This is a genomic window from Streptomyces sp. NPDC111744 (assembly GCF_055634995.1).
Genome location: NZ_JBVKCG010000015.1, coordinates 56,200 through 112,686, shown reverse-complemented (window position 1 = coordinate 112,686; position 56,487 = coordinate 56,200). Strand labels below are relative to the sequence as shown.

Here is a 56,487-nt window from a genome sequence, read left to right as displayed (position 1 = left end):
GCCGGGATCGCGGTCGCCGTCACCGGGGTCGTCCTGGCGGGCGGCCCTCAACTGCGCGGCGCGCCCGTCCAGCGTCGGACGATCCTGCTCACCCTGGTCGCGGCGGGCGGCTTCGGCACGGTGTTCGCGCTGATCGCGGAGGCGTCCACCACTGTCACCGGCCTCTTCCTGGCCCTCTTCGTCCAGCGGCTGACCAGCGTGGCGACGGGCGGCGCGGCCCTGCGGCTGTCCGTGCGGCAGGGCGCGCCGGCGCTGCCGGAGGGCGGCTTCGACTGGTCCACGGTCCCGGCGCTGAGCTTCGTCGGTCTCGCCGACGTCGCCGCCAACGGCACGTACTCGGTGGCCGCCCAGCACGGCCCGGTCACCGTCGCCGCGGTGCTCGCCTCGCTCTACCCGGTGGTCACCGCGCTCGCGGCCCGCGGTTTCCTCAGCGAGCGCCTTCGGGCCCTCCAGGCGGCGGGAGCGGGGCTGGCGCTGGTGGGGACGCTGCTGCTCGCCACCGGCTGAGTCAGTTCTCGCTCTCCAGGGCGGCGAGCCGCGCCACACCCTCCTCGTCAAGCTCCGCCAGGGCGCGCAGCTGCTCCGGGGTCATGCCCTCCGGTATCGGCACCGGCGCGGGCGTGCGCAGCGGGGGCTGCCAGCCGGTCTCGGGGGTCCAGCGGCGTACGACCCGGGCGGGCGCGCCGGCCACCACGGCGTGGTCGGGCACCGTACCCCGCACCACCGCGCCGGCGGCCACCACCACGTTCCGGCCGATCCGCGCGCCCGGCAGGATCACCGCCCCGGTGCCGATCCAGCAGCCGGGGCCGATCTCCACGGGCTCCATACGCGGCCACTGTTTACCGATGGGCTGGTGCGGGTCGTCGTAGGAGTGGTTGGTGGAGGTGATGTAGACGTACGGGCCGAAGTAGCAGTCGCTGCCGATGGTGACGGTCGTGTCGGCGATCACATGGCTGCCGCGGCCCAGGACGACCCCGTCGCCTATGCGCAGGATCGGGTCCGGGCCGAGGTCGAGGTCGGGCATCAGACCCGCGGTGAGGGTGACCTGTTCGCCGACGATGCAGTGGGAGCCGAGGTGGATCCACGGGTCGCCGAAGACCGTGCCCAGCGGGAAGGCGAGGCGGGTGGCTTCGCCGATCGCGCCGAAACGGAAGCGGCCGGGGTGCTCCGCGGTGACGGAGCCCGTGCGCTGCACCCAGGCCCAGGCCGCGTGCACCGTGCGCTGGGCGAGGCGGCGGCACCAGGACGAGAACGTGTTCTTGGGCTTCGGCACGGGGTCACGGTACGCGGAGGGGGCCGCCGACAAGAGGGCGGGCTGCTGTGATCTTCACCCCAAGGGGTGAGCTAGGTTTCCGTGGACAACGATGACGACGGGAGACCGTGATGACGCGGAAAGCGCTGATCGTGGGGATCGGCGGGCGGGAGCCGAAGATCGAGGACGACGTGTTCGTGGCGCCGACCGCCTCGGTGATCGGGGACGTGACGCTGAAGGCCGGGGCGAGTGTCTGGTACGGCGCGGTGGTCCGGGGGGACGTCGAGCGGATCGTCGTGGGGGCTCAGGCGAACGTGCAGGACAACGTGACGCTGCACGCCGATCCGGGGTTTCCGGTGAGTGTGGGTGAACGGGTGTCCATCGGGCACAACGCGGTGGTGCACGGGGCGACTGTCGAGGACGACTGCCTTGTCGGGATGGGGGCGACGGTGCTGAACGGCGCCGTGATCGGCGCCGGGTCGCTGGTGGCCGCGCAGGCGTTGGTGCCGCAGGGGATGGTGGTGCCGGCGGGGTCGCTGGTGGCGGGGGTGCCGGCCAAGGTACGGCGCGAGCTGAGCGAGGAGGAACGGCAGGGGGTGACCCTTAACGGGACCTTGTATGCGGAGTTGGCCAAGGCGCATCGCGGGGTGCACGAGTAGGTTCGGGGGCGGGTGCGGCGTTGTGAGGGCTGGCGCGCAGTTCCCCGCACCCGCAAGGGGCGCGCCTCACTCCCCGGCGCCGACCGGTTCCGGTTCCTCTTGCGTCGCCTCGACCTTGCTCGCCTTGCGCTTGACGATCAGCATCGACGCCAGGCCCACCAGGACCGCCAGTGCCAGCCCAAGGTACGAGAACCTCTTCAGCCAGTCCTCCGCGACGATGCCCACGTAGTAGACCACCGCCGTCGTGCCGCCCGCCCAGCAGATGCCGCCGAGCAGGTTCGCCGTCAGGAACTTCCAGTACGGCATGTGGAGGACGCCCGCCAGCGGGCCCGCGAAGATGCGGAGGAGGGCGATGAAGCGGCCGACGAAGACCGCCCACATGCCCCACTTCTCGAAGGAGCGTTCGGCGGTGGCGACATGGCCCTCGCCGAAGTGTCTCGGAAACTTCCGGGCCAGCCAGGCCAGCAGCGGGCGGCCGCCCTTGCGGCCGATCGCGTAGCCGATGGAGTCGCCGATCACCGCACCCGCGGTGGCGCAGGCGCCGAGGACGACCGGGTTGATGCCCGAGTGCTGGGAGGAGAGCAGCGCGGCGGAGACCAGGACGATCTCGCCCGGCAGCGGGATGCCCAGGCTCTCCAGTCCGATGACCAGCGCCACCACGGCGTAGACGGCGACCGCAGGCACCGAGTCGAGCCATTCCTGGACGTGCACCGCCGGATCCTCCCCTGTCGCGTCGTCCGTACCCTTCGAAGGCTACCCGGTCGGCGGGGTACGGCCGCGCCCGCGGCACCGGCCCGCCCCCCGGCCTTCGGTTTTCGGACATCCGGGTGTCATACGGGACGGGAAGGCTCCCCAGCGGACCCGCACGCCTGCGGTCCCGCTCGCCTGCGGTCCCGCTCGCCTGCGGCTCCCCACCGCGGCCCGCCGTGGAAGGACAACGTCCCCGTGTCCTCACTGTCGTCACTGTCCTCGTCCTGCTCCGACGCGCCTGTGCGTGCCCTGCCGACGCCCTCGATGGCGGGCCGGCAGCTCCGGCTCGCCCTCTGTCTGTCCCCGCTGCTCATCGCGGCGGTCTGGGGGCTGACCAACCAGTCCCTGCTGTACGAGGGGGTCGGCCGGCTCGCTCGCGCCGAGCCCGCGTGGCTGCTGGCCGCGGGCGGTCTCACCTGCCTGACCTGGGTGGTGGCCGCCTGCATGCGGCAGGGTGCCGTGCCCGACCGGCTGCCGCCGGGGCTGCTGCTTGCCTCGCAGTTCGCCGCGGGCGCCGCCAACCACGCGCTGCCCGGCGGACTGGGCGCGCACGCCGTCACGGTGCGCTTCCTGCGCGCCCGGGGTATCGCCCTGGACCGGGCCACCGCCTCGATCGCCCTGTACTCGGTGGCCAAGTCCGGGGCGAAGACGGTCGTGCTCATCGGGTTCCTGCTCTCCTCGTCCGCCTGGCGGCGGCTGGCCGAGCTGGTCCCGGACGGCGTGGTGCTGATCCCGGTCGCCGCCGTGCTCACCCTGGTGGGCATCACGATGGCCGTCGTACGACCGCTGCGGCGGCCGATCACCGGGCTGGTGCGGTGTGCGCTCACCGATGCCCGGACGGTGCACGCCCGGCCCTCCCGGGTGCTGGCCCTGTGGGGCGGGGCCACGGCGATGCCGCTGGTCCAGGCCGGCGTGCTGGCCTGTACCGGGGAGGCGCTCGGGCTCGGGCTGTCGTGGGCGGAGGTGACCCTGGCGTATCTGGCGGCCGGCACCGCCGGCGGAGCCGTACCGGCGCCCGGCGGGATCGCGGTGGACGCGGCACTGGTGTTCACGCTGGCCGCGTTCGGCTCCCCGGTCGCGGTGGCCACCGCGACCGTGATCGGATACCGCGTCCTGACCGACTGGGTACCGCTGCTGCCGGGCGCCCTGGTGCTGTCGGCGATGATCCGCGCGAAGGTGCTCTGACCTCAGTTGCGGCGGGCGACCACGCGGTAGGCGTTGGAGACGCGCAGGCGGTGCGAGAGCGGCCGTACGGCGAACCGGTCCGCGAGTGTGCCGGCGATCAGGGCCGGGATGCCGGCCAGGAGCAGGGCGGCGCGTGCCGTCTTCCGGAGGGCGCCCGGCGGGCGGGGCAGCCAGGGGGCGTCCTCGCGCGGGGCGGTGTGGTCCAGGGCGAGCCAGACGGCGGCCAGCAGGTCGACGGGGTCGTGCGCCTCGGCGTGCTGTTCCGCGACCACCGTGAAGCCCAGCTCGGTGAGGCGGGCGCGGAGGTTGGCGACGGGGATGAAGTGCAGGTGCTGCGGCTGGAGCCAGGGCAGCCACCAGCGGCCGAGGAGCCGGGCGTAGCGGCTCTCCGGGTCGGGGACCTCGATGAGGAGGTGGCCGCCGGGGCGTACCGCCTGGTGGGCGGCGCGCAGTTCGCTGTCCGGGTCGGTGCTGTGCTCCAGGTAGTGGAACATGCTGACCACGTCGTAGCCGGCGGTGAGGTCGGGGGCCAGTTCCGGGAAGGCGCCCCGGTAGGCGCGCTCCACCCGGCCCTCGCGGGCGGCCAGCTCGACGCCGTCGGTGAAGTCGAGGCCGTCGAAGGCGGTGCCGGGCAGGACCTCGCGGGCGGCCTCGCAGAAGTGGCCGTGTCCGGTGCCGACGTCGAGCCAGTTCTTGGGGGTGGTGTCGTGCGGGAGCATGGACTCGGCGCGGCCCCGGTACATCTTGGTGCGGCCGCCGAAGGTGCCGCTCATCTTCTGTTCGCCGAGGCCGTCGTAGAAGTCGCGGTAGTAGAACTCCAGGCCGGTCCCGTTCAGGCGCGGGTTCTGGAAGGTGTGCCCGCACTCCTCGCAACGGTCCAGGGCGAAGCGGCCGGGCTTGTGCTGGAGCAGGTCGGTGGTGCGCAACCGGTTGGTCAGCCGGTCGGAGTGGCACCAGGGGCAGGTGGTGCGGCGGGGTTCGAAGAAGCGGTCGACGCCGTCGGCCAGTTCCCGCTGGTAGGCGGAGCGCAGCGCCTCGATGTCACTCTGCTTGCTCATCGGGTCTCCTGAATCGCGAGTCGACTGCCAGGTCTTCCAGGTGGGATGCGGCGACCGGTGCACCGCCCGCGGCGCGGAACGCGGCGCGGATCCGGGCCGCCGCGGTGCGCGGGCCGGGCTCGTACAGGACGGTGTCGAGGGCCTCGCCCAGCCGCTGGGAGGTGACCCTGCCGAATCTGACCCGGATGCCCGCGCCCGCGTCGACGACCTGTCCGGCGATCACCGGCTGGTCGTCGCGGATGGGGGCGACGACCAGCGGGACGCCGTGCCACAGGGCCTCGCACACGGTGTTGTGCCCGGCATGGCAGACGACCGCGTCGACCCTTTCCAGGAGCGGTAGTTGGGGCAGGGAGGGCAGGATCAGGAGGTCCTTGTCGTCGGTCGCCGGGGGCAGGGTCCCTCCGGGATCGGCCACCAACGCCTGGACCCGGTGGGCCCGTTCGCGTACGGCGGCCACGCACTCGGCCAGGAACCGTCCGCCGACGTCCGCGTTGGCGGTGCCGAGGGAGACGAGGACCCGCTCCCGGCTCGGGTCCAGCCACTCCCAGGGGAAGCCGTCGGCCACCGGCCGCTCCGAGATCGACGGGCCGACATAACTGACCGTCAACTGATCGGAGGAGCCCGCCAGTTCTGGGGTGGTGAAGGCGAGCGTCAGATGCGGTGAGAAGCGCGGGTCGGCGGTGCCCTCCGGGTCGCCGATGCGGTCCCGGAGTTCCGCCAGCCGGGTCCGGAGCCACTCGGCGACCTTGGGGATGCCGTCGTAGGCGCCGCCGAACTCGGCGGAGGTGGTCGCGGAGGTCGCCCAGGGCAGGCCGAGCCGCTCGGCCACCAGGGCGCCGGCGAAGGCCTGTTGGTCGGCGACCACGACATCGGGGCGGAAGTCGTCGACGGCCGCCCGGACGCCGGACGCCATCGCCTCCGCGAGCGGCACCAGGAACCACTCCCACAGGAACTTCAGCGCCTCCGCGCCGCGCAGGTCCGCGGGCCGTTCGCCCTCGGCCACGCCGGCGCACGGGAACACCCGTGCCTGGGGTCCCGCCAGCCGGCGCAGCAGCCCGGCGTCGGGGCAGACCCAGGCCACCCGGTGCCCACGCGCGGTGAGTTGGGACGCGACGCCGACGGCCGGGTTGATGTGCCCGACCAGGGGCGGTACGACGAAGAGGAAGCCGCTCACCGGACGCCGGCCACCCGCGCCTCGCTGACCGAGTGGATCAGCTCCATGATGTGTCCGCCGACCGTGCCGGCCGCCTCGACCAGCACGGAGTGCTCGTGTCCGGGCAGTACCACCGACCGGAAGTCCGCCAGCAGGGCCTCCTTCAGCGGGACCACCTCCACCAGGTCCGAGTCACCGCCGTACACGCCGAGGACCGGGCAGCGTACGGCGCTGATCTGCTCCTCGGTGAGGACCCGGCTGGCGGGGATGTCGCGGCCGAGGCTGGTCTCGCGGGCCAGCCGGGCCGCGCCCCTGGCCAGGCGGGCGGTGTTGTGGCCGCGGTTCGAGGTGATCCAGGCGATGGCGTCCGACTCGTTGCGGGCGAGTTCGGTGACGACCCGGTGCAGGATGCCGCCGAGCTTGTCCGCCCAGGCGGCGGTGGCGGGTTCGGACTCGATCAGGGTGAGGCTGGCGGCGCGTTCGGGGTGGCGGGCCGCGTAGCCGAAGGCGATGGTGCCGCCGTAGGAGTTGCCGACGAGATGGACCGGGCCGGTGATCGACAGCCGGTCGAGCAGGGCCTCCAGGTCGTCGATGTTGTGGTCGAGGGTGTAGCCGCCGGACGGGCGTCCGCTACGTCCGTGGCCCCGCAGGTCGTACATGACCACGTCCAGGCCGGACACGGCGAAGGCGGGCGCCACGGTGAAGTAGTAGCTGGCCAGGCTGTCGGTGAGCAGCCCGTGCACCAGGACCACGGTGGCGACCGGGGTACGGCCCTCCCCCGGCCCCATTCTCTGCACATGCAGCCGGATGTCTCCGGTGTCGACGATCGCCATGGCTCAGCCCGCCTCCGTGGCCTTCAGGCTCCACACGACGTACTCCACCAGCCGGCCGACGGTCAGCCCGATGATCTCGTCGAACTCCATCCCGGCCAGAAACTCGGCGAAGTTGACCCGTTTCCCGTACCGCTCCTCCAGGAGTCCGGCGAGGGTGACCAGGTCGATGCTCTCCAGCTCCAGGTCGCGGTTGAAGGTGGTGCTCATGCCGATCTCGGCGTCGTCGTCGCCGTACTCCTCCAGGAGGGTGCGGAGCATCCGGGTGAGGTCGGCGAGCACCGCCTCCTCGTCGGCGCGGACTTCGGGCTGGGTCGTATTCATCGCGGGTCCTCCTCTGGGTCTGCGGCTGCCGGTCCGGTCGTCCACGCCACGACGTAGTCGCGGTCCGGCAGTGCGGGGGGATTGCGGACCGGCGCGCAGTGCACCGGGTAGGCGCGTTCCAGCCGGCCCGAGACCAGCAGCCGGCTGCCGTCCGGGGCCGCTTCCAGGACAGCGAAATCCCTCGGGCGGCCGTCGAATCCGGTGCCCTCCGCCTTGGCGACCGCCTCCTTGGCGGCCCAGAACCGGGTGAACCACAGCGTTGTGGATTCGGTTCCGGCGAGTCCGTGCAGCAGGCGCAGTTCGTCCGCGCCGAGGGCGGCCTCCATCGCGGCCGGGTCGCGTTCGGTGACCTCTTCGATGTCGATGCCCGGGCCGGGTCCGGGCCGGTGCGGCCGTACGATCGCCACGGCCGCCTCGGCCCGGTGGGCGAGGGAGACATCCAGCGCGGGCAGGGTGCGGCCATGCACACCGGTCACGAAGGGACGGCCCAACTCGTCGTTCTGGACCCGGAGTTCGGCGGGAAAGACGGGCCCCTCGCCGTGCTGCCAGAGCCACTGCCGTACCGCGTCCTTGGCGGCGATCCGGCCGAGCAGCCACTGTCTGCGGCCGCGCGGAGCGTGCTCGGCGTACCGCGTACGCTCCACTCCACCGAGGGAGTTGCGCATGATCAGCTCACGGGAGGCGAGGTCCGGCCAGCGTTCGTGGAGCAGTGCCCAGCCGCCGGGTTGCGCCTCGGAGAGGGTGTTGCGGTCGGGAAAGCGCTCGACCGGGCGGGTCTGCGGGTCGTTGTCGAAGCGCCGGTCCTGCCAGCCCCCGATCCGGGCCCACACCCGGTCCTCGACGGTCAGCTCCACGTCCGCCTCCAGGACGGTGTCGGTGAGCGAGGTGATCCGCACCAGGCAGCCGACCTCGGTGCCGGGCGCGGGATGGGGGCCGTGGAAGCGGATCTCCCGCATCCCCACCGGGAAGACGACGGTTCGATCGGTGCGGGTGGCCATGATCCAGTAGCCGAGGATCTGGCCGACGTTGTCGAGGAGGGCGCCCGGGGCGGCGGGCGTGGTGATCAGGCCGCGGACGTGCCGGTCGCCGATCGCGGTCAGTTCGGTGACGCCCTGGAATGCCGGGCCGTGGAACATCCAGCGCTCGGAGTAGAGCTGGTCGGCGGTGTGGTCGGGGGCGCGTTCGGGGGCCGGCGGCGGGGTGGGTGCGGCGGGCGGGGGCGCGTAGCCGGGGGCGAGTTCGACCACCGCGCGGGCGGTGGGACCGAAGGTGACCGAGACGCGGCCGGGGCCCTCGGGGGTGACGGTGACCGGGACGTCGACAGGAGGCGTGGCGGTGAGCCAGCGGTCGAAGCGGGCTCCGTGCACGGCCACCGCCCGCAGTCCGGTGGCCTCCTCGGCCGCGTCCATCATGTGCCGGACGATGGTGGTGGCCGGGACGACCGGCCAACGGTCCTCGACGTCCGGCCAGTCGGGGCGTTGCGGGTAGAAGCAGTGGTCGAGCAGGTGGGGCATCGTGTACGGGGAGACTCGGACGGTGGTGGTCCGGGTCGCGGAAGCCGGTGGGGCCGACGGAACAGGTGGAACGGGCGAGGCCGCGGGGACCGGCGCGGTCGGTGTCCGGCGCGCGGCGAGGACGGCCACCGCGGTGTCCGCGGTGTCGCGCAGCAGCGCGTTGAGTTCGGCGGCGGCCGGGATATGGACGGCGAGGTCGTCGAGCGGGGACGGGCCGGTGGGCGCGGGCGGCCGCCCCAGCTCCGCGCGGAGTCGATGGAGGACCGCGCCCTCCAGGGACACCAGGGCGCCGTCCAGGTCGAGGCGGACGGGCGGGCGGTGTCGTACCGGCGTGCTCGCACCGCCCGTTCCGGGGACGACCGGCACGACGGCCGGTGCGACTGCCGCCCCGGCCGCCCACAACGCCGTTGCCACGCGCCGGAGTTGGGCGAGGCCGGAGCGGTGCGGGGAGTTGGCGGCGACGGCGAGGTGGTCGCGGTCGCCGAGGGTGTCGGCGATGAGGGAGGCGAGCTGGCCGGGGCCGGTCTGGACGAAGGTGCGGTGCCCGGCGGCGTACAGCGCCTCGACCAGTTGCCGGAACCGGACCGGCTCCAGCAGGTGCCGGAGGAACAGCTCCCGTACCTCCGCCTCGGCCTGCGGGAAGGGGGCCGCGGTGGTGCCGGACCAGACCGGCACGGTCGGCGGGTGCAGCCGGAAGCGTTCGGCGGCCGCCTTGATGGGCGTCAGGTACGGCTCCAGCATCGGCGTGTGGAAACCGGACCGGAACGGCAGCACCTGGCACAGCACCCCGTCGGCGCGGAAGGCGCGGACGAACTCCTCGACGGCCCGGTCCGGACCGCAGACCATCGACTGGCCCGGCGCGTTGTCGTGGGAGAGGACGATCCCGGCGTCCGCCCAGTCGTAGTCCAGGGCGGCCAGGACCCGCTCGGCGGGGGCGCCGACGGCGGCGAAGGCGAGGCCCGGGACGGTGACCGCGTCGGGGTCGAAGCCGGCCATGAACGCGTCCACCTGGTCACCGGAGTAGAGCCCGGCGGCCACCATCGCCGTCCACTCGCCGACGCTGTGCCCGGCGACCGCGTCCGGAACCACACCCATCCGGCGCAGCGCGCTGTCCAGAAGCCGCCCCACGCCGACGACACGGAACCCATGACGGCCTACGTCACCGATCCGTACGTCCTGAGCGGCGGAACCGGAGACGGTGGGGAGGCCGAAATGTGTGGCGATGTCGTCGACGCGGGGAGTGAACTCGCCTTCCAGACCGGGGAAGACGAAGACCAGCTTGCCGGTGTCGAGGAGCGGGGCGGGCCGGAACCACACGTCGTTGCGGCCCTGCCAGGCCCGTCCCTTGCCGACCGCGCGGCGGGCGAGGGCGAGCCGTTTGGCGGTGGGGTCGACGATGCCCAGACGGGCCGGACCGGACTCCGGGTGGGCGCGGTCGGGGGCGAGACCGGCGACGAGGACGGCGGAGTCGTCGGCGGCGAGGGCGGCGGCGAGCTGTTCGGGGGTGCGGGCGGCGAGGAGGAGGATGCGCTCGGGCTCGGTGACCGTCGTGACCTGCGCGACGGCGGCGGCACGCCTGCCGGGTGCCTCCTCCAGCACCACATGGGCGTTGATCCCGCCGAACCCGAAGGCGTTCACCCCGGCCCGGCGCACCGGCTGGTCGGGGGTGGTCTCCCAGGGCTCGGCCCGGTCCAGGGTGCGGAACCGGGTGTCCGCGAGTGCCGGGTGCGGGTCGTCGCAGTGCAGGGTGGGCAGCAGGGTGGCGTGATGCAGGGCGAGAGCCGCCTTGACCAGGCCGGCGACTCCGGCGGCCGGCATGGTGTGGCCGATCATCGACTTCACGGAGCCGAGCACCGCGCGTTCCTCGGCCGGTCCGAACACCTCGGTGAGGGTGGTGAGTTCGGCTCCGTCGCCCGCCGGGGTGGCCGTGCCGTGCGCCTCCAGGAGCCCGACGGAGTGCGGTGCGGTGGGGTCGAGACCGGCGGCCCGCCAGGCCTGGCGTACGGCGTGCGCCTGGCCGCCGGGGTCTGGATTGACGAGTCCCGCGGTACGGCCGTCGCTGGCCACGCCCGTACCGCGGATCACGGCGTAGACGCGGTCGCCGTCGCGTTCGGCGTCGGCGAGGCGCTTGAGGACGACGACCCCGGTGCCCTCGCCGATGAGGATGCCGTCGGCCTCGCGGTGGAAGGGGCGGATGCGCTGGCTCGGGGAGAGCGCGCGCAACTGGGAGAAGACGCTCCACAGGGTGATGTCGTGGCAGTGGTGCACTCCCCCGGCGAGCATCAGGTCGCAGCGCCCGGCGGCGAGTTCGGTGACCGCCTGGTCGACGGCGACCAGCGAGGAGGCGCAGGCCGCGTCCACGGTGTAGGCGGGGCCGCGCAGGTCGAGGCGGTTGGCGATCCGGGAGGCGGCGAGGTTGGGCACCAGGCCGATCGCCGACTCGGGGCTGGCCGGCCCGAGTCGCTCGGTGAACGCCTCCCGCACCCGGGCCAGTTGGCCGGGGGTGAGGTCCGGCACCAACTCGCCCAGGGTCCGCACGAGTTGCCCCACCGTCCGGACCCGCTGGTCGAGCCGGACCAGGCCGGGCGTGAGATAGCCGCCCCGGCCGAGGACGACGCCGATCCGGTGCCGGTCGGGCAGCCGGTCCTCGCCGCCGGCGTCGGCGATCGCGGCGGCGGCCACGTCCAGGGCGATCAGCTGGTCGGGCTCGGTGCCGTCGACCGAGTTCGGCATGATGCCGTACCGGGTCACCTCCACCTCGGCGAGGCCGTCCACGAAGCCGCCGCGCCGGCAGTACACCTGGTCGGGGACGGCGGGCCCGGTCGCCGAGCCGGGCCGGTAGTAGTCCTCGTCCCAGCGCCCCGCGGGCACCTCGCCGATCGCGTCCACGCCGTCGCGCAGGTTTCTCCAGTACGCGTCGAGGCCGGCGGCACCGGGCAGCAGCACCGCCATGCCCACGATCGCGACCGGTGTCTGGCGGTCGTCGGTCATGTCACCAGCCCGACGCGGTGTAGACGACGGCACGGACGGACTCCGCGCCCCAGGCGAGTTCGCGCAGCAGGGCGGCGGCGCCCTCGTCGGGGTCGATCAGCTTCACCCCGCGCCGGGCGTACTCGCGCCCGAGCTCCGGGCTGACCATGCCGGTGTGGCCGCCGGTCGGCGCCCACGGTCCCCAGTGCACGGTCAGCGCCCGGTTGCCGGTGCGGTCCGCCCAGTCGGCGCCGAGGCTCTCCAGGGCGTCGTTGGCGGCGGCGTAGTCGGCCTGCCCTCGGTTGCCGAGGACGGCGGAGATGCTGCCGAACAGCACCGCGAACCCGGGCCCGTTGGGCAGTTCCTCTAGGGCGGCGAGCAGCGTGGTCGCGCCGGTCGTCTTCGTGCCGTAGACCCGCTGGAAGGACTCCGGGGTCTTCTCGGCGATCAGCCGGTCCTCGATCACCCCGGCCGCGAAGACGACCCCGTCCAGGCGGCCGTGGTCGGCGTGGATCTCCTTGACGGCCTGGAGTGCGGCGTCCCGGTCGCGGAAGTCCACGGCGCGGTAGCGCGCCTCGCTGCCGAGCGCGGCGAGTTCGTCGAGGGTGGCGGTGATCTCCCGCTGGGCGAGGATCAGTTCGGTCGCCCGGTTGACCTCGGCGGGCTTGAGTCCGCCCCTGGCGGCGAGGGCCGCGCGGAGTTCGGCGGGGGTGCCAGCGGAGGCGGTGTCCGGGGCTTCGGGACCGGTGGGCGCGGGGGTCCGGCCGAGCAGTTCGATACGGCACCGGCAGGCGGCGGCGAGGCTCGCCGCGAACTTCGCGGTGATGCCCCGGGCCCCGCCGACCAGCAGCACCACGGAGTCCCGGTCGAGGCCGAGCGCGGCGGCCTCGGCGGCCCCCTCCCCGGCCGGTCCGGCGCCGGTGCTGCCGAGCGGGCCCAGCGGCACCTCGGCCAGCTCCAGTCCCTGTCGGCCGGCGGCCGTACGCAGTACGACCGAAGCCGGTTCCGGTGCGAGCAGCTCGGCGAGCAGCGCTTCGGCCACGGCCGCCGGTTCGGTGTCAGCGAGGGTCACGACCCGGGCGGCGGTGTTTGGGTATTCCCGGGCGACGGTACGGAACAGCCCGTGCAGCCCGGCCGAGCGGGCCGCGTCCTCGCCCTCGGCGGGCCGGGCGGCCAGCAGCCAGCGCGGGCCGCGCGCCAGGGCCGCCCGCAGCACGGGGAAGGCGTCCGGCAGCACGGGCGTGTCGCTGCCGGGCAGCGCGCCCAGGTACAGCACCCCGTCCGCGGTTCCGTCCGCCTCGCCGAGCTGATGATCCGGCCCGAAGGTCATGCACTGGGCGCCGCAGGCGGAGAGCCGTTCCACCAGCTGGGCGCCGTCCCCGAGGATCACGAACCGCCTGCCGGACAGCAGGGCGGCCGGGTCGGCCACGGCCTCCGGCTCAGCCAGCGCGACGGGACGCATCTCGAACCGCTTCGGCGCCTCGCCCGGGGGGATCTCCTCGGCAGCGGCGGACCTGGGCGCCGACGCGGGTACGCCCGGGCCGGGCACAGGGTCCGATGCGGTGGCCTCGGCCAGCGGCTGGGGCGCGGCGCCTGTCCGGTCAGTGGTGCCGCCGGTACTGATGGCCGTCTTCTCCTGCCGCTCGCCGGTGTCGACCCGCGCCTTCAGCCATCCGGTGACGGCCGCGGCCGTCCGCGCCTTGGCCAGCTCCTCCAGCTCGCTGTCGTCCAGGGTCTCCGCCCCGCCCGCGATGCCGAGCCGCTTGGCCAGCTCCCCGGCGATCTCGGCCCGTTTGATCGAGTCGATGCTCAGGTCCGCCTCCAGATCGAGGTCGGGCTCGATCATGTCGACGGGGTAGCCGGTCCGCTCGCTGATGATCTCCAGGACGACCCGCTCGACGTCGGTCGCCGCGGCCGCCGCCACGGCGGGCACGGCCGGCCCGGCCACCGGCTCCGGCTGGGACACGACGATCTCAGCGGGCGCGAGAGCGGGGACGAGGGCGGGCGCGAGCTGCTGCGGCGCCACCGGCGCGGCAGGCACCGCCCCCGGTGCGGCCCCGAAGTAGGTGAGCAGCACATCGCGCTGCGCGGCGATCATCTCCCGGCTGGTCCGCAGGAATTCGGAGATCAGCGCGTCCCGGTCGGCCGGGGCGCCGTGCGGCTGGTTGGTCGTCACAGTCGTCTCCACGACTCGTCGGGCCGGTGCGAGGGCACCGGGCAGGAGGTCTCCGCTTGCGGTGCGCACGAGCTGTCCGTCGACCGTCCAGCCGGGCCGCTTCGGCACCGGGGTGCGGACCGCGTCCACGGCGTCACGACCACGCAGCAGCCAGGCGGTGCGTACCGGTACCCCGGCCACGGCCAGCCGGGCGAGTGCGTCGAGCCAGCCGCGCAGCCCACTGTCGGCACGGGGTTCGCAGGCCACGGTGGTGTACGGCCGGTCGCCGAGGATCTGCCCGACGAGCCGGGTGAGGACGGTTCCGGGCCCGGCCTCGACGAAGACGCGGGCCCCGGCCTCGTACATCGCCTCGATCTGGGCGGCGAAGGCGACGGGGGAGCCGATCTGGGCGGCGAGTTCGGCGCGTACGGCCCCGGGATCCGGCGGGTAGGGGGCGGCCGTGCGGTTGGACCACACCGGGAACTCGGGCGGTCGTACGGCCGTCTCCGCGAGGACCTCCGCGAACCGGTCCCCGGCACCGGCGACGACCGGGCTGTGGAAGGCGCAGGCCACCGGGATCCGCTTGGCGCCCAGCCCGCCCTCGCGCAACAGCCTTACGGCTTCGGTCACTTCGTCCGTCGGGCCCGAAATGACGCTCTGCTTGGGCGAGTTGTGGTTGGCGACCACGACCGAGTCCGGGACTCCGGCGGTGCGCAGGGCGCGCTCGACGTCCTCGGCCGCGGCGGACACGGCGGCCATGGTGCCCGGTTCGTCGCCCGCGGCGGCCAGGATCGCGGCCGCCCGTTCGGCGCTCAGCTCCAGAAGTGTCTCGGGGGTGAGGGCGCCGGCCGCGCTGAGGGCGACGAGTTCGCCGTAGCTGTGTCCGGCGGCCATGTCGGGGCGGACCCCGGCCGCCGTCAGCAGGGCGTGGGCGGTGAGGCCGGTGATGCCGAGGGCGGGCTGGGCGGCCCGGGTGTCGGTGAGGGCGCTCCGCTGCCGCTCACGGGCGGTGTCGTCGAAGGCGGTGGGCGGGTACAGGGGGCCGGCGTGGGCCCGGCCGAGCTGGAGGTAGTGCTGCAGTTCGGGGAAGGCGACGAGGATGTCGGCGAGCATGCCGGGGCGCTGGCTGCCCTGGCCGGGGAAGAGGAACGCGACCTTGGCGTCGGTGTCCGCCCGGGGGTCGGCCTGGTGGATGCCGGCGGCCGGTTCGTACTCCCCCGCGAGAACCCGGCGCAGCTGCCCGACGAGCCCGGCGACGTCACCGGCCACCACCGCGGCCCGCACCGGCTCGTGCGAGGCGTCCGAGCGGCGGGCGGCGGCGAGCGCCAGGTCCCGCAGCCGCCAGGGCCCTGTCTCGGCGGCCCGCAGGATCTCCTCGACGCCCCGGTGAGCTGCCTTTTCGTCGCGCCCGCGGAACAGGAACAGTTCGGCGGGCCAGGCGTCCAGCCCCTGCTCCGGCGGTACGACGCTGTCGTAGGCGGCCAGCACCACATGGAAGTTGGTGCCGCCGAAGCCGAACGCGCTGACTCCGGCGACCCGTTCGGCGGCCGGGGCGGCCCACGGCCGGGCCTCGGTGTGGAAGGCGAACGGGCTGTCCTCTTCCTTCCAGGCCGGGTTGGGCCGGTTCAGGTGCAGGGTGGGTGGCTTGACGCCGGTGTGCAGGGCGAGGGTGGTCTTGATCAGCCCGGCGAGTCCGGCGGCGCACTTGGTGTGCCCGATCTGGGACTTGACCGAGCCGAGCGCGCAACTGCCGTTCTCCGTACCTGCTCCCGCGAAAACCTCACTGAGGATGGTGAGTTCGGTGCGGTCGCCGACGACGGTGCCGGTGCCGTGCGCCTCCACCAGACCGACCTGCGCCGGGGAGACACCGGCGTTGCGGTACGCGCGTAGCAGCGCGGCCCGTTGCCCTTCGGGGCGCGGTGCGGTCAGGCCCAGTGAGCGGCCGTCGCTGGACGAGCCGAGTCCCTTGATCACGCCGTAGATGCGGTCCCCGTCGCGCTCGGCGTCGGCCAGCCGCTTGAGGACGACGCAGGCCACGCCCTCGCCGAGGGCGATGCCGTCGGCGGAGCCGTCGAAGGCGCGGGAGCGGCCGGTCGGCGAGAGGGCGTGCACCGAGGAGAAGAGGACGTAGTCGTTGATGCCGTTGTGCAGGTCGGCGCCGCCGCACAGCACGACGTCGCTGGTGCCGACGGTGAGTTCCTTGCAGGCGACGTCGACGGCCGCCAGCGAGGAGGCGCAGGCGGCGTCCACGGTGTAGTTGGCGCCGCCCAGGTCGAGGCGGTTGGCGATCCGCCCGGAGATGACGTTGGCGAGCATGCCCGGGAAGGAGTCCTCGGTGAGCCGGGGCAGCTGCTCTTCGAGGCCGTCGGGGACCTTGCCGTAGTAGGAGGGCAGAACGGCGCGCAAGGTGGCCGCGTTGGAGAGGTCGCTGCCGGCCTCGGCGCCGAAGACCACGGAGGTGCGTGAGCGGTCGAAGTTCCGTCCCTGGCTGCCGTATCCGGCGTCGTCCAGGGCACGCCGGGCGGCCTCCAGGGCGAGCAGCTGAACCGGTTCGATGTGGCCGAGGGAGGCGGGCGGGATGCCGTAGCTCAGCGGGTCGAAGGGGATGGGCGGCAGGAAGCCGCCCCACTTGGAGGTGGTGCTGCCGTCGGCGTGGTGGACGGCCGGGTCCCAGCGCTCGGGCGGGACCTCGGTGACCGCGTCGTGTCCGGCGACCACGTTGGCCCAGAAAGTGGCGAGGTCGGGGGCCTGCGGGAACATGCCGGCCATGCCGACGATCGCGATGTCCAGCGGGGCGGGGGCGGGCGGTTCTTCCTGCGGTTCGGGTTCCGGCCGCCGCTGGACCAGGAAGTCGGCCGCGCCGTCGGTCACGGCGTGGTGCAGGGCGGCCACGGTGGTCGTCGCCGAGCGCAGCACGGCGACCTCCCCGGCCATGAACATGCCCTCGTTGAGCTGGCGTTGCTCGTCCACGGGTGCCAACTCGCCGCCGTCCACGCGGTCGACGCCCTTGCTGGCGATGCGCAGCCGGCCGACGTTGAGCCGCTCCAGCTCCTCCCACAGCCGCCGGTCCGGCACCCCGTTCGCCCGCAGTTCCGCTTCGCGTCTGTGGTAGTCGAGGGTGAACGGGCTGGGCACGCAGCGAGTGGCGTGGCCGGGCGCTGTCTCCAGGAGGGCGGTCGAGGCGGCCGCCATGACCTGGCGCTGGAAGAGGGGCTGTATCGCGCCCCGGTCCACGGCCTCCCCGGTGAAGAGGTAGGCGGTGCCCATGAGCAGGCCGACGGCGGCGCCCCGGGCGGTCAGCGGTGCGGCGAGCGCGGCGACCATCGCCGCGGAGCGCTCGTCGTGGATGCCGCCCGCGAAGAACACCTCCAGGCCCTCGACCTCCGGGAAGTCCTCCAGTACGGCGAGTTGGGCCTCCCAGAGCGGAAAGCTCGCCCGCGGTCCGACGTGACCGCCGCACTCGGAGCCCTCGAACACGAACCTGCGGGCGCCGGCCTCCAGGAACTGCCGCAGCAGCCCGGGCGAGGGCACATGCAGGAAGGTGCTGATCCCGGCCCGCTCCAGCGCCTCCGCCTGGGCGGGCCGACCGCCCGCGATGATCGCGTGGCTGGGCCGCAGCTCCCGTACGGCGTCGAGCTGGGCGCTTCTGAGCTCCTCGGGGGCGAAGCCGAGCACGCCGACGCCCCAGGGCCGGCCGTCCAGCGCGGCCTTGGCCTCGGTGAGCATCTCGCGGGTGCGGGTGCCGTCGGCGAGGGCCAGCGCCAGGAAGGGCAGCGCCCCGTCGTCGGCGACGGCCGCGGCGAAGGAGGCCCGGTCGCTGACCCGGGTCATCGGGCCCTGGGCGACGGGCAGCCGGGTGCCGAGGGCATGGCTCATGGCGGAGGTGCCGGGTCGCAGCGCGTCCGGGGCTGCGCCGGCGCTCACCCGGATCGCCGCCGTCAACTCCCGTAAGGTCCGCCGGACATCGCCCCAAAGCTCGGCGAACCGGGCGGCGAGGAAGCCGTCCTGTCCCACCGGCAGCAGCTGGGTGCGCAGGTCCTCGGCGCCCAGCAGCGCGGCGACCGCGGCCGGGTCGTCGGCGGGCGGGCGCAGCGCGTCCGGGCCGCGCCGGTGCAGTACCCGGTGACCGGCCACGACCGCCGTCTCTGAGCCGTCAAGGGAGCGCAACACGGCCGCCGTCGCCTCGGGCAGCCGGGACTCGGCGAGCAGGGCCAGCTGGCTGTCCAGGACGACTCCGGCGGCGCCGCCGGCCACCGCGGCCGCCGCGGTACGCGGCCCGATGCCTCCGCAGGCCCACAACGGAACATCCAACTCCGGTGCCTCGAGCAGCTGTTGGAGCAGGACGAAGGTGCTCAGTGCGCCGACCCGGCCGCCGCTCTCGGCACCGCGGGCGATCAGCCCGTGCGCTCCGGCCGCGACCGCCTCGTACGCGCCGGCGAGATCGGTCACCTCGGCCAACACACGGCTGCCGGGGGAGAGTTGTTCGGCGGTCCAGGGGGCGTCGGCGGCCAGGACCACCGTGTCGGGTGCCGGGCCGAGGTCCTGCGGGGTGAGCGCGCAGCCGGGGGCGACCCGCACACCGTACGGTGCCGGCGTCGCCCGGGTCAGTCGGGCCAGCGCCTCCCGGGTTCTTCGGTCTCCGCGCCCCAGGTCGAGGACGCCGAGTCCGCCGGCGGCGCAGACCGCTGTGGCGAGCCGGGCATCGGGTTCTCCGAAAGGGGTGATGCACATGATCAGGTCGACGGCACGCACAGGGGACGTCATGATGCTCCGAATAATCGGGAGGACAGCACGGTGGGGGATGTGTGCGGCGAAAGCTCGGGGTGAGGCCCCCGGAAACTAGCGAGTTCATTACTCGCGGGTCAATAACGGAACGGCCCTATCACGCCCGGTGGCATTGATTCGGCCAGTCGGGGGAATTCACCGCAAGAGCCAAAAATCCGAGCAATCCACTGCGCCGGAACGGCCGTCGAACCGGTGGAGCGCTGGCGTCACACCGTCACAAGACCGTCAAAGCACCCCGGTCATTCACCCGGCACTCACCTCGGCGCAACACCCCGTGCGGCCGCGCCGAGCTCTGTAAATTCCGGATGACTTCGGCCCGCTGGCTCGATCGTGGCACACCGGAAACACACGGCGAGCGTCCCTGCACGAAGCCTGCACCAACCCTGACCCAAGCCTGACAAAAACCTGTCGCCAAGTGTATTACTTCACATGAAACACGCGATGGGGAAAATCCTTGTAAACCCTTGAAGTAAAGCGGCCGGAGAGCCTTCGCCCGCCGACCGCCCATTGACATGGATTCAGTGATCTCAGCCGCTCACCCGTGCGCTGGTGCGCAGCCTCAGGTCGCCCGACGATGCGCCCACCCAGACGGTGCGCCGCCCGGTGCCGAGCGTCCAGCGATGGCGGCGCGCGTCCCACGACGACAGGGTGCGCGTGGCGACCCGCACGGTCACCCGCCGCCGCTCCCCAGCCCGCAGCACCAGCCGCCGGAATCCGCCCAACACCCTTACCGCCTGGTCGAGTCGGAGGTCCGGCGAGCGTCCGACATACACCTGCGGCACCTCGACTCCCGTCCTGCGCCCGGTGTTGCGCACGGTGAACGACACCTCCAGGCCGCCGCGCGTCCAGCGCGCCTGAGCGTCGGAGTAGGCGAAGGAGGTGTACGACAGTCCGTGCCCGAAGGGGAAGAGGGGCCGCACGCCCTGCGCGTCGTACCAGCGGTAGCCGACGTGGATGCCCTCCGAGTACTCCTCGGTGCCGTCGACGCCGGGGTAGCGGCGCGGGTCCCCGGCGACCGGGTGGTGGTCGTCGTCGACCGGGAAGGACTGGGTGAGACGCCCTCCGGGGTCGCTGTCGCCGAAGAGGACGGCGGCGGTGGCGGCCGCGCCCTCCTGGCCGGGGTAGTACATCTGGAGCACGGCTCCGGTGTCCGCGAGCCACGGCATCGAGGTGGACGACGAGGTGTTGAGGACGACGGTGGTGCGCGGGTTGGCCGCGGTCACCGCCCGGATCAGCTGCTCCTGACGGCCGGGCAGGGCGAGGGTCGTACGGTCGAGGCCCTCGGTGGCGTCCTCGTAGGCGAACAGCACGGCATGGCGTGCGGCGCGGGCCGCGCTCACGGCTTCGGCGACGTCCCGGGCCCGGGTGGCTCCGGTGATCCGGCGCAGCCGGAACAGCAGACCGGAGTCACCTCCGGCCGCCGCGATCTTCAACTTGTGCACGCCCTTGGCGAGTTGGAGAGTGGCGCGGCGCACGCCGAGGCCGTCGGGGGCGACGGCGACGAGCCCGCCGGAGAAGTACTCGCCGTATCCGGGTGCGATGGGGAACAGGTCCTCGCCGTCCAGCAGGACCGTGGGTCGGGCGGTGGCCGCGGACGAGAAGTGGAGGACGAACGTCCACTCGTCGGCCTCGCCCACGGTGAGCGTGCCGTCGTACTCCCAGTTCTTCCCGGCGGCGACCTGCTGCCCCTCGCTGTCGAAGGCGGGGCTGAGGGCGGACGCGGGGACGGCCTTGCCGAACAGATCCTCGCCGAGGGCGTAGGTGACCGTGCCGCGGGCGCGGGCCCTGATGGCGTCGAGGGGACTGTCGGCGCGGTCGGGGATGACATGGGCGCTGCCGCCGCCGCTGACGAAGGGCAGCGAGCCGGTCGGTCCGATCACCGCGACGCTGCCGCCGTCCAGGGGGAGAGTGCGGCGCTCGTTGCGCAACAGGGTCGCGCCCGCCTTGGCGACCTCCAGGGCCACGGCCGCACCCGCCTCGGCGTCGCGGTCGGGGCGCGGCGGTGCGCTGCCGTCGAGGAGGCCGAAGCGGTCCATCACCGCGAGGATCCGCCGTACCGCCCGGTCGACGTACTTCTCGGCCACGCTGCCGTTCTGCACCGCCGACCTGAGGGCCGTACCGAAGTAGGTCCCGTCGGGCATCTCCATGTCGAGGCCGGCGGTGATCGCGGCGACCGTGCTGTGCGCGGCGAACCAGTCGGTCATCACCCAGCCCCGGAAGCCCCACTGGTCGCGCAGGATGTCGGTGAGAAGGGTCTTGTTCTCGCAGGCGAAGGTGGAGTTGACCTTGTTGTAGGCGCCCATGACGGCGCCGGTGCCGGCGTCCACCGCCGCCTCGAAGCCGCGCAGCTCCATCTCGTGCATCGTCTGTTCGCCGGCCTGCACGTCGATCGAATTGCGGTCCTTCTCCTGGTTGTTGAGGGCGAAGTGCTTGACGGTCGCGATCAGTCCCTCGCCCTGGATACCGCCGATCTCGGCGGCGACCAGATCGGAGGCGAGCAGCGGATCCTCGCTGAAGGTCTCGAAGTTACGGCCCGCGTAGGGGGTGCGGATGAGGTTGACCATCGGGGAGAGCAGGACGTCCTGGCCGAGGGCGCGGCCCTCGCGGCCGATCACCTGGCCGTAGCGGCGGGCCAGTTCGGGGTCGAAGGCGGAGGCGAGCAGGACGGGCGCGGGCAGGGCGGTGGCGTGCTCGGTGATACGGACGCCGGCCGGGCCGTCGGCGAGTCTGAGGGGCGGGATGTCCAGCCGGGGGACGCCGGGCACATAGCCGGCCTGGCCGAGCGAGTCGGGGTCGGTGGCCCCGTGCAGCAGGGAGATCTTCTCGTCCAGCGTGAGTCTGGCGATCAGCCCCTCGACCCGGGGGCCGGCCCCGGCCTCGGGTCTGCCGGCCGCCGCGGCGGACGTGAGCGGGACGAGTCCGCCGGTGGCCGCGGCGGCGACCGCGATGGCGCCGGCCGTCAGTCGCAGGGCGGATCGTCGGGAGACGGTGTCGGACATGAGCCGTCACTCCTTCGGTGTGCGGGCACGACGATGTGAACCGCGAAGGCGCGCCCGGGCGCCCGGACCGCGTTCGGCCTGTGAACGCAACAACCACCACACGACCTTGACGATCCGTCAGCCGCACCACCGGCGCGTCGGAAACGTAGATCCGGTGGTGACTCGTGTCAACGATCTGAACAGAAAACGGCCCGGCGCCGACAAGAACCGAAAGCGGAGGGCCACTTCACACCGTGGCCCTCCACTGCTCGAAACCGCTCGAAACCCGCCTGCCGGCTAGCCGAGCAGGTTCCCCACCCCGCTCACGACACCTGTCACCGTGGCCGGCACGGCCTCCAGGACCTCGTCGGCCCTTCCGGCGAGCGTTGCGACGGGCTCGGGCGGCTCCTGCGGCTCTGGCGGTACGACCGGGGTGGGGCCGTCATGGGAGCCGATCTGCGCGACCCGTGTGCTGTAGGTCTCCTGCGGCTGCCGGGGTGTCTGCTGCGGATCCACCGGATCGGGAGGGGAAGCGGGAGCGTCCGACCTGTCGTCCTTCTTCGGCCCGGGTGGCGCGGAGGGCATGGCGTCCGGCGTCACCGGCTCGCCCCCGCCGTCCGACGCCAGCTCCCATCGCTGCTTGAACGACCCGTTCCGCCGGGCCACGGCCACCCTCGTGCCGTCCACGGCCAGCGCGAGGTCCTTGTCCCAGCGCAGCAGGAGTTCGCCGCGGACCGTCAGGTCGTAGGACACCTCGCCCGCGTGCACCAGGCAGCCGGCGACCACGACACTGTGCGCGCCGGGGTCGGCGGCGAGACAGAGGGCGGGGTCGAGCGCGCTGCGCAGCATGCCGTCGTCCTGGTACGACCACTGCTGGGACCCGCTGTCCGAACACTTGCCGAGCCGCAGGTCCGCGCCCACCCGCACCCGGCCGCCGCGCGCGTCCAGGCAGAGCCCGGAGTCGAGGCTGCGCAGTCTGCCGTGGGCGATCTCGACGGGCTCGCCCGCGGAGGCCGGGGACGGGGAGGTGGCAGTGGGCGGCTTCTGGTCGGGGCCGGACCGGGTGGTGCCGGTACTGGGGGCGCCCCAGGTGGTGGTGCCGGGGTGCGGGACACCGTTGTCGTCGGACCAGCCCTTGGCCACGAGCACGGTGGCGAGCAGTGCCAGGGAGACCAGGCCGACACCGGCCGCGACGGCCTTGCGCCGGCTGCCCTCGGACATGCGGTGCCGGCCGCCGGGCACCGCCGGATGCTCGGGTTCGGTGGCGGCCGGCCAGGCCTCGACGGCGCCGTGGCCCAGCCGCGAGTCGAGATAGCGGCGCGCGCCCCAGCCGAGCACGGTCTCGGCGAGCAGGACCTCCAGGCCGCCGTCGAAATGGCTGAGTTGTTCGGCGGCGTCCCGGCAGTACCGGCATACCGTCAGGTGCTGTTGCACATCGGGGAGCAGAGAGCCGCCCCGGCGAATGGGGACGTCGAGGAGTCGGTTGTAGAAACGGCATTCCTTCGAGGGCGCTAGTTCCCGGTGGGCGCGTACCAGGCCGGTCCGGAGTTGTTCACGGGCCTGGTCGAGGGCGGCCGTCGCGGTAGGGGTGTCGACACCCAACAGACCGGCGGGTATGTTTATGGGTTCGGCTTCGACCTCGGTGTGCCAGAGGAGGCATTGCGAGGCTGCGGGAAGAGCTTGGAAAGCGCGTTTTGCGAGTTGTCGTCTTTCCGGAGTGCCCGGTCTTGCGGCGCTGAGTCCACGGCCGCCGGTGGTTTTGCGCAGTTCCGGTACGACCACGGAAATGGCCTCGTCGGCGGCCCAGGCGCGGACCGTCTCCCGTACGGCCACGAGGAGCTGCGGACGCAGGGCACCGCCGACGGCGCCGGCGGCCAGCCGGCCGAGCACCCGCTCGAAGGCGGCGCTGGCGACCAACTGCACGGCGGGCGTGGCGGAGGCGAGGCAGACGGCCGCGTAGTCACAGGTGGCGCGCCAGTGCCGGGTGAGCAGCAGGGCGACGGCATGGTGCCTGGCCGCGGGGGTTCCGGTGAGCTGGGCGATGAGATTGCGGTCGGACTCCCCCGGGGTCGAACCGGGGTGCGGCGGGTAAGGCGGGCGTGGGGGGTGGGGGGATTGCACTGAACCATTTCCTTCCGAGCCGCAGGACGGCATGCGAAATGGCGCCCTGACGGAATGCAGTGCCTGATTGGTGCGTACCTTTTGGAGCCCATAAGGACCGACCGAACGGCCGTACCGGCTTCTGGACCCTCCCGCGGGGAGGCTCACCTTCGCACACGGGTCTTACAGGAAACAAGAAGTTGGGGTGACCTAAGTTCAAAGTTCCGCGAATTCAGATAAGTTACCGTCGGTATCCACAACCGGCTCGGATTCGGCGGGCGCACAGGTTCAACTTGTGTGTGCCGCGGGTCCGGTGGCACACGAAACCTTCAACTACCGGACGGCCGCCGGCACAGGCGGCGGAGCGCGGCCTTCCACAGCCGTCTCCCACGTTTCTCTCGGCCCGCTCTCATCCCGGTCGGCCACCATGTGCCGCATGACCGCCCCCCACACCTCCCCCCCGACCACATCCCCCCGGTCGGTGCGCAAGGCCGTCGTCCCTGCCGCCGGACTCGGCACCCGTTTCCTGCCCGCCACCAAGGCGACCCCGAAGGAGATGCTGCCGGTCGTCGACAAGCCGGCGATCCAGTACGTCGTCGAGGAAGCCGCCAAGGCCGGGCTCGACGACATCCTCATGGTCACCGGCCGGCACAAGCGGGCCATCGAGGACCACTTCGACAACGCCTTCGAGCTGGAGCAGGCGCTGGCCGCCAAGGGCGACACCGTGCGCCTGGACGCCGTACGCGATCCGGCACGGCTCGCCGACATCCACCACATCCGCCAGGGCGACCCGCTCGGCCTGGGCCACGCGGTGCTGTGCGCCAAGCACCATGTGGGCGACCAGCCGTTCGCGGTGCTGCTCGGGGACGATCTGATCGACGCGCGCGAGACCCTGCTCAGCCGGATGCTGGACGTCCGCGATCGCTTCGACGGCAGTGTGGTGGCGCTGATGGAGGTCGACCCGGCCCAGGTCCACCTCTGCGGCTGTGCCGCCGTCGAGCACACCGGCGAGGACGGCGTGGTGCGGGTGACCGGCCTGGTGGAGAAGCCGTCCCCGGAGAACGCGCCCAGCAATTACGCCGTCATCGGCCGCTATGTCCTCGACCCCGAGGTGTTCGGCGTCCTGGAGCGGACCGCGCCGGGCCGGGGCGGCGAGATCCAGCTGACCGACGCGCTGCAGGAGCTGGCCGCGGGCGGCACGGTGCACGGGGTCGTCTTCGACGGACTGCGCTACGACACCGGCGACAAGGCCGACTACCTGCGCACGGTGGTCCGGCTCGCCTGCGAACGCCCGGACCTGGGGCCCGAGTTCACGGCATGGCTCAAGGAGTTCGTGGCGGGCCTGGCAACCGACGAGACCACACGCCACGACCGGGCCGCCTGAGCGAGCCACGCCGGAGGGGAGCCGTACACCCGCCGGGTCACAGCGGAACCGAGGTTCCGACGTGGGTCGAGGGGCCGCGGTCGAAGGGGAAACGCCTGGTGGCGCGGGGGCGGGCCCCGCAGGTCCGGCTCAGGGTGTCCACCCCGCGCGCGGTGCCGGCCGGCCGAAGGCACCGGGCGTCCGGCGTCCGGCGTCCGGCATCCGGCGTCCGGCGTCCGGCGTCCGGCGTCCGGCGTCCGGCGTCCGGCGTCCGGCCAGGCGACCGCTCATGAGGATGGTCGTCGAGACCAGTCCGGGCCGGATGTCGGGCGTGGGAGGTTAGCCGCGGCCCGTACCGACTGCGAGTCCCGCGGCCGTCGGATCCGGTTGCGGCGCAAGTTCCCGGAGGGCATTCCTGAGGGCTTCGGGTTCGCGGACGAGAGGGGAGGAGGAGGGACGGCGGGACCGCATGCCTCTGTCCCGGACCTCTTCGGCGCTCCGGCCCGGCCGTTCCCGGCCCAGGTGCTGATGCGGCGGCATGGCGCTACCGTCGTGTGGAGAGCCAGGGGCGTGTCCATCGGTGCGGCGGGCTTCTTCTCCGATCCGCGTGCCGGCCCTTCCTGCCGGGACGCGTTCCCTCCGGAGAAGCTGGAACAAGGAGGCTTCCGATGGCGTCCACCGCACGGCGGCGGAATCTCCCGATGACTCTGACGGCCGTCACGATCGCCGTCACCAGCATGCTCGCCGCGGCCCCACCGGGCGGGACGGCGAGCACCGGCCCCACGGCCGGCAAGCAGACGAAACCCACGGTCGTCCTCGTGCACGGGGCGTGGGCGGACACGTCGAGCTGGAACGGCGAGGTCACTCTCCTGCGCCGCGCGGGCTACCCGGTGCGCGCCATCGGCAACCCGCTGGAGAACCTGACGACCGACGCGCAGACCGTCAACTACTTCCTCAAGAGCATCAAGGGCCCGATCGTCCTGGTGGGGCACTCCTACGGCGGCTCGGTGATCACCAACGCCGCCCAGGGAGTCGCCAACGTCAAGGCACTCGTCTACGTCGACGCCGCCGCACCGGCGGTCGGGGAGACCACGGCGCAGCTCAGCGGCCCGACGTCCGTCCTGACCAAGGGGAAGCCGACCGATCTGTACGACGCCGTGCCGTACCCCAACGCACCGTCCAAGGCGTCCGCGCTGTACCTCAAGGAGAACGTGTTCGTCAGCAAGTTCGCGAACGGTCTGCCCCATGACCAGGCGGTCAACCTCTGGGCCACACAGCGCGCCGCGACCACGGTGGCCTTCAACACCCCCTCCAAGTACCAGGCGTGGAAGACGATCCCCTCCTGGTACTTCATCAGCACCGGCGATCAGATCATCACGCCCGACTCGAAGAAGATGATGGCGCGCCGCGCGAAGGCCAACGTGACCGTCTACAACGGCGGTTCGCACCTCACGCTGGTGTCGGACCCGGCAGCCGTGACGAAAGTGATCCAGTCGGCAGCCTCGTCCCTGCGATGAGGCGGCGGCCGACCAACACATCTCGGAACCCGCGCATGCCTCTCGGCCGCGGAATCCGGGCCTGCCCAGGAGCGGCCGGTCCGGCCGGCCTCACGTAAGGATGAACAATGAGCACGGTCACCACATCCGACGGCACGACCCTCTTCTACAAGGACTGGGGCCCCCGCGACGGCAAGCCCATCGTCTTCCACCACGGCTGGCCGCTGAGCGCCGACGACTGGGACAACCAGTTGCTGTACTTCCTGTCCAAGGGGTACCGCGTCATCGCCCATGACCGGCGCGGCCACGGCCGTTCGAGCCAGACCGCCACCGGTCACGACATGGACACCTACGCGGCCGACGTCGTCGCGCTGACCGACGCCCTCGACCTGAAGGACGCGGTGCACATCGGCCACTCCACCGGCGGCGGCGAGGTCGCTCGCTACGTCGCGCGGGCCAAGCCGGGGCGTGTCTTCAAGGCCGTCCTCGTCGCGGCCGTCCCCCCGGTCATGGTGAAGAAGGAGAGCAACCCCGAGGGCCTGCCCATCGAGGTGTTCGACGGGTTCCGCGCCGCGCTGGCCGCCAACCGCGCCCAGTTCTACATCGACGTGCCGTCGGGGCCGTTCTACAACTTCGACCAGCCCGGGGTCGAGAAGTCGCAGGCCCTGATCGACCACTGGTGGCTCCAGGGCATGACAGGCGCCGCCAACGCGCACTACGAGTGCATCAAGGCCTTCTCCGAGACCGACTTCACCGAGGACCTCCAGAAGATCGAGGTCCCGGTGCTCGTGATGCACGGCACGGGCGACCAGGTCGTGCCGTACGCCGACGCCGGTCCGAAGTCCGCCGAGCTGCTCAAGAACGGCCGGCTCAAGAGCTACGACGGCTACCCGCACGGCATGTTGTCGACGCACCCTGACGTCCTCAACCCCGACATCCTCGCCTTCATCGAGGAGTAGCCGGCCGCGACAGCTGGACGGCCTGCCCGCCCCGGTCTCGGCGGACGGGAGCGTCCGCGATCGCTCAGCCGTTGGGGCGGAGTGTCCAGACAACGGTCATCTCGCCGGTCACCGCGCCGTCCTCGCGCTGGATGGCGACGGCGACCGGGAACTCGGGACGCTTGCCCTCGTCGAGTTCGGCGACGACGTCGGCGATCGGGCGGCCCAGGGTCGCGGTCGCCCTGACCGGCCCGAGAGCCACCTTCTTGTAGGCGATCTCGGCGCTGACGGCGAGCGGCACGGCCCGGGAGAGCTGGTCGCCGAAGGCGGCGAGGACGATCGCGCCGCTCGCCGACTCGGCGAGGGTGAACATCGCGCCCGCGTGCGGCCCGCCGATGTGGTTGTGGAAGTCACCCTGGTCCGGAAGGGACAGCACGGCCCGCTCCGGAGTGGTCTCCAGGTACTCCAGGTTGAGGGTCCGCACCATCGGGACCGTGGCGGCGAGCATCTCGCCGATCGACATCTGGTCTGTGCTCATGACGGCCATGTTACTCACGGGTAGCAGGGTCTGAACAGTGCCGGTGCGCAGATCGTCGTCGTGGTGGCGGTGACCTGCCGCCGTGGCCTGCGCCGACGCCAGGGGTGTACGACGTCCCGGGCGGCACTAGGGTTACGGGCCATGTGGCCAGAACAGCAGCCGCCAGGGGGCGAGCAGTACCCGCGGAACAACCCGTATCAGCAACCGGGTTATCAGCAGCCGAATCCGTACCAGCAACCCGGATACCAGCAGTATCCGCAGCAGGGCGGGTACGGGCACCAGCCGCAGTGGGGTCCGCCGGGACCCGCCGGCGGGCCGCGGGCACCGCAGGGCGGGGGCGGGGGCGGCGGCAACCGGACGAAACTCGTCGCGATCGTCGCGGCCGCGGCCGTCGTCGTGGCGGCCGGGGTGACCGGGTTCCTGGTGCTCGGCGGCAAGAAGGACGACAAGGCGGACAGCGGGAAGGACCAGCGGGCGACCCAGTCGCCGACGCCGACGCCGACCGTGTCCGCGTCCGCCTCCACGGACGACAACCCACGCGGCAAGGAGACCGAAAAGCCGACGGTCGCGGGCTGGAAGACCGTCGTGAACCCCAAGTGGGGCACGGCCTTCGACGTGCCGGCCGGCTGGGAGGTCCTGACCCCCGGCACGTCCATCGGCTTCGAGGACAAGGACGGCAAGCCGATCATCACCATGTCGGGGGCCGCCCAGTACAGGTCGAAGTGGTGCACCAGCGACGACGACAAGGACGGCAGGACCGAGGACACGGCCCTCGCGGGGGTCGGCACCAAGGGCGAGAGCGGCGCGAAGAGCGGCGGCGACGCGGCCGTCCGGGAGGTCCCCTGGTGGGTCTACGGCGGCTACACGCAGCCGGACAAGAAGACCATCGGCTACGACAAGAAGGCCACCGCCTACACCACCGCGTCCGGCCTCAAGGGCGCCTACGCCTGGGCTCGTTCGGCGAACACCCCGCAGAAGGGCAAGTGTGCGAGCGACGGCAAGGCGATCACGTTCGGCTTCGAGAACTCGGCCGGCGACCTGGTGTCCTGGGACTTCTACGGCGCCAAGGGCGTCAACGGAGAGGTCCCCACGGCGACGATCATGAAGATCCTCAGCACGGTCCGGCTGCACGGCACCCCGACCGGGAGCTGACCGGACGAGGGGGGCCTGAGGCCCGCCAAAGGGTTTGGCAAGCCGGACCCCCGGCAGGGATAGTCAGGCGGTGACCTCCGCCTCCGACGCCCCCGGCACCCCCGGCACCCCCGGCCGCCTGCACAGACCCGGCTGGGCGGGCCGCAACTACAGCCTGCTGACCGCGGCGGCGGTCGTGACGAGCCTGGGCGCCAACGGCTCACTGGTCGCCGCCGCGTTCGCGGTCCTGGACGCGGGTGGCGACGGCGGGGACGTCGGTCTGGTGGCCGCCGCCCGGACCCTTCCGCTGGTGCTGTTCCTGCTCATAGGGGGCGCGGTCGCGGACCGGTTCCCCCGCCACCGGGTGATGGTCGCGGCCAACTGCCTCAACTTCCTCTCCCAGGGCACCTTCGCCGTCCTGGTGCTCGCGGGTGAGCCGCGCCTGTGGCAGATGATGCTGCTCACGGCGCTGGGCGGCACGGGCCAGGCGTTCTTCAGCCCGGCGGCCGAGGGCATGCTGATGTCCTCGGTGAGCGGGGAACAGGCAGGCCGCGCCTTCGCCGTGTTCCGGATCGCGATGCAGGGCGCGGCCCTCGGCGGCGCGGCCCTCGGCGGCGCGCTGGTGGCGGCGGTGGGCCCCGGCTGGGTGCTGGCGGTGGACGCGGCCGGGTTCGCCGTCGCCGGGACACTGCGCTCGTTCCTCGACGTCAGCCACATCCCGCCGCGCGCACCTGGCGACGGGATGCTGGCCGACCTCCGGGAGGGCTGGCGGGAGGTCACAGGGCGCCCCTGGCTGTGGGGCATCGTCGTCCAGTTCTCGATCGCGAACGCGGTGGTGGGCGCCGCCGACGCGGTCTACGGCCCGCTCGTCGCCCGCGACAGCCTGGGCGGGCCGGGTCCATGGGGCCTGGCGCTGGCCGCCTTCGGCGCGGGCACGGTGGCCGGCGCCCTGCTGATGACCCGCTGGAAACCCCGCCGGCCGCTGTTCGTCGGCACCCTCTGCGTCTTCCCGCTGGCCCTGCCCTCGGCGGCGCTGGCGGTCCCCGTCCCGCTGGCGATCCTCTACGTGGTGATGTTCGTGTCCGGGACCGTGGTCGAGGTCTTCGGCGTCTCCTGGATGACCGTGCTGCACCAGGAGATACCCGAGGAGAAGCTCTCCCGGGTCTCGGCGTACGACTGGTTCGGCTCCGTCTCCCTGCTGCCGCTGGCGACGGCGCTGGCGGGCCCCGCGGAGGACGCTTTCGGCCGGACTCCTGCGCTGTGGGGCGGCGCGGGCCTGATCGTCGCCGTCACGGCCGCGGTCCTCCTGGTGCCGGACGTCCGCAACCTCACCCGCCGCACGGTCACGGTCACCGCACGGCCGACGCCGACGTCACCCGATGCCGAACGTTCCGCCGGGGGGCTCGGGTGACGGCACGGCGTCCGCGTCCCCCACCGGCCCGGCCCCGCCGAGGAACCGCCGCAGGGCGGGCCCGTGTTCGACCCGCGCCGGAAAGGCGTCGGCGGCCGTGCGCCGGGCCAGCCCGCCGGTGTCGACGGGCCGGTGCGAGGCGATGAGCACCGCGTTCCCGAACCGCCGCCCGCGCAGCACCCCCGGCTCGGCGATGACCGCCAGTTCCTGGAACAGGGCCGCGAACGTGGCGAGTTGGGAGCGCAGGAAGTCGAAGGGGGCGGAGTCCGCGAGATTGGCCAGGTAGACCCCGTCGTCCCGCAGTACCCGCTCGGCCTCCCGCGCATAGCCCAGCGAGGTGAGATGCGCGGGGATCCGGGACCCTCCGAAGACGTCGGCGATCAGCACGTCGGCCGAGTCGCCGGGAGCGCCCTCCAGCCAGCCCCGGGCGTCGGCGGCATGCAGGGCGATCCCGGTGTGGTCCGGCAGCGGCAGATGCTCGGTGACCAGGTCCAGCAGCCCCCGGTCGGCGTCCACGACGTCCTGCCGGGACCCCGGCCGGGTCGCCGCCACATACCGGGGCAGCGTGAGGGCGCCCCCGCCGAGATGCAGCACGTCCAGGGGCGCCCCGGCCGCCGCCACCGCGTCCAGCACATACCCGAGCCGCCGGGCGTACTCGAACTCCAGATGCGTCGGCGCGTCGAGATCGACGTACGACTGGGGCGCCCCGTCGACGGTCAGCAGCCAGGCCCGCTCCCGGTCGACGTCGGGCATGAGCTTGGCGGTGCCGTGATCGGTGACCCGGACGACGGGTATGGCTTCGTTCACGCCTCCATTGTGCGATGCGCATGCGTACCAGGGGCGCGGGGCTGTGTTGACATGCGGCCCGCTGAGTGGGGGACCGCGACCAGCCCCCACCGGCCCTCGGTCCCCCACTCACCACGACCTCACTCCACCGAGGTCACGGTCCCCGCGCCCACGGTCCTGCCACCCTCCCGGATGGCGAACCCGAGACCCGCCTCCAGCGGCACGTCCCGCCCCAGCTCCACGGTCATCTCCACCGTGTCCCCGGGCCGGGCGACCGCCACGTCGCCGAGGTCGACGTCCCCGACCACATCCGCCGTACGGATGTAGAACTGCGGGCGGTAACCCGTCGAGACAGGGGTCGTACGACCCCCTTCGCGCCCCGACAGCACATACACCCGCGCCGAGAACCGCCGGGCCGGTACCACGCTCCCCGGCGCCGCCACCACGTGCCCGCGCCGTACCGCGTCCCGGGGCACCCCCCGCAACAGCAGCGCCACGTTGTCGCCGGCCTGCGCCTCCGCCATCGGCTTCCCGAAGGTCTCCAGACCGGTGACGACGGTGTCGACGTCCGCACCGAGCACCTCCACACGGTCGCCGACCCGCACGGTCCCCCGCTCCACGGCACCGGTCACGACGGTCCCGCGCCCGGTGATGGTGAGCACGTTCTCCACCGGCAGCAGGAACGGCGCGTCCAGATACCGCTCCGGCATCGGAACGTACGTGTCCACCGCGTCGAGCAGCGCCTCGACGGACGCCGTCCACCGCGGGTCCCCCTCCAGGGCCTTGAGCCCGGAGACCCGTACGACGGGCACGGAGTCGCCGCCGTAGCCCTGCGCGGTGAGCAGTTCACGGACCTCCAGCTCGACGAGGTCGATCAGTTCCTCGTCGCCCGCGTCGGCCTTGTTGAGCGCGACGACGATGTGGTCGACGCCCACCTGCCGGGCGAGCAGCACGTGTTCGGCGGTCTGCGGCATGATGCCGTCGAGCGCGGAGACCACGAGGATCGCCCCGTCCAGCTGGGCGGCCCCGGTCACCATGTTCTTGACGTAGTCGGCATGGCCCGGCATGTCCACATGCGCGTAGTGCCGGGTGTCGGTCTCGTACTCGACGTGCGCGATGTTGATGGTGATGCCGCGGGCGGCCTCCTCCGGGGCCCGGTCGATGCGGTCGAACGGCACGAAGGTGCCGGTGCCGCGCTCGGCGAGGACCTTGGTGATGGCGGCGGTCAGGGTGGTCTTGCCGTGGTCGACGTGGCCCATCGTGCCGATGTTGAGATGCGGTTTGGTGCGGACGTATGCCGTCTTGGGCATGGCTCTACCTCGAAGCCTGAACTGCGGTGATGCGTCTCGTCAGCACGAGACGCGGGGACCCCGGGGAACCGGCCGACCCTCCCCCTGCGGGGTCCGCCGGACGATCCGGGGAGGGTCAGCTTCGGGCGCCGTCGACGGCGGCCAGGAGAACGGGCACGGCAGCCTTCGGCGCATCCGCGGCTGCGGATGCTGCGTAGAGGAAGGCGTACCGGAACATGACGCAGATCATTGCCGATGCGTCGCCCCACGTCGAACGGTTTTCCGTGGCGCCGGTTTCGCCCAATGGACAGGAACCATACGGCGATCACACATCTCCGTCGGCTAGTGTCACGGAATGCTCGATGCCAACCGCTCTGGCACCGCCACGGCCGTTCCCCCGGCCGCCGCCAAGGAGCTGACCATTGCCGTATCCAGTCCGGTGAGTTTCACCGCGCGCTGCACGAGAGTGCTGCTGTCGCCGTGGTCCCGCCTGGCCCTGCTCGTCGCCCTGCTGGCGGCGGCCGCGTCATCCGTGCTGCTCTTCGAGCCGCAGAAGCTGATGACGCAGGGCTGGCCACCCCACGTCGAGGGCGCCACCGCGGTGGTGATCTTCGCGGTGGCGTACGGCCTGATCACGGTGGCGTTCGTGCCGCGACCGATCCTGAACCTCGCGGCCGGCGCGCTGTTCGGCTCGGTGCTGGGCATGGGCGCGGCCATGGCGGGCACCCTGCTCGGCGCCTGGCTCTCCTTCGCGCTCGGCCGGATGCTCGGTCAGGACGCCCTGCGCCCGCTGCTGCGGGGCCGGCTCCTGAAGGCGGCGGACAACCAGTTCAGCAAGCACGGCTTCCGTTCGATGCTCGCGGTACGGCTGTTCCCCGGCGTCCCGTTCTGGGCCGCGAACTACGCGGCATCCGTCTCCCGTATGCGCTACGCGCCGTACCTGCTGGCGACGGGGCTGGGCTCGATCCCGAACGTCGCCGCGTACGTCGTGGCAGGCGCCCGGGCCTCGACACCGACGTCACCGGTGTTCCTGATCTCGGTGGCGGCGATCGTGGTCCCGGCGGTGGCGGGTGCGGTGGTGGCCTGGCGAAAGCGCCACCATCTGCGCGGCCCCCGGTAGCGGCAGCGCCGCGCACGGGGCGCGGGGCCGTGTTGAATGTGCGGCCACCACGGGGTGGGCGCGACCGGGCTCGACGGCACGGCGACTACGAGACAGCGCCGGCACCCCTCCGATCCCTTCTCAGACCGCCTCCAGGATCATCGCGTTGGCCAGCCCACCCGCCTCGCACATCGTCTGCAGCCCGAAGCGAGCGCCACGCTCCCGCATCGCGTGTACCAGCGTCGTGGTCAGCCGGGTCCCGCTAGCCCCCAGTGGATGCCCCAGCGCGATGGCCCCGCCGTGCACGTTGACCTTCGCCAGATCCGCCCCGGTCTCCTGCCGCCAGGCCAGCACCACGCTGGAAAACGCCTCGTTCACCTCGAAGAGGTCGATGTCCGCGAGGCCCAGCCCGGCCCTGCGCAGCACCTTCTCCGTCGCCGGGATCACGCCGGTCAGCATGAGCAGCGGGTCGGAGCCGGTCACGGCGAACGCGTGCAGGCGGGCCAGCGGCCGCAGCCCGAGCCGGGCGGCGGTCTCACCGGCCATGATCAGCACGGCGGAGGCGCCGTCGTTGACCGGGCTGGCGTTGCCCGCGGTGACGTTCCACTCGATCTGCGGGAAGCGCTCGGCGAACCCGGGGTCGTAGTAGGCGGGCTTGAGCCCGGCGAGGATCTCGGCGGTGGTGCCGGGCCGTACGGACTCGTCACGGCGGAGCCCTTCCAGCCCCGCCACCTCGGCGTCGAACAGCCCCGCGTCCCACGAGGCCGCGGCCTTCTGGTGCGAGGAGACCGCGAACGCGTCCATCTCCGCCCGGCTGATCGACCACTTCGCCGCGATCAGCTCGGCGCTGATGCCCTGCGGGACCAGGCCCTCCGGGTAGCGGGCGGCGACTCCGGGGCCGAAGGGGTCCTTGCCGGGCGGCACGTTGGACCACATCGGCACCCGGCTCATCGATTCGACGCCACAGGCCACGACGATGTCGTAGGCCCCGGACATGACCCCCTGCGCCGCGAAGTGCACAGCCTGCTGGGAGGAGCCGCACTGGCGGTCGACGGTGGTCGCGGGGACGGTCTCCGGGAAGCCCGCCGAGAGCACGGCGTAGCGGGTGGTGTTCATGGCCTGCTCGCCGACCTGGTCGACGGTGCCGCCGATCACGTCGTCGACGAGGGCCGGGTCGACACCGGAGCGCTCGACGAGGGTGCGCAGGGTGTGGGCGAGAAGCTCGACGGGGTGGACATGCGCCAGGGACCCGTTCGGCTTGCCCTTCCCGACGGGGGTGCGTACGGCTTCGACGATGACTGCGTCACGCATCACGGGGACCTCGATTGCGAGTCTCGATTACCGGTGAGTAGGAAATCCGAACTCACCATAACTCCGTGAGTAGGAAAATCCAACCATCACCCGAACCGGTGCCCATGGCCGCGCCCACCCGCAGGCTCCGGGGTGGTCACCCCCCGGACCGTCGGCGCCCTGCGGCCCTACTGCCCCTGCCGGTACACGTCCAGCCGCCCACACATCCCGAACCGGCCCTGCTCAGAAGGCTGTTCAGCCTGTACGACGGCGTCGGCGAGGTGGCTGACATCGCCCTGTCCGAGGCGATCGAGGTACTCCCCCGTGGCCGCGGCGGCCGCCCGGGCGCCGCACTCCCAGCGGGCGCGCCACTCGGCGAGCCGGGGCCGTACGAGGGCGGCGGCGGCCCGGTGGAAGGCGGCCAGCGGCTCCGGACCTGTGGCCTCCCGCAGGGCTCGGTAGCCCTCCAGGGCGAGGTCACGGCGGGCCCGGGCGATCCGCTCCCGCTCGGCCTCCGGCGCGTCCGCCGGGATGGCGGTCACCGAGGCGTATGTCTCCGGGTCGGTCAGGTACCGCGGCGGCAGCGTCAGTACCGCGTCCCCGGCCTCCGGAAGGCCGGTGTTCTGCATCAGCACGGTGATGCGCAGGTCGTCCTCGTTGACGAGGCGGTGGACGGTGCCCGGCGTGAACCAGGCGACCGTGCCGGCCGCGAGAGGCGTGACCTGGTACCCGGAGGTGGTGAGCGTCTGTACCGCACCCCGGCCGCCGGTGACGACGTAACCTTCCGAACAGGCCAGGTGCAGATGGGGGGTTCCGCCGCGCACACCGTCGGCGGCGGGCCAGTCGTACACGCACAGGTGCGAGACCGCGACCCCGCCCGGCAGCCCCGCGAACCCGGACACCCCGCCGCTCACCACGGATGCGCCTCCAGGTACTTGGCGATGTCCGCGCGTTCCCAGGCGCCGTTCGCGACGACGACCCGGTAGCGGCGCCGGAGGGTGTCGCCGGGCGCCAGTTCCAGTTCGTCGTGGAAGGCCCAGGAGGGGGCGATGCCGGCGAACGGGTCGTTGCGCACGAACCAGTGCGCGGGGTGGGCGCCTTCCGCGCCCGAGTGGTCGTTCTCCGGGGCGTGTTCGAAGACGACGGTGGCATGGCCGTCGGCGCCGTCGTGCTCGCCGGACAGGGCCAGCCAGGACGACTGGGAGCCCATCAGCTCCGGTCCCTCGCCCTCGGGGCCGATGATCCGGCCGTCCCTGAAGGCGCGCGGCCCGCGCCAGAACAGGCCGGTGTAGCCCGCCTGTTCACGCCCGGCAGTGGTCGGACTGCCGAACCGCAGCGGTTCGCCACGGACGTTGGTGATCGCACTGGACCAAGTAAGCGCCCAGACACCGGCGTCGGGGTCGACGTCATGGACCTCGATGCGCCGCTGCTCCTGCGCCCACAGCGTCCCGTCGTACGGATGCCAGGTCAGCCGCTCCGCGACGACCAGCCGGCCGTCCGCCGACGACAGCTCGTCGAAGCCGACGTGCCGCATCGAGCCGACGCGCTCCGGGAGGACGAGGTAACCCTCGCCGTGGACATAGGAGTTGCCGCCCCACAGGTTCGCGCCGGACAGGTGCGAGGCGGTCAGGGAGAGGCCTTTGTGCCAGCGGTGGTCGTTGGGCCGGTAGTCGGTGACGACGTCCCCGGCGAGGGTGCGGATCGGGTGCAGATAGGGCTTGGGGGCCTCCCAGGGGGCCTCGGGCCGGTAGACGTAGACGAAGAGCTGCACCCCGGTGACCGGCTCGGTCACGATGATCCGGTCGCCGTGGGTGTGCGTGATCCGCAGCTCGCCGCTCACGCCGACACCTCCTCACGCTCGACCGGCGCCCAGCCCGGGGCGCCCCCGTGCAGGTCCGTGTAATAAGGATCACCGGGACCGATCTCGCCCGCACGCACGGTCGTGTCGGTGAACGCCGACTTGTACAGCGCGGTGATCAACTCCAGGCTGGTGCGCCCGTCGGCGCCGCTGCTGCGCGGCCGCTCCCCCGCGCGCATACTGGCGACCAGCTCGCGCAGCTGGGCCAGGTGCGAGCTGGGCACGTCCGGCCCGAAGTCCTGCCAGGCCGCCACCTCGTCGGCGGGGACGCCCGGGGCCGGGGTGATGCGCCAGTTCTCGTTGCGGTGGCCGTACAGATGGGTCAGTTCGACGGTCGCGCGCTCGCAGTCGATACGGATACGGCTGACCTCGTCGGGGCTGAGCACGCTGTTGACGACGGTCGCCAGGGCGCCGTTCGCGAACCGGACCAGGGCGGTGGAGACGTCCTCGGTCTCCACGTCGTGCACCAGCCGGCCGGCCATGCCCCGCACCTCGCTCCACGGCCCGAGCAGGTCAAGCAGGAGGTCCATCTGGTGGATGCCGTGGCCCATCGCCGGGCCGCCGCCCTCGGTCGCCCAGCGGCCGCGCCAGGGCACGGCGTAGTAAGCCGTGTCCCGGTACCACGTGGTCTGGCAGTGGGCGACCAGCGGCCGGCCCAGGGCCCCCTCGGCCAGCAGCCGCCGCACCTGGGTGGAGCCGGAGCCGAACCGGTGCTGGAAGACGATGGACGCGAAGGGCCCGCCGTCCGTGCCCTCCTCGGCCTCGACCGCGTCGAAGTCGGCGAGGGACGGCACCGGCGGCTTCTCGCACCACACCCAGGCGCCGGCCCGTAGCGCGGCCACCGTCTGGTCCCGGTGCAGGGTCGGCGGGGTGCCGATGGTGACCAGGTCGGGCCGCTGCTCGGCGAGCATCAGGTCCAGGTCGGTGTAGGCGTGCGGAATGCCGGCCTCGGCGCGGAACGCCTCGACGGCGGTGGCATCGATGTCGACGGCCGCGACGACCTCGGTCTCGCCCTCCGCGGCCAGCTGGGCGAGCGCGGGCAGATGGGAACCGCGCCCGATGGCGCCGGCGCCGACGACGGCGGCCCGGATGCGGCGACCGGTGAAAGGGACCCCTGAAAGAGGGGAAAGGGGCGTGCGGGGCATGGACGTGATCAGCACTCCTCGGGGCGTGGACCGACGATGGGCGCGAACCGTCGCCCGACGTGCGCCGCACACGCACCCCGATGTGCGGGAGCAAGCGCTTTCTCCTGGGGAAACGTAAGCGTCGGTGCCTCGGCCGGTCAACACCCCCACACTCCTGTCCGCCCGCCGAACCCCTGTGTCCGGGCGGCCACCCGGCCCGCTACGCTGCCGTTGCACACGCATGATCACGCGCGCCCGCGCGTCCGCCAGCCCCTCTCTCACCCCTGGGACGCCGCACCTTCATGTCTTGGTTTGAATCGCTGATCCTCGGACTCGTCCAGGGGCTGACCGAGTTCCTGCCCGTCTCCTCCAGCGCGCATCTGCGGCTGACCGCGGCCTTCTCCGGCTGGAAGGACCCGGGCGCGGCCTTCACGGCGATCACCCAGATCGGCACGGAGACCGCGGTGCTGATCTACTTCCGCAAGGACATCGGGCGGATCGTCTCGGCCTGGTTCCGGTCGCTGTTCGACAAGGCGATGCGACGCGACCACGACGCCCAGATGGGCTGGCTGGTCGTCATCGGCTCGATCCCCATCGGCCTGCTGGGTGTGACACTCAAGGACCAGATCGAGGGCCCCTTCCGGGACCTGCGCATCACGGCGACCATGCTCATCGTCGTAGGCGTCGTCATCGGCATCGCCGACCGGCTGGCCGCCCGCGACGAGACGGGCGGCCGGCACCGGGCACCGAAGCAGCGCAAGACGCTGGAGAACCTGAGCGTGAAGGACGGCCTGATCTACGGCCTCTGCCAGGCCTGCGCCCTGATTCCCGGCGTCTCCCGCTCCGGCGCGACCATCAGCGGCGGCCTGTTCATGGGCTACAAGCGCGAGGCGGCGGCCCGTTACTCCTTCCTGCTCGCCGTCCCGGCGGTGCTGGCCTCCGGCGCCTTCGAGGTCAAGGACTCGGTGAGCGGGGGCCATGTGGCCTGGGGCCCGACCCTGTTCGCCACGGTGATCGCGTTCGCCTCCGGATACGCGGTCATCGCGTGGTTCATGAAGTGGATCTCCAACAAGAGCTTCATGCCGTTCGTCTGGTACCGCATCGCCCTCGGCGTCGTGATCATCGCCCTGGTCTCGGCGGACGTGCTGAGCCCGCACGCGGCGGAGTCGGCGGGCTAGCTCGCCAGACGGCCGGAGGCGGCAGGTTGCTCGTCAGACGGCCGGAGGCGGCAGGTTGGTCGTCAGACGGCTGGAGTGCCCTGGTGGAAGTACATCCGCCAGCCGGTCTCCGTCAGCCGCCACAGGGAGCTGCGCCAGACCCGGCGCCCCTGGTTGTCCGCGAAGTACGTCAGGTGTACGACGCCCGGAGCGAGCACGGTTCCGGACATCTCGCTCACCTGGACCGGGGACTCGGGGGACACCGATCCTCCGCTGGTCACCGTCAGGACCGACACCGCGTCCCAGCGGCGGCCGGACGCCCCGATCTCGGTGAACTCCGGGTCGAGAAGCCTCAGGACGAGGTCCGGGGAGGCGTGCACCTCGGGGTCGAGAAGCCGCAGCTCGCCGTCGATGGCCGCCTGTACCGCGCGTTCGTCCTGGTCCGTCATGCGGGGAGGCTATGGCCTCATACCGCCCTGGGCACAGCGAATATCCCGCTCGGGATCAGCCGAGCTTGAGCAGGAGTTCCGTGAGTTCCAGCGGCATGGTGATCATGCAGTCGTGGCCGGTGGGCAGTCGCCACACCTGCTCCGTCGCGGGGACCGGACGGCGCACGATGCCCTCCGGTACATCGGCCACACAGTGGATGTGGGTCCGGGGGATCGTGCGTAGGGCCGGGTTGTCCAGCCGGACCGGCTGCTGGAGGCAGCGCACCGACTCGTCGGTCAGCATCGTGCGCAGCCAGGCCAGGTCCGCCGGCTCGGTGACCCCGAACAGGCCGTGTGGCGGCGGCAGTTCGGGCAGCGGCGGAACTCGCCAGCCGCTGTCGGAGGCCAGGGCACGGTCGATCAGGGTCCCGGTCACGGGCTGGACGTCGGCGGCGCTCTCGCCGTGTTCCGGGAGCATCGCGTCGAGATACACCAAGTGTCCGACACGGTTGGGGACTTGGTTGGCGGCGGACGAGATGACCAGTCCCGCGTAGCTGTGCCCGACGAGTACGACGTCGGTCAGGTCCTCGTCGGTGATCAGCCCGACGACGTCGTCGACGTGAGTGTCGAGGCCGACGTCGGGGCCGAGCAGATGGGCTTTCTCGCCGTGACCGGTCAGCGACGGCGTAAACACCCGGTGTCCGGCCGCGGTCAGCAGCGGGACGACCCGCCGCCAGCACTCTCCGCTGTGCCAGGCGCCGTGCACCAGCAGATACGTCGACATGATCTCGCTCCTCACTGTGCTCATGAAGGTCACCGACCACGCTTCCGCGCCGGCCCCTGCCGGGGCAGAGCCCCGCTGGTCCTGGGGGTGACAGGACCAGGCACGGGAGCGACGGCCCGCATTACGGTGGCGGGATGACCGACGAACCGAACCTGCTGGGCGCGTACGTGCGTGCCCGCCGCGAGCTCGTCACACCCGAGCAGGTCGGGATCCCCGTGCTCGGGGCACGGCGGGTGCCGGGCCTGCGCCGGGAGGAGGTGGCCATGCTGGCCGGCATCAGCGCCGACTACTATCTGCGCCTGGAGCAGGGCCGCGACCGCAACCCCTCCGTACAGGTCCTGGAGTCCCTCGCCCGCGTGCTACGCCTCGACGAGGCCGCGACGGCGTATCTGCTGAGCCTCGGCGCGGGACAGCCGCGCCGGCGCCGACGCCGACGCCGGAAGGAGACGGTTCCGCCCGGCATCGCCCAACTCGTCGCCGCCCTCCCGCTCCCCGCGCTCGTCGAGGGCCGCTACTTCGACGTGCTCGCCGTGAACGCCCTGGCGAGCGCACTGTCACCACGCCTCACGGTCGGCGCCAACCGGCTGCGGGACACCTTCCTCGACCCCGCCGAGCAGGCCCTCCACCCGGACTGGGAGAACGCGGGCGCCGGCATGATCGCCGGTTTCCGCCGGTCCGTCGGGACCGACGCGGACGACCCTCGCGTCATCGACCTCATCGGTGAACTCTCCCTCGCGAGCCCCCACTTCAGCCGGCTCTGGGCCCGCCACGACGTGGCCGCCTGCGAGGGCGCGGCCAAGTACATCGACCACCCCCAGGTCGGCCGCCTGCGGCTGAACCGCGAACGCCTGGCCGTCAGCGGCACGACCGGCCAGACCCTCGTCATCTACCACCCGGACCCGGGCAGCGACGGCGCGGAGAAACTGGCACTGCTTGCCTCGGCGACGACTACGGCGTGACGGCGGAAGCGATGCCTACGGAGTGAGCGCGGGAGCGCCTGCACATGGCGTGTACGCCGGGCGGGATGACTACGGCGTGAACGCGGAAGCGACCGACCGCCGCGTCAACACCGGGCGGCACGACCACGACCTGAGCGCAGGAGGCAACACCCACACCGTGAACGCGGAAGCGACCGACCGCCGCGTGAACGCCGAACGCGACGACCACGACCCGAGCGCGGAAGCGGCCCCCGCACCGACCGACCGTCACGTGAACACCGAACGCGAAGACCACGCCCCGTTCGCCGAACGCGACTCCCACGGCGTGAGCGCGGGGCGGTCGCTGGTGGTGTGGGCCCGGCTGGGCGGCTCATCTCGGCCAACCACCAACACCCCGTTTCTTCGGGAGCGTTGGGGCCGACGCAACGGCTCCGGCGAGGGGGAAGTCCAGGGTAGGGGCGTACAGCCGTATCCGCGGCGCGACCACCCGCCCGGCAAATGCCAGGGCTTGGCGCCCCCGCTCGCCGTCTCGCCCGTGACCAACCCCATACGGTCTGCGTAGCCACCCGGTAGCGCACGGTCAGTTCTTGCACCTACGCTGTTCGGTATGTCCCCCGATTCCCGAACCCCTGGTTCCGTGCGGTCTGCTGCCGAGGTCAACGAGCACATCCGGGCGCTGTGGCTACGTGCGGGCGGAACACTGTCGGCGCAGGAGCGGGCGGAGTACGAACTGCTGGTGGTCGAGTGGGCCGAGGCGATCCGCGCACGGATCATCGAGGCGGCCTGACCGGGCGCCGGGTTCAGCGCCCGGCGGAGACCCGCAGCACCGCGCCCGTAGTGTAGGAGGCCTCCGGCGACAGCAGCCAGGCGATGGCCGCGGCGGTCTCCTCCGGCCGGCCGGCCGGGCCAGCGGCGCTGCGGCGCCGATCCGTTGGGGCCTGCCGGGGTCACCCATCGCCGTGTGCATGTCGGTGTCGACGGCTCCGGGAGCGACCGCGTTGAACCGCACCCCGTCCGGTCCGAGTGCCTTGGCGAGGCCCACGGTCAGGGCGTCGACGGCCGCCTTCGTCGCCGCGTAGTGGACGTACTCGCCGGGACTGCCGAGCGTGGGCGCCGCCGAGGACACGTTCACGATCGCCCCGTTTCCCCGCTCCGCCATCAGCCGGGCCGCCCGTCGTGAACACAGCAGTGTCCCCCGGTACAGCCTTGGAGGCCATCTCGTGCGGTGGTCCGACCGCTGTCAGGCGGAAGCCACCACCTCGCCGGCCATGACCTGGGGAGGGTTGGGGAGCAGTGACGCAAGGCTGTCCCGCACGAAGTCCGCAGCTCTCGAGATCGATTCGTCGGCACCGGCCTGGTCCTGGAAGACGCTGGTCGAGACCATCACTCCGTCCCCGATATCGATCCAGTAGTAGGCCACGAAGCCGGGGACCTGTCGCATGAGCGGCACGAACCCCTCGTTCACGAGACGTGCGGCCTCGGCCGAATCGGTCACCCCTTGGTACCGCCGGACTGCTGCGTACATCGCCAAGCTCCTCACGCCGTTCGACGTTCGTCCTCTGCTGGGACGTCGTACCCTGCGACGGCTGCCTGGCTCGCGAGGAGTCCGGTAATCACCTGAAGGGCCGCCTCCAGTGATCCGAACAGCGGCCACCGACCCGGACACGCGGCCCTGCGTACGTGTGCCACATGAGAAGGCATCGACGTGGAGTAGAGCAGCCTGAGTCGGTGACTGCCCGCGGCACGGAAGAGGCTGTGAACGCGGCTTGATGACTCACGTCAAGCCTCGCTCACAGCTCTTGCCAGGTCCAGCACTCTGCAGTCGGGGCGCTCACGAGGTGGCGGGTGGGATGTTCTGGTTGGCGTGGAAGAAGTTGTCGGGGTCGTAAGTGTGCTTGATCGCGGCGAGCCGGTCGTAGTGTTCACGGTACGTACCCCGGACCCGGTCGGCGCTTTCCTCCTCGCCAAGGAAGTTGATGTAGGCGCCGCCCATGGAATAGGGGTGCAGATCACTCCAGTAGTCGACGCACCACTGGCGGACCAGGCCGGCGTTGGCGGGCTCGGGGTCGATGCCCGCGATGACGCCGGACCACATGGCATGTCGATAGGCCCAGGCCGTGTCGTCGGCATCGACCCGGCGGGTGGCCCCGTCGATCGGGTACAGGTGCATCGTGGACAGGCCGGTCGGGAGGTTCTGGCCGTACGTCTCGTGTACGGCGATGGCGTCGTCGGGGATGGCGTCGAAGAAATCGCCGCGCCAGTACCACTGCAGCCCCTTCGGCAGCAGCCCGTCAAACATGCTCTGCAGGGCGGGGTAGGGCACGGGAGTGGTGAAGTGGAACACCGGCGGCCCGGGCGCGTTCACGACGGTCAACGCCTTCTCCAAGCGATCCCCTTCCAGGTCACCTGTGTAGCACCACACCACGCCGCACACCTTCCGTCCGTGGATCGCCTCGGGGAAGGGCGGCCCGGGCGGTACCGTCAAGAGGGCGAAGAAGCCGTTGAGCTCCTTGGGCGCACCGGGCAGGAACTCCCGGTACCACTGGAGCACTTCACGGGTGCGGTCGACGGGCCAGACGGTCACCGCGAGGCCGACGGTGTCCACGGGGTGCAGCTGGAAGGTGAACGACGTGATCACGCCGAAGTTGCCGCCGCCGCCCCGCAGCGCCCAGAACAGGTCCGGGTGGTCGTTCTCCGATGCGGTGACGAACGTGCCGTCGGCGAGGACCACGTCGGCGGACAGCAGGTTGTCGATGGTCAGGCCGTACCTGCGGGTCAGATGCCCGTGCCCACCGCCGAGGGTGAGACCGCCGACGCCGGTGGTCGACACGATCCCGGCCGGAGTGGCCAGGCCGAACGTGTGGGTCGCGTGGTCGAGGTCGCCCCACTGGCTTCCGCCGCCCACGCGCGCGGTCCTCGTCTGCGGGTCGACGTCCACCCAGCGCATCGGCGTCAGGTCGAGCATCAGCGCGTCGTCGACCACACACAGGCCCGGACCGCTGTGCCCGCCGCCACGCACCGTCAGCTCCAGCCCGGTGTCCTGGGCGAACGAGAGCACCGTCCGTACGTCCGCCACGTCGACGCACCCCGCGATCACCGCCGGACGCCGGTCGATCATGGCGTTGTAGATGCTGCGGGCCTCGTCATAGCCCGCTTCTCCCGGAGCGAGGACGGGTCCCCGCAGTGCCTCACGCAGACACTCAAGAGCCGGTCCGTCGATGCCGCCCATGCTCGAGCACCCTTCTGCTCACACGCGCGGAGCGCTGACCGGAAGGGCTGCTAGGCGCGTACGACGCGCGACGAGGACCAGCAGCAGAGTTCAAGCACCCCGCACCAATATTGTCCGGCTGCCCGCCGAGTCCCGCACGTCGGCCCGTCGGCCCGAACGACGCTCAGTCCGCCAGAGCCCCCACGGACGCCGGCCTGGCGTGCTGTCCTGAACCTTGGCGCCGCACCGCTCTGCCGTTGAGCGGCACCACAGGTCCGTCTTCGAACGGATCTCGCGCGGAGCAGGGTCCACTGTTTTCAACGCCAAAGAGGGCATGAGCGCGCCTTGATGACCCAGGTCATCCGGTCCCGCTTCCAGGTGGCCGGAAATCGTCCCGTCCTGGCCGCCGGGCCGCCGATCTCGGGGCGGTAGGCCTGGTACACGGTGACGGTGGACTCCGTATGGCGCGCGCGAATACGGAATTGGGGTTCTTGTTCGACTGACTGGTGGTTCACATGACCAGGGCCAGGGGCACCCCCGTTCGAACACCACCGAATATCACCCACATATCGCCCGCACCCCTTGGCTGTGCTCGCCTCGTGCCCAACACTGAGCCGATGACGCAGCGCGTGGAGCTCGCGACCGTGATGGATCGGCTGGCCGTGGACGGACTGGTCACCGACTACGCGGTGGCCGTCGACGACGGTGACTGGGCGGCGTACCGGAGACTGTTCACCGTGGACGGGCGGGCCGACTACCGGTCGGCCGGCGGGATCGAGGGGGATGCCGGGCAGGTGGCCGGGTGGCTTTCGGAGAGCCTCGCGCTGTTCTCGATGCGACAGCATCTGATCGTCAACCGCCAGGTGCGGTTCGGGATTCTGGAGAACGACGCCGGGGACACCGCGAACCTTCAGGCCGACTACATCAACCCCATGCGCTTCGCCGGCGGCGACGGCGCCTCCACCGCCCCGGACTTCGTGTGCGGCGGCCGCTACGCCTTCGCGTTCCTGCGCACCCGGGACGGCTGGCGGCTGCGCCAGGTGGTCGTCGAGGAGAAGTGGCGCAGGATGAGCGACCTGCGCGCGACGGCCGCACCGGACTGACCCCGCGCCCACGCCCCCTGTCGGAGATCCCTGCCGGTCCCGCACACTGGATGGACCCGCAGGCAGGAGGCGATACATGAGGACCGTCGAGCGCTGGCTCACCTCTCCGTGGCGGCGTTCCTGCGTGGCAGCGCTCGCGGGCGCGCTGCCCGTACTGGCCTTTCCCGCGCCGTCGCTGTGGTGGTTCGCGTATGTGGCGCTGGTCCCGTGGCTGCTGCTGGCGCGCTCGGCGCCGACCGGGCGGCGGGCGGCGTACGACGGCTGGTCCGGCGGGTTCGGGTTCATGGTCGCCGTGCACCACTGGCTGCTGCCGAGCCTGCACGTCTTCATCTTCCTGATAGCCGGGCTGCTGAGCGTGCTCTGGGCGCCCTGGGGCCTGCTGACGCGCCGACTGCTGGGCGGGACCCCGACCCCGGGGCGGGCCGCGGCCGCGGTGCTGGTGCTCCCGTCGGGCTGGCTGATGGTGGAACTGGTGCGGTCCTGGCAGGGGCTGGGCGGGCCGTGGGGCATGCTCGGCGCCACCCAGTGGCAGGTGACTCCGGCGCTGCGGCTGGCCTCCGTGGGCGGGGTGTGGCTGCTGAGCTTCCTGGTCGTGGCCGTCAACGTGGCTTTCACCGTGCTCGTCTCGGTGCGCGAGGCGCGGGTGCCGGCGGTGGCCTCGCTGGTGGCCACGGCCGCCGCGACCTCCGCCGCATGGGTGTGGTCACCGCGCCCGGACGTCGACGGTCACGTCCGTATCGCCGTCGTACAGCCCGGCATCGTCGACGGCTCCGACAGCGGTGACCGGCGCTTCGACCGCGAGGAGCAGCTGACCCGGCAACTGGCCGGACAGCACCCCGACCTGATCGTGTGGGGCGAGAGCAGCGTCGGGTACGACCTCGGCGACCGGCCCGATCTCGCCCGGCGGATCGCCGCCCTCTCCCGGCAGACCGGCGCCGACATCCTGGTCAATGTCGACGCCCGTCGCTCCGACCGGCCCGGCATCTACAAGAGTTCCATCCTGGTGGGCGCGGACGGCCCGACCGGGGACCGGTACGACAAGATGCGGCTGGTCCCGTTCGGCGAGTACATACCGGCCCGCTCGCTGCTCGGTTGGGCCACCTCGGTCGGCAGGGCGGCCGGCGAGGACCGGCGCCGAGGCACCGAGCAGGTGGTGATGAACGTCGGCCACGGGCTGCGGGTCGGCCCGATGGTCTGCTTCGAGACCGCGTTCCCCGACATGAGCCGGCATCTCGCCCAGGACGGCGCGGAGGTGCTGATAGGCCAGACGTCGACCTCGTCGTTCCAGCACAGCTGGGCCCCCGAACAGCACGCCTCGCTGGCCGCCCTGCGGGCCGCCGAGACCGGCCGCACCGTGGTCCACGCCACGCTGACCGGCGTCTCCGCGGTGTACGGCCCGGGCGGGGAGCGGCTGGGCCCGTGGCTGGGCACGGACGCCGGCACGGCACAGGTGTACGAGGTGCCGATCGCCGGCGGCGTCACACCGTTCGTACGGTTCGGCGACTGGACGGTGGACGGCGCGCTGCTGGTGCTGGCCGGCCTCTGTCTGAGCGAGGGGCTGCGGGCGGTCAGGCTGCGCCGGGGTGCCGCTGAACCTGTCGTACCACGTGCTCGCACAGTTCATGAGTCGCCAGTGCGTCCCGGGCGCTGAGCACCTTTCCGGCGCGCACGGCGTCCAGGAAGGCGAGCACGGCCTGTTCGATGCCGCGTTGCCGGGCGACCGGCACCCAGTCGCCGCGCCGCCGGACCGTGGGCTGTCCCTTGTGGTCGATCACCTCGGCGAGGTTGAGGACCTGTCGCTTGGTGTCCTGCCCGGAGACCTCCAGGATCTCCTCCGCCGAGCCGCTGAGCCGGTTCATCACGCCGAGCGCGGTGAAGCCGTCCCCGGAGAGTTGCAGGACCACGTGGTGCAGCAGGCCGTCGGCGACGCGGGCGCGGACGGTGATGTCGTCGACCGGGCCGGGGGCGAGGAAGCGGAGGGTGTCGACGACATGGATGAAGTCGTCGAGGATCATCGGGCGGGGTTCCTCGGGCAGCCCGATGCGGTTCTTCTGCATCAGGATCAGCTCGCGCGGGTGGTCGGCGCACTGGACGTAACCAGGGGCGTAGCGGCGGTTGAAGCCGACGAACAACGACACGTTCCGCGCCTCGGCGAGCGTCACAAGGCGCGCGGAGTCCTCGAGACCGTAGGCGAGGGGCTTGTCGACGTACGTCGGTACGCCCGCCTCCAGGAGCCGGGTGACGATCTCGGGGTGGGCGACCGTGGGCGCGTGCACGAAGGCGGCGTCGAGACCCTGGACGAGGAGGTCGTCCAGGGTCGCGTGCCGGCGGCCGGCCGGCAGGTGAAGGCTGTCGGCGACCTCGGCGAGGGTGGCCGGGGTGCGGGTCTGGAGATGGAGTTCAAGGCCCGGCTGCGCGCCCAGCACCGGCAGATACGCCTTCCGCGCGATGTCGCCGAGCCCGATGCAGCCGACCTTCACTGACGCTCCCCTAGCGGTTGCCTACATGCCTGTGCGGAAGCATACGGGCCGATAATCCGTGGTGGGATCGGGCGAGGTGGGCGAGGATGCCGGGCATGACGACCGAACGCCGTGATCCCGCCTTCGACGCCGACGAACGCACCTCGCTGGAGGGCTGGTTGGAGTTCCACCGGCAGACCCTCGCGATGAAGTGCGCGGGCCTGACCGACGCCCAGCTGCGAATCGCCTCCGTGGAGCCGTCCCCGCTGTCCCTGATGGGACTGGTACGGCACATGGCCGACGTGGAGCGGTCCTGGTACCGCAGGGTCCTCGTCGGCGAGGCGGTGCCTCCGCTCTACTGGAGCGAGGAGGACCCGGACGCCGAGTTCCACCTCAACGAGACGGACACCTGGCAGGAGACGTACCAGATCTGGCAGGCCGAGATCGAGGCCGCCCGGCGCAACGCGGCCGACTTCGGCCTGGACGACCTCTCCAAGGGCCGCAGCCGTCACACCGGGGAGCAGATCAACCTGCGCTGGATCCACACCCACATGATCGAGGAGTACGCCCGGCACAACGGCCACGCCGACCTGATCCGGGAGCGCATCGACGGCGCGACCGGCGACTGAAGTCAGCCTCGCACCCGCCGGTCCCCCGTACGAGGCACGAGATCACCCGGGCGGGGCACCAAACTGCCGTCGACGGTGCCAAACTCCTCGTTTACCCAGCAGAGTTGCGCGGGTGCATCGAACGACCACCACCGCAGCGCTTCTGGTCACCGTGACCGTCTCGGCCCTCTCCGGCTGCGTGACGGTCCAGCGTCCGGCGGTGCCAGGGCCGCCGCCAGGTACGGCACCCTCGCAGCCGTCGGTGCCCCGCCCGGACGGCAGCGCCGAACCCCGGGTGGTGCAGGCGCCGGTCAAGGAGGCCCTGGAGATGGTCGGCCCGTCCCGTCCGGCCCACCGGGCCACGCCGACGACCTCTGCCCACACCCCGGCGCCCCCTCCCCCGGCCCACCTCCGGTCCCCCGCCCCCCGCGCGGCCGCCCCGCATCCCCACCCGCACCCACAGCGGATCCGCGGCTCACAGGCCGACATCCCCGATCTCTCCGGGTCCGCGCCGAAGGCCCCGGACGTGTGCGCCCTCGGCAGGCAGTACGGCGGCTGGCGCGCGGACAGCCCGGAGTCCAGGATCTGCGCGCAGACGTACGGGCATTGAGGATCCGCGCACCGGGAGACCTGCGGCGGGGAGCGGCCGCCGGCGAGGACGGGTACGACAGGGAAGCGGTGGTCGGGGAGGACGCGTACGACACGGGAGCGGTGATCGGCGAGGACGCGTGCCGCACCGGAGCGGCGGCCGGCGAGAACACCTCCGGCACACGCGCCATGACGCCGGACGCCGCGGGACACCCGTGGTGACGGCGTTGGAGGGGAGACCGGACCGCTCTACTTCGGCCGCTGCCGCGGTGGGCCCCAGGAGTCGCCGTCCGGCGTGTCGTCGTCCCCCAGCCGCAGTTCCAGGCGGCTGATCGCGGCCCGCACGCCGTCGCCGTACCCGTCGTCGCCGAGGGCCTCGGTGGCCGCGCCGCGGGCCCTGCGCAGATGGGTGCGGGCGGCCTCGGCGCGGCCTAGCTTGACGTAGTCGGCGGCGAGGTTCAGATGCAGGGAGGGGTAGAAGCCGCGCAGCGCCGCGGCTCCCTCCGCCTCGTCCGCCGCCGACAACGCCCTCAGGTCCCAGGCGAGTTCGTCGGACGGGTCGTCCTGGGTGTCGGCGAGATAGTGGGCCAGGGTGCAGCGGTGCAGCGGCTCGCCGTGTTCGCCGATCTCCGCCCACAGGTCGAGCAGGCGCCGGCGGGCCTCCTCACGGTCCCCGGCGTGGTGCAGCATCACGACCTGTCCGATCCGTGTGAGCACGGCATCGGGTGCCGTGCGCTCCTGTCGCTCCGCCACCACGTCCTCCGAGCTGTCCGGCTGTCTCCGACGACGCTAACCGCCGTCGGGGTCCTCCGGGCCATCCGACCCACTCCGGAACCGACGTGTTCCCACCCGCCACCCGAGGCTCCGCCCGGGCGACCCCCACATGACGCGGGACCGCCACAATCCACCACCCCACGCCGGACAGGACCGCCAGACCCACCGCCCCAGAGCCGGACCCGGACAGGGCGCCGCGCCCAAGGGTCCGCATGACAGGCAACCGCCGCCCGCCCACCGACGGCACCACACGCCGCCGCTCCCACCGGCCCCGCCGGACGGGACCGCCGCGCTCCGGACCGCAGTGGCCGCCTGACCACCCCACTCGGGTCCCGCGCTCGCGCTGACCCACCGGCCGCACCGCGCGGGACCGCCGCCCCCAGCGGCCCAGGCCCAGGTCCGTCCGATGCCACCCCTCGGCCCGACGCCCGCCCCCTCGGCCCCCGGCTCCCCCGCAGGCTCGATCTCCCCCGGGTCCCGATACCCGCATAGGTCCGATGTCCCCGTCGCCCCCGATACCTCCCGTCGGTCCGATGCCCCCCTCGGTCCCGACGCCCCCGCCGGCCACGGCGCCCCCATCCGCCCGGCACCCCCGCCGCCAGCACCCCCGCCCCCGCCCTCAGCCCAGGTCAGGGATCCGCCAGTCGATCGCCTCGTGGCCCTGCGCCGCGACCGCCTCGTTGATCTGGGTGAACGGGCGGGAGCCGAAGAACTTCTTCGCGGAGAGCGGGGACGGGTGGGCGCCCTGGACCACCACGTGCCGGTTCTCGTCGATCAGCCGGAGCTTCTTCTGCGCGTAGTTGCCCCAGAGGACGAAGACCGCGGGGTCGGGCCGCTCGGCGACCGCGCGGATCACCGCGTCCGTGAACCTCTCCCAGCCCTTGCCCTTGTGGGAGTTGGCCTCCCCGGCCCGGACCGTGAGCACCGCGTTGAGAAGCAGCACCCCCTGCTGGGCCCACGGCATCAGATAGCCGTTGTCCGGCACCTGGAGGCCCAGCTCCTCCTTCATCTCCTTGTAGATGTTCCGCAGGGACGGCGGGGTCTTCACCCCGGGCCGGACGGAGAAGCACAGCCCGTGGCCCTGGCCCTCGCCGTGGTACGGGTCCTGGCCGAGGATCAGCACCTTGACCTGGTCGTACGGCGTCGCGTCCAGCGCGGCGAAGACCTCCTCGCGCGGCGGGTAGACAGGGCCGTTCGCCCGCTCCTCCTCGACGAACTCGGTCAGCTCCTTGAAGTAGGGCTGCTGCAGCTCGTCACCCAGAACCCCGCGCCAGGACTCGGGCAGCATGGCGATGTCGGTCACGTCAACGTCCTCACGAATTGCGGTCACTTGCAGTTCCTGCTGATGCCCAAGAACCTACAGGCGGCCACTGACAAGCGCCGTCGCACACCGTTTCACCAGCTGGTCTTGCGATGCAGCTCCCACATCATCATGATCGTCGACGGGTCGAGCGCCTGCTCGCCGCCGGAGATGTCGTCGCTGGCCGCGACGTACTGCCGGCCCTGCCACAGCGGTATCAGCCGGGAGTCGCTGACGAGGATCTGCTGGGCGTCCTCGAACTCCTTGACGACCTTGCCGCGGTCACTCTCGGTGCGCGACTTGGGCAACAGCTTGCCGGTGATCACGGGTGACGGGTACGGCGTGCCGAGGGCGTTCTGCTCGCCGACGAACGGGGCGATGAAGTTGTCGGCGTCGGGGAAGTCCGGGAACCAGCCGCGCCCGAACACCGGGTACTCGCCCTTCTGGTAGCCGACGACATAGGTCTTCCAGGGGCGGCTTCGGAGGGTGATGGTGAACAGCCCGGAGTCCTCGAGCTGTTGCTTGAGCTTTTGGAACATGCGGCCGGTCTCGGAGCCGTAGCGGTCGGTGGTGTACCAGAAGGTGAGCGGGACCTTCTGGGTGACGCCGGCGTCGGCGAGGATCTTGCGGGCCTTGGACGTGCTGGGGTCGCCGTAGTCGTCGAAGAAGCCCGTGGTGTGGCCGGTGAGTCCCGCCGGGACGATGGAGTAGAGCGGGTCGACGGTGTCGTTGTAGACGTTGTGGGCGATCGCGGAGCGGTCGACGAGCTGGGCGACGGCCTTGCGCACGGCGGGCACCTTCGCCCACGGGTCCTTGGGGTTGAACACCAGGTAGCTGATGTCGATGCCGGCGCCGTCGACCAGTTGCAGATTGGTGTCGGTGTGCGCCTCCAGGGCGACGATGTCGGAGGCGGCGAGGCCGCGGTAGGTGACGTCGATGTCCCCGGACCGCAGGGCCTTGACCATGGTGGCCGAGTCCTGGAAGTAGCGGATGGTCACCGCGTCGTTCTGCCGGTCGGCGAAGCCCTGGTAGCGGTCGTTGAGGACGAGTTCGGCCCACTTGCCGTCGTCGTACGACTTGAGCGTGTACGGCCCGGAGCCGTGTACCGAGTCGTCCTTGCGCAGGGACTTCGCGGAGTAGTCGTCGGGGTCGACGATCGACATGGCCGGGGTGGCGAGCACGAACGGAAAGGTGGCGTCGGCCTTGTTGAGGTGGAAGACCACCTCGCGGTCGCCGAGCGCCTGCACCCGGTCGAGGCTGCCGAGCAGTCCGGCGGGTCCGCTGGGCGCGTTGATGGTCCGGATCCGGTCGATGGAGTACTTGACGGCCTCCGCGTCGAGCGTGTCGCCGTCGGCGAACTTCAGGCCGGAGCGCAGTTCGCAGCGGTAGGTGCGGTTGCCGGAGTCCGTGAAGGCGCAGTGCTCGGCGGCGTCGGGCTGGGGAGTGGTGGCGCCGTTGGGGTAGGCGAGCAGGGTCTGGTAGATGTTCCGGAACAGTTCCCAGGAGCCGTCCCAGGACCCGGCGGGGTCGAGGGTGCTGGGGGCGCTGGTGGTCCCGACGACGATCGGCCCGCTGTCACCTGCGCTGCTGCCGGTGAACACACCGCAGCCGGCCACCAGGGATATGGACGCGACAGCGGCCACTCTGCGCAGGCCTCGGTTCCGGTTGAACACGCGCTCGCTCCTCGATCCGCCGTACCAGGGGTCGGCGGCAGACCATACCGCAGCGTTGTCCTCCTTGAACCACCCCGGAAACACGGGCGTTGATCGAATGTGCTATGACGACGTTGTCATTCAGCTGTGCGGATCCTGTACGGCCGTCCGGGCGCCGTTTCCGTCCTCCCCAGACGAAATGTCTGTGACGAAGACGACGCCCGGAGGCGGTCCGGACGGCCTGTGGTGCCGTCAGGCCATGCCGGCGTTGAGGAATATGCCGCCGTCGACGACGAGGGTCTGGCCGGTGATCCAGTCGGACTGCTCCGAGGTCAGGAACGCGGCGGCGCCGCCGATGTCGGAGGGCACGCCGAGCCGCTGGAGCGGGTAGCCCGCGGCGGCCTCCGCCTCCCGGCCCTCGTAGAGAGCCTGTGCGAACTTCGTCTTGACGACCGCGGGGGCGATCGCGTTGACCCGGACACCCGGCGCGAACTCGTGCGCCAGCTGCTGGGTCAGGTTGATCATCGCGGCCTTGCTGATGCCGTACGCGCCGATGAACGGCGAGGCCGACAGACCGGCGACGGAGGCGATGTTGACGATGGCGCCGCCGTTGTCCTTCTGCCACGCGTGCCAGGTCTTCTGGGCGAAACCGAGGGCCGAGACCACGTTGGTCTCGAACACCTTGCGGGCCACGTCAAGGTCTACGTCGGCGATCGGGCCGAACACCGGGTTGGTGCCGGCGTTGTTGACCAGGAAGTCGACGCGCCCGAAGGCCTCCATGGTGCGCTCGACGACCTCGCTCTGGTGGGCCAGGTCGTGGGCCTTGCCGGCGATGCCGATGACCCGCTCGGAGCCGAGGGCCTCGACGGCCTCCTTGAGGGCGTCCTCGTTGCGGCCGGTGATGGCGACCCGGTCGCCGCGGGCGATCATCGCCTCGGCGACGCCGTAGCCGATGCCGCGGCTGGCGCCGGTGACGATGGCGACCTTGCCGGACAGCTCGGGCAGTTCAGTCATGTCGGTGATCCTCGATAGTCCTGGTCAGTCCCTGGTGCCCGCTAGTCCAGCGGTCCGCCGGCCACGTACAGCACCTGGCCGGAGACGAAGCCGGCCGCCTCGTTCGTGAAGAAGGCGATGGCGTTGGCGATGTCCTCGGGCTCACCGACGCGCTGCACCGGGATCTGGGTGGCGGCAGCGGCCTTGAACTCCTCGAAGCCCATCTTCACGCGCTCGGCGGTGGCCTTGGTCATCTCGGTGGCGATGAAGCCGGGTGCGACGGCGTTGGCGGTGATGCCGAACTTGCCGAGTTCGATGGCGAGGGTCTTGGTGAAGCCCTGCAGACCGGCCTTGGCGGCGGAGTAGTTCGCCTGCCCGCGGTTGCCGAGCGCCGAGGAGGAGGAGAGGTTGACGATGCGGCCCCAGCCGGCCTCGACCATGTGCTGCTGGACGGCCTTGGTCATCAGGAAGGAACCGCGCAGGTGCACGTTCAGGACCGTGTCCCAGTCGGACGCGGACATCTTGAACAGCAGGTTGTCGCGGAGCACCCCGGCGTTGTTGACCAGGATGGTCGGTGCACCCAGTTCCTCGGCGACCCGCGCGATCGCGGCGCCGACCTGGGCCTCGTCGGAGACGTCGGCGCCGACCGCGATCGCCTTGCCGCCGGCCGCGGTGATCTTCTCCACGGTGTCCTTGCAGGCGGCCTCGTCGAGGTCGATCACGGCGACCGCGCGGCCCTCGGCGGCCAGTCGTACGGCGGTGGCGGCGCCGATCCCGCGTGCGGCACCGGTGACGACCGCGACCCGCTGCTCTGTGGTGGACATTCCTGTGTCTCCTCGCCCTTGAGAGAACCTGATCGAGTGAGCCCGCTCACGGAGCCCGCCCTGCGGTGAGCGACCGCTTAGTACCTTCAGTAGACGTGACGCTAGAAGCCCTGGCACCCGGTGTCAACGTCACACCGCGCGGGTGTGATCCATTACCTCACCAGGAGGTCCAGCAACCGCTCGGTCTCGGCCGCCGCGTCGAGGGTGAGCCCGGTGTGCACGGGCCCGGGCTGCACGATCGTCGAGCGGGGCGCGACGAGCCAGCGGAAGCGGCGCCCGGGGTCGTCACCGGCCGCCTGCCCCGCCGCCTCCCCGCCCGCACAGACGCCCTCGACCGCGGCGAGCGCGGCCCGCACCCCGGCGGCGTCCGCGTCCGGGTCCAGGGCCAGCAGCCGGGCCTCGTCGAGATGGGTACGGGCGCCGACGTAGGCCTTGGCGCGGCAGTAGACGATCACGCCCGCGTTGATGCACTCGCCGCGCTCCACGCGGGGTACGACACGCAGCAGGGCGTACTCGAAGACATCCCGGCCGCCGCCCTGACCCGCCCGGGTGATGTGGCGCTCGACCACATGGCCGGCCACATGGATATGGGTCTGGCTCACTTGGCCCCCTTGATGCCGGTGATGCGCTCATGGATGACGGCGGCCCGGGCGAGCAGCGGCCGGGCGTAGGTCCGCCGCAGGTCGTCGGGCGTGTCGAAGCCGGGCTCGCCGGCCAGCCAGGCGTCCGGGATCTCGGCGGTGACCTCGGCGAGCAGGTCCTCGGTGAGACGGGGCGCCAACTCGGCTGCCGCCGCCCGGACATCGGGGGCGAAGCCGCTCAGCGCGTGGTCGGCGGCGTCGTACGGGCGGGCGGCGGAGGTCTCGGCGGCGGGCCAGTTGTGCTGCCAGATCATGGTGGCGCCGTGGTCGATGAGCCACAGGTCGCCGTGGTGCACCAGCAGGTTGGGGTTGCGCCAGGAGCGGTCGACGTTGTTGATCAGCGCGTCGAACCAGAGGATCCGTCCGGCCTCCTGGGGGCTCACCGTGAAGGCGAGCGGGTCGAAGCCGAGGGCGCCCGAGAGGAAGTCCATGCCGAGGTTGGTGCCGCCGCTGCCCCGGAGCAGGTCCTGCACCTGCTGCTCGGGTTCGCCGAGCCCCAGCACCGGGTCGAGTTCGACGGTGACCAGACGGGGCATCCGGAATCCGAGCCGGCGGGCCAGTTCACCGCAGACGACCTCGGCAACCAGCGTCTTCCGGCCCTGCCCAGCGCCGGTGAACTTCATGACGTACGTCCCGAAGTCGTCGGCCTCGACGAGCCCCGGAAGCGAGCCACCCTCACGCAGGGGCGTGATATAGCGGGTCGCAGTGACCTCTTTCAGCATTTTCCAGGCCACCCGTCTCTTCAACCTTGTAATCCACGGCCAACTTTGGAGGGGCATAGCAGCGGGAATCACCCGTCAACGGGCCTGGGGAGAATCGGGGGGGTTTCGACCAGCATGCCGATCTCCCCGCTCCCCAAGCAGTCCGTCGATGGCGGCGCGCCCCTTGCTTCCGGCCTCCGGCACGAAGTGAGCATAGTAACCGAGGGTGATCAAGGGCGAGAGGTGGCCGAGCCGCCGCGCCAAGGTCACGACGCGTTCTCCGGCTTCCAGCG

General features: G+C 72.0%; 47 protein-coding genes and 2 pseudogenes (1 of these 49 only partly in view). 18 read left to right on the top strand and 31 right to left on the bottom strand.

Annotated elements, in window-relative coordinates; all coding sequences use genetic code 11:
- A protein-coding gene (locus tag ACZ7OO_RS29200; RefSeq protein ID WP_471509192.1) for an EamA family transporter crosses the window boundary here: on the top strand, positions 1-507 show its 3' portion. The gene continues 351 nt to the left of window position 1, outside the view; 507 of the gene's 858 nt are visible here — the last part of the coding sequence; its start codon lies off the left edge, out of view; it ends in the stop codon at positions 505-507.
- Position 508: 1 nt separating this feature from the next.
- Here the strand turns inward: ACZ7OO_RS29200 and ACZ7OO_RS29195 are convergent, their stop codons facing one another.
- Positions 509-1,273: an acyltransferase gene (locus ACZ7OO_RS29195; RefSeq protein ID WP_471509190.1), complete on the bottom strand. Its 765-nt coding sequence runs from the start codon at positions 1,271-1,273 to the stop codon at positions 509-511.
- 110 nt (positions 1,274-1,383) lie between these two features.
- Between ACZ7OO_RS29195 and ACZ7OO_RS29190 the strand changes: the two genes are divergently transcribed.
- Positions 1,384-1,911, top strand: coding sequence for a gamma carbonic anhydrase family protein (locus tag ACZ7OO_RS29190; protein ID WP_471509188.1), 528 nt, complete (start codon positions 1,384-1,386; stop codon positions 1,909-1,911).
- A 66-nt stretch (positions 1,912-1,977) separates the two neighbouring features.
- Here ACZ7OO_RS29190 and ACZ7OO_RS29185 read toward each other — a convergent pair whose 3' ends face one another.
- Positions 1,978-2,622, bottom strand: a complete 645-nt coding sequence (locus tag ACZ7OO_RS29185; RefSeq protein WP_471509186.1) for a DedA family protein — start codon at positions 2,620-2,622, stop codon at positions 1,978-1,980.
- A gap of 234 nt (positions 2,623-2,856) precedes the next feature.
- Here ACZ7OO_RS29185 and ACZ7OO_RS29180 point away from each other — a divergent pair, with 234 nt between their 5' ends.
- Entirely contained in the window at positions 2,857-3,846 is a 990-nt protein-coding gene (locus tag ACZ7OO_RS29180) for a lysylphosphatidylglycerol synthase transmembrane domain-containing protein (protein ID WP_471509184.1), read from the top strand.
- A 2-nt stretch (positions 3,847-3,848) separates the two neighbouring features.
- On the opposite strand, the gene ACZ7OO_RS29175 is transcribed toward ACZ7OO_RS29180, so the two are convergent.
- From ACZ7OO_RS29175 to ACZ7OO_RS29140, 8 genes are all read right to left on the bottom strand, one after another.
- Positions 3,849-4,904: a class I SAM-dependent methyltransferase gene (locus ACZ7OO_RS29175; protein ID WP_471509182.1), complete on the bottom strand. Its 1,056-nt coding sequence runs from the start codon at positions 4,902-4,904 to the stop codon at positions 3,849-3,851.
- On the bottom strand, positions 4,888-6,078 hold the full coding sequence (locus ACZ7OO_RS29170) for a glycosyltransferase (protein ID WP_471509180.1): 1,191 nt from the start codon (positions 6,076-6,078) through the stop codon (positions 4,888-4,890). The genes ACZ7OO_RS29175 and ACZ7OO_RS29170 overlap by 17 nt, the downstream gene beginning before the upstream one ends.
- Entirely contained in the window at positions 6,075-6,890 is an 816-nt protein-coding gene (locus ACZ7OO_RS29165) for an alpha/beta fold hydrolase (RefSeq protein ID WP_471509178.1), read from the bottom strand. The genes ACZ7OO_RS29170 and ACZ7OO_RS29165 overlap by 4 nt, the downstream gene beginning before the upstream one ends.
- 3 nt (positions 6,891-6,893) lie before the next feature.
- Entirely contained in the window at positions 6,894-7,211 is a 318-nt protein-coding gene (locus ACZ7OO_RS29160) for an acyl carrier protein (protein WP_471509176.1), read from the bottom strand.
- Positions 7,208-11,716, bottom strand: coding sequence for a beta-ketoacyl synthase N-terminal-like domain-containing protein (locus ACZ7OO_RS29155; protein WP_471509174.1), 4,509 nt, complete (start codon positions 11,714-11,716; stop codon positions 7,208-7,210). Before ACZ7OO_RS29155 ends, ACZ7OO_RS29160 begins: the two co-directional genes overlap by 4 nt.
- Before the next feature lies 1 nt (position 11,717).
- A complete protein-coding gene (locus ACZ7OO_RS29150; RefSeq protein WP_471509173.1) occupies positions 11,718-18,614 on the bottom strand; it encodes an SDR family NAD(P)-dependent oxidoreductase in 6,897 nt (2,298 codons plus the stop codon).
- 548 nt (positions 18,615-19,162) lie between these two features.
- The gene (locus ACZ7OO_RS29145) at positions 19,163-21,634 is read right to left on the bottom strand and encodes a beta-glucosidase (protein WP_471509171.1); all 2,472 of its coding nucleotides are present in this window, start codon (positions 21,632-21,634) and stop codon (positions 19,163-19,165) included.
- Between the two features lie 276 nt (positions 21,635-21,910).
- Positions 21,911-23,734, bottom strand: coding sequence for a ricin-type beta-trefoil lectin domain protein (locus ACZ7OO_RS29140; RefSeq protein ID WP_471509170.1), 1,824 nt, complete (start codon positions 23,732-23,734; stop codon positions 21,911-21,913).
- A 415-nt stretch (positions 23,735-24,149) separates the two neighbouring features.
- On the opposite strand from ACZ7OO_RS29140, the gene galU reads away from it, so the two are divergent.
- The 3 genes from galU to ACZ7OO_RS29125 all read left to right on the top strand — a co-directional run bounded on the left by galU (position 24,150) and on the right by ACZ7OO_RS29125 (position 27,531).
- Positions 24,150-25,097, top strand: a complete 948-nt coding sequence (gene galU / locus ACZ7OO_RS29135; protein ID WP_471509168.1) for a UTP--glucose-1-phosphate uridylyltransferase GalU — start codon at positions 24,150-24,152, stop codon at positions 25,095-25,097.
- 647 nt (positions 25,098-25,744) lie between these two features.
- A complete protein-coding gene (locus tag ACZ7OO_RS29130) occupies positions 25,745-26,593 on the top strand; it encodes an alpha/beta hydrolase (RefSeq protein ID WP_471509166.1) in 849 nt (282 codons plus the stop codon).
- A gap of 107 nt (positions 26,594-26,700) precedes the next feature.
- Positions 26,701-27,531: an alpha/beta fold hydrolase gene (locus ACZ7OO_RS29125; RefSeq protein ID WP_471509164.1), complete on the top strand. Its 831-nt coding sequence runs from the start codon at positions 26,701-26,703 to the stop codon at positions 27,529-27,531.
- A gap of 64 nt (positions 27,532-27,595) precedes the next feature.
- Here ACZ7OO_RS29125 and ACZ7OO_RS29120 read toward each other — a convergent pair whose 3' ends face one another.
- Positions 27,596-28,033: a DUF4442 domain-containing protein gene (locus ACZ7OO_RS29120; RefSeq protein ID WP_453383228.1), complete on the bottom strand. Its 438-nt coding sequence runs from the start codon at positions 28,031-28,033 to the stop codon at positions 27,596-27,598.
- A 156-nt stretch (positions 28,034-28,189) separates the two neighbouring features.
- Here ACZ7OO_RS29120 and ACZ7OO_RS29115 point away from each other — a divergent pair, with 156 nt between their 5' ends.
- Together ACZ7OO_RS29115 and ACZ7OO_RS29110 are read left to right on the top strand one after the other, a co-directional pair.
- On the top strand, positions 28,190-29,200 hold the full coding sequence (locus ACZ7OO_RS29115; protein ID WP_471509162.1) for a DUF8017 domain-containing protein: 1,011 nt from the start codon (positions 28,190-28,192) through the stop codon (positions 29,198-29,200).
- A gap of 70 nt (positions 29,201-29,270) precedes the next feature.
- Positions 29,271-30,590 (top strand): MFS transporter, encoded by a 1,320-nt coding sequence (locus ACZ7OO_RS29110; RefSeq protein WP_471509160.1) that lies wholly within the window; start codon positions 29,271-29,273, stop codon positions 30,588-30,590.
- Here ACZ7OO_RS29110 and ACZ7OO_RS29105 read toward each other — a convergent pair.
- Both ACZ7OO_RS29105 and tuf read right to left on the bottom strand, forming a co-directional pair.
- On the bottom strand, positions 30,552-31,397 hold the full coding sequence (locus ACZ7OO_RS29105) for a spermidine synthase (protein ID WP_471509158.1): 846 nt from the start codon (positions 31,395-31,397) through the stop codon (positions 30,552-30,554). The genes ACZ7OO_RS29110 and ACZ7OO_RS29105 overlap by 39 nt on opposite strands.
- Positions 31,398-31,516: 119 nt before the next feature.
- Positions 31,517-32,686: an elongation factor Tu gene (gene tuf / locus ACZ7OO_RS29100; RefSeq protein WP_352222128.1), complete on the bottom strand. Its 1,170-nt coding sequence runs from the start codon at positions 32,684-32,686 to the stop codon at positions 31,517-31,519.
- Positions 32,687-33,020: 334 nt separating this feature from the next.
- Between tuf and ACZ7OO_RS29095 the strand changes: the two genes are divergently transcribed.
- The gene (locus tag ACZ7OO_RS29095) at positions 33,021-33,785 is read left to right on the top strand and encodes a TVP38/TMEM64 family protein (RefSeq protein WP_471509156.1); all 765 of its coding nucleotides are present in this window, start codon (positions 33,021-33,023) and stop codon (positions 33,783-33,785) included.
- Between the two features lie 120 nt (positions 33,786-33,905).
- On the opposite strand, the gene ACZ7OO_RS29090 is transcribed toward ACZ7OO_RS29095, so the two are convergent.
- From ACZ7OO_RS29090 to ACZ7OO_RS29075, 4 genes are all read right to left on the bottom strand, one after another.
- Positions 33,906-35,075: a thiolase family protein gene (locus tag ACZ7OO_RS29090; protein WP_471509154.1), complete on the bottom strand. Its 1,170-nt coding sequence runs from the start codon at positions 35,073-35,075 to the stop codon at positions 33,906-33,908.
- 167 nt (positions 35,076-35,242) lie between these two features.
- Positions 35,243-35,968, bottom strand: coding sequence for a cupin domain-containing protein (locus tag ACZ7OO_RS29085; RefSeq protein ID WP_471509153.1), 726 nt, complete (start codon positions 35,966-35,968; stop codon positions 35,243-35,245).
- On the bottom strand, positions 35,965-36,894 hold the full coding sequence (locus tag ACZ7OO_RS29080; RefSeq protein WP_471509151.1) for a DUF6807 domain-containing protein: 930 nt from the start codon (positions 36,892-36,894) through the stop codon (positions 35,965-35,967). The genes ACZ7OO_RS29085 and ACZ7OO_RS29080 overlap by 4 nt, the downstream gene beginning before the upstream one ends.
- Positions 36,891-38,057: a Gfo/Idh/MocA family protein gene (locus ACZ7OO_RS29075; protein WP_471509149.1), complete on the bottom strand. Its 1,167-nt coding sequence runs from the start codon at positions 38,055-38,057 to the stop codon at positions 36,891-36,893. The genes ACZ7OO_RS29080 and ACZ7OO_RS29075 overlap by 4 nt, the downstream gene beginning before the upstream one ends.
- 281 nt (positions 38,058-38,338) lie before the next feature.
- On the opposite strand from ACZ7OO_RS29075, the gene ACZ7OO_RS29070 reads away from it, so the two are divergent.
- Positions 38,339-39,214, top strand: a complete 876-nt coding sequence (locus ACZ7OO_RS29070) for an undecaprenyl-diphosphate phosphatase (protein WP_471509148.1) — start codon at positions 38,339-38,341, stop codon at positions 39,212-39,214.
- 62 nt (positions 39,215-39,276) lie between these two features.
- Here ACZ7OO_RS29070 and ACZ7OO_RS29065 read toward each other — a convergent pair whose 3' ends face one another.
- A complete protein-coding gene (locus tag ACZ7OO_RS29065) occupies positions 39,277-39,642 on the bottom strand; it encodes a nuclear transport factor 2 family protein (protein WP_471509146.1) in 366 nt (121 codons plus the stop codon).
- Between the two features lie 55 nt (positions 39,643-39,697).
- Positions 39,698-40,405: an alpha/beta fold hydrolase gene (locus tag ACZ7OO_RS29060; RefSeq protein ID WP_471509381.1), complete on the bottom strand. Its 708-nt coding sequence runs from the start codon at positions 40,403-40,405 to the stop codon at positions 39,698-39,700.
- Between the two features lie 134 nt (positions 40,406-40,539).
- On the opposite strand from ACZ7OO_RS29060, the gene ACZ7OO_RS29055 reads away from it, so the two are divergent.
- From ACZ7OO_RS29055 to ACZ7OO_RS29045, 3 genes are all read left to right on the top strand, one after another.
- Positions 40,540-41,364 carry a helix-turn-helix domain-containing protein gene (locus tag ACZ7OO_RS29055; RefSeq protein WP_471509144.1) on the top strand — a complete coding sequence of 275 codons (825 nt, stop codon included), beginning with the start codon at positions 40,540-40,542 and terminating at the stop codon, positions 41,362-41,364.
- 76 nt (positions 41,365-41,440) lie between these two features.
- Positions 41,441-41,905: a hypothetical protein gene (locus ACZ7OO_RS29050; RefSeq protein WP_471509142.1), complete on the top strand. Its 465-nt coding sequence runs from the start codon at positions 41,441-41,443 to the stop codon at positions 41,903-41,905.
- A gap of 45 nt (positions 41,906-41,950) precedes the next feature.
- The gene (locus tag ACZ7OO_RS29045; protein WP_471509140.1) at positions 41,951-42,130 is read left to right on the top strand and encodes a hypothetical protein; all 180 of its coding nucleotides are present in this window, start codon (positions 41,951-41,953) and stop codon (positions 42,128-42,130) included.
- Positions 42,131-42,143: 13 nt separating this feature from the next.
- Here the strand turns inward: ACZ7OO_RS29045 and ACZ7OO_RS29040 are convergent.
- The 4 genes and pseudogenes from ACZ7OO_RS29040 to ACZ7OO_RS29025 form a co-directional block, all read right to left on the bottom strand.
- Positions 42,144-42,529 (bottom strand): annotated as a pseudogene (locus tag ACZ7OO_RS29040) (SDR family oxidoreductase).
- Positions 42,530-42,583: 54 nt separating this feature from the next.
- Positions 42,584-42,868, bottom strand: a complete 285-nt coding sequence (locus tag ACZ7OO_RS29035; protein ID WP_471509138.1) for a hypothetical protein — start codon at positions 42,866-42,868, stop codon at positions 42,584-42,586.
- A 306-nt stretch (positions 42,869-43,174) separates the two neighbouring features.
- Complete coding sequence (locus tag ACZ7OO_RS29030; protein WP_471509136.1) at positions 43,175-44,572, bottom strand: FAD-binding oxidoreductase; 1,398 nt, start codon at positions 44,570-44,572, stop codon at positions 43,175-43,177.
- A 329-nt stretch (positions 44,573-44,901) separates the two neighbouring features.
- Positions 44,902-45,066, bottom strand: a pseudogene (locus ACZ7OO_RS29025) (DUF4291 family protein); the annotation flags it as partial.
- Between the two features lie 102 nt (positions 45,067-45,168).
- On the opposite strand from ACZ7OO_RS29025, the gene ACZ7OO_RS29020 reads away from it, so the two are divergent.
- Both ACZ7OO_RS29020 and lnt read left to right on the top strand, forming a co-directional pair.
- Complete coding sequence (locus tag ACZ7OO_RS29020; RefSeq protein WP_471509134.1) at positions 45,169-45,654, top strand: nuclear transport factor 2 family protein; 486 nt, start codon at positions 45,169-45,171, stop codon at positions 45,652-45,654.
- A gap of 76 nt (positions 45,655-45,730) precedes the next feature.
- Positions 45,731-47,305: an apolipoprotein N-acyltransferase gene (gene lnt / locus ACZ7OO_RS29015; protein ID WP_471509132.1), complete on the top strand. Its 1,575-nt coding sequence runs from the start codon at positions 45,731-45,733 to the stop codon at positions 47,303-47,305.
- Here lnt and ACZ7OO_RS29010 read toward each other — a convergent pair.
- The gene (locus ACZ7OO_RS29010; protein ID WP_471509130.1) at positions 47,223-48,134 is read right to left on the bottom strand and encodes a Gfo/Idh/MocA family protein; all 912 of its coding nucleotides are present in this window, start codon (positions 48,132-48,134) and stop codon (positions 47,223-47,225) included. The two genes, lnt and ACZ7OO_RS29010, sit on opposite strands and share 83 nt — an antisense overlap.
- Before the next feature lie 95 nt (positions 48,135-48,229).
- Here ACZ7OO_RS29010 and ACZ7OO_RS29005 point away from each other — a divergent pair, with 95 nt between their 5' ends.
- From ACZ7OO_RS29005 to ACZ7OO_RS28995, 3 genes are all read left to right on the top strand, one after another.
- On the top strand, positions 48,230-48,742 hold the full coding sequence (locus ACZ7OO_RS29005; RefSeq protein WP_471509128.1) for a DinB family protein: 513 nt from the start codon (positions 48,230-48,232) through the stop codon (positions 48,740-48,742).
- A gap of 112 nt (positions 48,743-48,854) precedes the next feature.
- Complete coding sequence (locus tag ACZ7OO_RS29000; protein ID WP_471509127.1) at positions 48,855-49,331, top strand: hypothetical protein; 477 nt, start codon at positions 48,855-48,857, stop codon at positions 49,329-49,331.
- Positions 49,328-49,531, top strand: a complete 204-nt coding sequence (locus tag ACZ7OO_RS28995; RefSeq protein ID WP_471509126.1) for a hypothetical protein — start codon at positions 49,328-49,330, stop codon at positions 49,529-49,531. The genes ACZ7OO_RS29000 and ACZ7OO_RS28995 overlap by 4 nt, the downstream gene beginning before the upstream one ends.
- A 27-nt stretch (positions 49,532-49,558) precedes the next feature.
- On the opposite strand, the gene ACZ7OO_RS28990 is transcribed toward ACZ7OO_RS28995, so the two are convergent.
- The 7 genes from ACZ7OO_RS28990 to ACZ7OO_RS28960 form a co-directional block, all read right to left on the bottom strand.
- A complete protein-coding gene (locus ACZ7OO_RS28990) occupies positions 49,559-50,062 on the bottom strand; it encodes a hypothetical protein (RefSeq protein WP_471509125.1) in 504 nt (167 codons plus the stop codon).
- 640 nt (positions 50,063-50,702) lie between these two features.
- Complete coding sequence (gene ung / locus ACZ7OO_RS28985) at positions 50,703-51,386, bottom strand: uracil-DNA glycosylase (protein WP_352222278.1); 684 nt, start codon at positions 51,384-51,386, stop codon at positions 50,703-50,705.
- A gap of 92 nt (positions 51,387-51,478) precedes the next feature.
- Entirely contained in the window at positions 51,479-53,056 is a 1,578-nt protein-coding gene (locus tag ACZ7OO_RS28980; protein WP_471509124.1) for an ABC transporter substrate-binding protein, read from the bottom strand.
- 231 nt (positions 53,057-53,287) lie between these two features.
- A complete protein-coding gene (locus ACZ7OO_RS28975) occupies positions 53,288-54,049 on the bottom strand; it encodes an SDR family oxidoreductase (protein ID WP_352222105.1) in 762 nt (253 codons plus the stop codon).
- Between the two features lie 41 nt (positions 54,050-54,090).
- Positions 54,091-54,852, bottom strand: coding sequence for a 3-oxoacyl-ACP reductase FabG (fabG, locus tag ACZ7OO_RS28970; protein ID WP_352222104.1), 762 nt, complete (start codon positions 54,850-54,852; stop codon positions 54,091-54,093).
- A 152-nt stretch (positions 54,853-55,004) separates the two neighbouring features.
- A complete protein-coding gene (locus ACZ7OO_RS28965; RefSeq protein WP_471509122.1) occupies positions 55,005-55,454 on the bottom strand; it encodes a DUF3037 domain-containing protein in 450 nt (149 codons plus the stop codon).
- The gene (locus ACZ7OO_RS28960; protein WP_471509120.1) at positions 55,451-56,215 is read right to left on the bottom strand and encodes a HipA family kinase; all 765 of its coding nucleotides are present in this window, start codon (positions 56,213-56,215) and stop codon (positions 55,451-55,453) included. The genes ACZ7OO_RS28965 and ACZ7OO_RS28960 overlap by 4 nt, the downstream gene beginning before the upstream one ends.
- Positions 56,216-56,487 lie beyond the last annotated feature (272 nt).

Bases quoted from the DNA above. Each gene is read 5' to 3' on its own strand.
- ACZ7OO_RS29190 (WP_471509188.1), top strand. From the start codon at position 1,384: ATGACGCGGAAAGCGCTGATCGTGGGGATCGGCGGGCGGGAGCCGAAG.
- ACZ7OO_RS29175 (WP_471509182.1), bottom strand. From the start codon at position 4,904: ATGAGCAAGCAGAGTGACATCGAGGCGCTGCGCTCCGCCTACCAGCGG.
- ACZ7OO_RS29165 (WP_471509178.1), bottom strand. From the start codon at position 6,890: ATGGCGATCGTCGACACCGGAGACATCCGGCTGCATGTGCAGAGAATG.
- ACZ7OO_RS29160 (WP_471509176.1), bottom strand. From the start codon at position 7,211: ATGAATACGACCCAGCCCGAAGTCCGCGCCGACGAGGAGGCGGTGCTC.
- ACZ7OO_RS29155 (WP_471509174.1), bottom strand. From the start codon at position 11,716: ATGACCGACGACCGCCAGACACCGGTCGCGATCGTGGGCATGGCGGTG.
- ACZ7OO_RS29150 (WP_471509173.1), bottom strand. From the start codon at position 18,614: ATGACGTCCCCTGTGCGTGCCGTCGACCTGATCATGTGCATCACCCCT.
- ACZ7OO_RS29145 (WP_471509171.1), bottom strand. From the start codon at position 21,634: ATGTCCGACACCGTCTCCCGACGATCCGCCCTGCGACTGACGGCCGGC.
- galU (WP_471509168.1), top strand. From the start codon at position 24,150: ATGACCGCCCCCCACACCTCCCCCCCGACCACATCCCCCCGGTCGGTG.
- ACZ7OO_RS29130 (WP_471509166.1), top strand. From the start codon at position 25,745: ATGGCGTCCACCGCACGGCGGCGGAATCTCCCGATGACTCTGACGGCC.
- ACZ7OO_RS29125 (WP_471509164.1), top strand. From the start codon at position 26,701: ATGAGCACGGTCACCACATCCGACGGCACGACCCTCTTCTACAAGGAC.
- ACZ7OO_RS29120 (WP_453383228.1), bottom strand. From the start codon at position 28,033: ATGTCGATCGGCGAGATGCTCGCCGCCACGGTCCCGATGGTGCGGACC.
- ACZ7OO_RS29115 (WP_471509162.1), top strand. From the start codon at position 28,190: ATGTGGCCAGAACAGCAGCCGCCAGGGGGCGAGCAGTACCCGCGGAAC.
- tuf (WP_352222128.1), bottom strand. From the start codon at position 32,686: ATGCCCAAGACGGCATACGTCCGCACCAAACCGCATCTCAACATCGGC.
- ACZ7OO_RS29095 (WP_471509156.1), top strand. From the start codon at position 33,021: ATGCTCGATGCCAACCGCTCTGGCACCGCCACGGCCGTTCCCCCGGCC.
- ACZ7OO_RS29090 (WP_471509154.1), bottom strand. From the start codon at position 35,075: ATGCGTGACGCAGTCATCGTCGAAGCCGTACGCACCCCCGTCGGGAAG.
- ACZ7OO_RS29075 (WP_471509149.1), bottom strand. From the start codon at position 38,057: ATGCCCCGCACGCCCCTTTCCCCTCTTTCAGGGGTCCCTTTCACCGGT.
- ACZ7OO_RS29070 (WP_471509148.1), top strand. From the start codon at position 38,339: ATGTCTTGGTTTGAATCGCTGATCCTCGGACTCGTCCAGGGGCTGACC.
- ACZ7OO_RS29065 (WP_471509146.1), bottom strand. From the start codon at position 39,642: ATGACGGACCAGGACGAACGCGCGGTACAGGCGGCCATCGACGGCGAG.
- ACZ7OO_RS29060 (WP_471509381.1), bottom strand. From the start codon at position 40,405: ATGTCGACGTATCTGCTGGTGCACGGCGCCTGGCACAGCGGAGAGTGC.
- ACZ7OO_RS29055 (WP_471509144.1), top strand. From the start codon at position 40,540: ATGACCGACGAACCGAACCTGCTGGGCGCGTACGTGCGTGCCCGCCGC.
- ACZ7OO_RS29045 (WP_471509140.1), top strand. From the start codon at position 41,951: ATGTCCCCCGATTCCCGAACCCCTGGTTCCGTGCGGTCTGCTGCCGAG.
- ACZ7OO_RS29035 (WP_471509138.1), bottom strand. From the start codon at position 42,868: ATGTACGCAGCAGTCCGGCGGTACCAAGGGGTGACCGATTCGGCCGAG.
- ACZ7OO_RS29030 (WP_471509136.1), bottom strand. From the start codon at position 44,572: ATGGGCGGCATCGACGGACCGGCTCTTGAGTGTCTGCGTGAGGCACTG.
- ACZ7OO_RS29020 (WP_471509134.1), top strand. From the start codon at position 45,169: ATGACGCAGCGCGTGGAGCTCGCGACCGTGATGGATCGGCTGGCCGTG.
- lnt (WP_471509132.1), top strand. From the start codon at position 45,731: ATGAGGACCGTCGAGCGCTGGCTCACCTCTCCGTGGCGGCGTTCCTGC.
- ACZ7OO_RS29005 (WP_471509128.1), top strand. From the start codon at position 48,230: ATGACGACCGAACGCCGTGATCCCGCCTTCGACGCCGACGAACGCACC.
- ACZ7OO_RS28975 (WP_352222105.1), bottom strand. From the start codon at position 54,049: ATGACTGAACTGCCCGAGCTGTCCGGCAAGGTCGCCATCGTCACCGGC.
- fabG (WP_352222104.1), bottom strand. From the start codon at position 54,852: ATGTCCACCACAGAGCAGCGGGTCGCGGTCGTCACCGGTGCCGCACGC.
- ACZ7OO_RS28960 (WP_471509120.1), bottom strand. From the start codon at position 56,215: ATGCTGAAAGAGGTCACTGCGACCCGCTATATCACGCCCCTGCGTGAG.